The sequence below is a fragment of the Ectothiorhodospiraceae bacterium 2226 genome, assembly GCA_013348725.1.
GTDB lineage: Bacteria > Pseudomonadota > Gammaproteobacteria.
This window is the reverse complement of record CP054689.1, coordinates 795,764-851,010: the sequence shown is the minus strand read 5'-3', so window position 1 is coordinate 851,010 and position 55,247 is coordinate 795,764. Positions and strand designations below refer to the sequence as shown.

General features: G+C 67.4%; 59 protein-coding genes and 1 pseudogene (2 of these 60 running past the window's edge). 41 read left to right on the top strand and 19 right to left on the bottom strand.

The window, feature by feature from the left end:
* The 6 genes and pseudogenes from pilB to HUS23_03985 all read right to left on the bottom strand — a co-directional run.
* Window positions 1-786, bottom strand: the 5' portion of a protein-coding gene (gene pilB, locus HUS23_04010) for a type IV-A pilus assembly ATPase PilB (protein QKT03030.1). It extends 927 nt beyond the left edge of the window; 786 of the gene's 1,713 nt are visible here — the first part of the coding sequence; its start codon is at window positions 784-786; the stop codon falls past the left edge of the window.
* A 158-nt stretch (window positions 787-944) separates the two neighbouring features.
* Window positions 945-2,384: an O-antigen ligase family protein gene (locus tag HUS23_04005; protein ID QKT03029.1), complete on the bottom strand. Its 1,440-nt coding sequence runs from the start codon at window positions 2,382-2,384 to the stop codon at window positions 945-947.
* A gap of 723 nt (window positions 2,385-3,107) precedes the next feature.
* Window positions 3,108-3,275, bottom strand: a pseudogene (locus tag HUS23_04000) (pilin).
* 286 nt (window positions 3,276-3,561) lie between these two features.
* On the bottom strand, window positions 3,562-4,908 hold the full coding sequence (locus tag HUS23_03995) for a sigma-54-dependent Fis family transcriptional regulator (protein ID QKT03028.1): 1,347 nt from the start codon (window positions 4,906-4,908) through the stop codon (window positions 3,562-3,564).
* Window positions 4,905-6,521: a PAS domain-containing protein gene (locus HUS23_03990; GenBank protein QKT03027.1), complete on the bottom strand. Its 1,617-nt coding sequence runs from the start codon at window positions 6,519-6,521 to the stop codon at window positions 4,905-4,907. Before HUS23_03990 ends, HUS23_03995 begins: the two co-directional genes overlap by 4 nt.
* Before the next feature lie 133 nt (window positions 6,522-6,654).
* A complete protein-coding gene (locus HUS23_03985; GenBank protein ID QKT03026.1) occupies window positions 6,655-6,879 on the bottom strand; it encodes a hypothetical protein in 225 nt (74 codons plus the stop codon).
* Window positions 6,880-7,106: 227 nt separating this feature from the next.
* Between HUS23_03985 and gspC the strand changes: the two genes are divergently transcribed.
* The 21 genes from gspC (at window position 7,107) to HUS23_03880 (ending at window position 29,254) form a co-directional block, all read left to right on the top strand.
* The gene (gspC, locus tag HUS23_03980) at window positions 7,107-8,105 is read left to right on the top strand and encodes a type II secretion system protein GspC (GenBank protein ID QKT03025.1); all 999 of its coding nucleotides are present in this window, start codon (window positions 7,107-7,109) and stop codon (window positions 8,103-8,105) included.
* 18 nt (window positions 8,106-8,123) lie between these two features.
* Window positions 8,124-10,280, top strand: coding sequence for a type II secretion system secretin GspD (gspD, locus tag HUS23_03975; GenBank protein ID QKT03024.1), 2,157 nt, complete (start codon window positions 8,124-8,126; stop codon window positions 10,278-10,280).
* A 1-nt stretch (window position 10,281) separates the two neighbouring features.
* Entirely contained in the window at window positions 10,282-11,814 is a 1,533-nt protein-coding gene (gspE, locus tag HUS23_03970) for a type II secretion system ATPase GspE (GenBank protein QKT03023.1), read from the top strand.
* 382 nt (window positions 11,815-12,196) lie between these two features.
* The gene (gspF, locus tag HUS23_03965; protein ID QKT03022.1) at window positions 12,197-13,411 is read left to right on the top strand and encodes a type II secretion system inner membrane protein GspF; all 1,215 of its coding nucleotides are present in this window, start codon (window positions 12,197-12,199) and stop codon (window positions 13,409-13,411) included.
* Window positions 13,412-13,502: 91 nt separating this feature from the next.
* Complete coding sequence (gspG, locus tag HUS23_03960) at window positions 13,503-13,943, top strand: type II secretion system major pseudopilin GspG (protein QKT04961.1); 441 nt, start codon at window positions 13,503-13,505, stop codon at window positions 13,941-13,943.
* A gap of 2 nt (window positions 13,944-13,945) precedes the next feature.
* Complete coding sequence (gene gspH / locus HUS23_03955) at window positions 13,946-14,449, top strand: type II secretion system minor pseudopilin GspH (GenBank protein ID QKT03021.1); 504 nt, start codon at window positions 13,946-13,948, stop codon at window positions 14,447-14,449.
* On the top strand, window positions 14,430-15,437 hold the full coding sequence (gene gspJ / locus HUS23_03950) for a type II secretion system minor pseudopilin GspJ (protein ID QKT03020.1): 1,008 nt from the start codon (window positions 14,430-14,432) through the stop codon (window positions 15,435-15,437). Before gspH ends, gspJ begins: the two co-directional genes overlap by 20 nt.
* Window positions 15,434-16,393, top strand: a complete 960-nt coding sequence (gspK, locus tag HUS23_03945; GenBank protein ID QKT03019.1) for a type II secretion system minor pseudopilin GspK — start codon at window positions 15,434-15,436, stop codon at window positions 16,391-16,393. Before gspJ ends, gspK begins: the two co-directional genes overlap by 4 nt.
* A gap of 1 nt (window position 16,394) precedes the next feature.
* Window positions 16,395-17,651 carry a hypothetical protein gene (locus tag HUS23_03940; protein QKT03018.1) on the top strand — a complete coding sequence of 419 codons (1,257 nt, stop codon included), beginning with the start codon at window positions 16,395-16,397 and terminating at the stop codon, window positions 17,649-17,651.
* Window positions 17,648-18,148 (top strand): type II secretion system protein M, encoded by a 501-nt coding sequence (locus tag HUS23_03935; protein ID QKT03017.1) that lies wholly within the window; start codon window positions 17,648-17,650, stop codon window positions 18,146-18,148. The genes HUS23_03940 and HUS23_03935 overlap by 4 nt, the downstream gene beginning before the upstream one ends.
* Complete coding sequence (locus HUS23_03930; GenBank protein ID QKT03016.1) at window positions 18,145-18,930, top strand: type II secretion system protein N; 786 nt, start codon at window positions 18,145-18,147, stop codon at window positions 18,928-18,930. Before HUS23_03935 ends, HUS23_03930 begins: the two co-directional genes overlap by 4 nt.
* Before the next feature lie 94 nt (window positions 18,931-19,024).
* The gene (gene sucC, locus HUS23_03925; GenBank protein QKT03015.1) at window positions 19,025-20,194 is read left to right on the top strand and encodes an ADP-forming succinate--CoA ligase subunit beta; all 1,170 of its coding nucleotides are present in this window, start codon (window positions 19,025-19,027) and stop codon (window positions 20,192-20,194) included.
* A complete protein-coding gene (gene sucD, locus HUS23_03920; protein QKT03014.1) occupies window positions 20,194-21,066 on the top strand; it encodes a succinate--CoA ligase subunit alpha in 873 nt (290 codons plus the stop codon). Before sucC ends, sucD begins: the two co-directional genes overlap by 1 nt.
* A gap of 3 nt (window positions 21,067-21,069) precedes the next feature.
* Window positions 21,070-22,698 (top strand): NAD+ synthase, encoded by a 1,629-nt coding sequence (locus HUS23_03915; protein ID QKT03013.1) that lies wholly within the window; start codon window positions 21,070-21,072, stop codon window positions 22,696-22,698.
* Between the two features lie 350 nt (window positions 22,699-23,048).
* Complete coding sequence (locus HUS23_03910) at window positions 23,049-23,387, top strand: P-II family nitrogen regulator (protein ID QKT03012.1); 339 nt, start codon at window positions 23,049-23,051, stop codon at window positions 23,385-23,387.
* Between the two features lie 328 nt (window positions 23,388-23,715).
* Window positions 23,716-24,309 (top strand): hypothetical protein, encoded by a 594-nt coding sequence (locus HUS23_03905; GenBank protein ID QKT03011.1) that lies wholly within the window; start codon window positions 23,716-23,718, stop codon window positions 24,307-24,309.
* Window positions 24,310-24,560: 251 nt separating this feature from the next.
* The gene (locus tag HUS23_03900; GenBank protein ID QKT03010.1) at window positions 24,561-25,121 is read left to right on the top strand and encodes a hypothetical protein; all 561 of its coding nucleotides are present in this window, start codon (window positions 24,561-24,563) and stop codon (window positions 25,119-25,121) included.
* 91 nt (window positions 25,122-25,212) lie between these two features.
* Window positions 25,213-25,584: a VOC family protein gene (locus HUS23_03895; protein QKT03009.1), complete on the top strand. Its 372-nt coding sequence runs from the start codon at window positions 25,213-25,215 to the stop codon at window positions 25,582-25,584.
* A gap of 126 nt (window positions 25,585-25,710) precedes the next feature.
* Window positions 25,711-26,715, top strand: a complete 1,005-nt coding sequence (locus HUS23_03890) for a beta-lactamase family protein (protein ID QKT04960.1) — start codon at window positions 25,711-25,713, stop codon at window positions 26,713-26,715.
* Window positions 26,716-27,159: 444 nt separating this feature from the next.
* Window positions 27,160-28,815, top strand: coding sequence for a hypothetical protein (locus HUS23_03885; GenBank protein QKT03008.1), 1,656 nt, complete (start codon window positions 27,160-27,162; stop codon window positions 28,813-28,815).
* The gene (locus HUS23_03880) at window positions 28,799-29,254 is read left to right on the top strand and encodes a hypothetical protein (protein QKT03007.1); all 456 of its coding nucleotides are present in this window, start codon (window positions 28,799-28,801) and stop codon (window positions 29,252-29,254) included. Before HUS23_03885 ends, HUS23_03880 begins: the two co-directional genes overlap by 17 nt.
* Before the next feature lie 163 nt (window positions 29,255-29,417).
* On the opposite strand, the gene HUS23_03875 is transcribed toward HUS23_03880, so the two are convergent.
* Complete coding sequence (locus tag HUS23_03875; GenBank protein QKT03006.1) at window positions 29,418-29,930, bottom strand: CHRD domain-containing protein; 513 nt, start codon at window positions 29,928-29,930, stop codon at window positions 29,418-29,420.
* Between the two features lie 310 nt (window positions 29,931-30,240).
* Here HUS23_03875 and HUS23_03870 point away from each other — a divergent pair, with 310 nt between their 5' ends.
* The 3 genes from HUS23_03870 to HUS23_03860 all read left to right on the top strand — a co-directional run bounded on the left by HUS23_03870 (window position 30,241) and on the right by HUS23_03860 (window position 33,089).
* Window positions 30,241-30,468, top strand: coding sequence for an FAD-dependent oxidoreductase (locus HUS23_03870; protein QKT04959.1), 228 nt, complete (start codon window positions 30,241-30,243; stop codon window positions 30,466-30,468).
* A 215-nt stretch (window positions 30,469-30,683) separates the two neighbouring features.
* Complete coding sequence (locus HUS23_03865) at window positions 30,684-31,274, top strand: GNAT family N-acetyltransferase (GenBank protein ID QKT03005.1); 591 nt, start codon at window positions 30,684-30,686, stop codon at window positions 31,272-31,274.
* Window positions 31,275-31,565: 291 nt separating this feature from the next.
* Window positions 31,566-33,089 (top strand): NAD(P)/FAD-dependent oxidoreductase, encoded by a 1,524-nt coding sequence (locus HUS23_03860; GenBank protein QKT03004.1) that lies wholly within the window; start codon window positions 31,566-31,568, stop codon window positions 33,087-33,089.
* 287 nt (window positions 33,090-33,376) lie between these two features.
* Here the strand turns inward: HUS23_03860 and HUS23_03855 are convergent, their stop codons facing one another.
* Window positions 33,377-34,081: a DUF2306 domain-containing protein gene (locus tag HUS23_03855; protein ID QKT03003.1), complete on the bottom strand. Its 705-nt coding sequence runs from the start codon at window positions 34,079-34,081 to the stop codon at window positions 33,377-33,379.
* Between the two features lie 87 nt (window positions 34,082-34,168).
* On the opposite strand from HUS23_03855, the gene HUS23_03850 reads away from it, so the two are divergent.
* The 3 genes from HUS23_03850 (at window position 34,169) to HUS23_03840 (ending at window position 36,938) form a co-directional block, all read left to right on the top strand.
* Window positions 34,169-34,804: a TetR/AcrR family transcriptional regulator gene (locus HUS23_03850; protein ID QKT03002.1), complete on the top strand. Its 636-nt coding sequence runs from the start codon at window positions 34,169-34,171 to the stop codon at window positions 34,802-34,804.
* A 377-nt stretch (window positions 34,805-35,181) separates the two neighbouring features.
* A complete protein-coding gene (locus HUS23_03845) occupies window positions 35,182-36,165 on the top strand; it encodes an ABC transporter ATP-binding protein (GenBank protein ID QKT03001.1) in 984 nt (327 codons plus the stop codon).
* Window positions 36,162-36,938 (top strand): ABC transporter permease, encoded by a 777-nt coding sequence (locus HUS23_03840; GenBank protein QKT03000.1) that lies wholly within the window; start codon window positions 36,162-36,164, stop codon window positions 36,936-36,938. The genes HUS23_03845 and HUS23_03840 overlap by 4 nt, the downstream gene beginning before the upstream one ends.
* A 78-nt stretch (window positions 36,939-37,016) precedes the next feature.
* Here the strand turns inward: HUS23_03840 and HUS23_03835 are convergent, their stop codons facing one another.
* Genes HUS23_03835 through HUS23_03825 form a run of 3 tightly spaced genes read right to left on the bottom strand, consistent with a single transcriptional unit; the run spans window position 37,017 to window position 38,295 of the window.
* Window positions 37,017-37,265, bottom strand: coding sequence for a hypothetical protein (locus HUS23_03835; protein ID QKT02999.1), 249 nt, complete (start codon window positions 37,263-37,265; stop codon window positions 37,017-37,019).
* A 32-nt stretch (window positions 37,266-37,297) separates the two neighbouring features.
* A complete protein-coding gene (locus HUS23_03830; GenBank protein ID QKT02998.1) occupies window positions 37,298-37,915 on the bottom strand; it encodes a DUF3365 domain-containing protein in 618 nt (205 codons plus the stop codon).
* 32 nt (window positions 37,916-37,947) lie between these two features.
* Window positions 37,948-38,295 carry a hypothetical protein gene (locus HUS23_03825; protein ID QKT02997.1) on the bottom strand — a complete coding sequence of 116 codons (348 nt, stop codon included), beginning with the start codon at window positions 38,293-38,295 and terminating at the stop codon, window positions 37,948-37,950.
* A 254-nt stretch (window positions 38,296-38,549) separates the two neighbouring features.
* Between HUS23_03825 and HUS23_03820 the strand changes: the two genes are divergently transcribed.
* Both HUS23_03820 and HUS23_03815 read left to right on the top strand, forming a co-directional pair.
* A complete protein-coding gene (locus HUS23_03820; GenBank protein ID QKT02996.1) occupies window positions 38,550-38,756 on the top strand; it encodes a DUF2892 domain-containing protein in 207 nt (68 codons plus the stop codon).
* Window positions 38,757-38,814: 58 nt separating this feature from the next.
* Window positions 38,815-39,486: a Crp/Fnr family transcriptional regulator gene (locus tag HUS23_03815; protein ID QKT04958.1), complete on the top strand. Its 672-nt coding sequence runs from the start codon at window positions 38,815-38,817 to the stop codon at window positions 39,484-39,486.
* 49 nt (window positions 39,487-39,535) lie between these two features.
* Here the strand turns inward: HUS23_03815 and HUS23_03810 are convergent, their stop codons facing one another.
* Entirely contained in the window at window positions 39,536-41,188 is a 1,653-nt protein-coding gene (locus HUS23_03810; protein ID QKT02995.1) for a sensor histidine kinase, read from the bottom strand.
* Entirely contained in the window at window positions 41,185-41,994 is an 810-nt protein-coding gene (locus tag HUS23_03805) for a response regulator (GenBank protein QKT02994.1), read from the bottom strand. The genes HUS23_03810 and HUS23_03805 overlap by 4 nt, the downstream gene beginning before the upstream one ends.
* A gap of 179 nt (window positions 41,995-42,173) precedes the next feature.
* Here HUS23_03805 and HUS23_03800 point away from each other — a divergent pair, with 179 nt between their 5' ends.
* The 6 genes from HUS23_03800 (at window position 42,174) to HUS23_03775 (ending at window position 46,777) form a co-directional block, all read left to right on the top strand.
* Window positions 42,174-43,676, top strand: coding sequence for a hypothetical protein (locus tag HUS23_03800; protein QKT02993.1), 1,503 nt, complete (start codon window positions 42,174-42,176; stop codon window positions 43,674-43,676).
* A 24-nt stretch (window positions 43,677-43,700) separates the two neighbouring features.
* The gene (locus HUS23_03795) at window positions 43,701-44,375 is read left to right on the top strand and encodes a VWA domain-containing protein (GenBank protein QKT04957.1); all 675 of its coding nucleotides are present in this window, start codon (window positions 43,701-43,703) and stop codon (window positions 44,373-44,375) included.
* Window positions 44,376-44,404: 29 nt separating this feature from the next.
* A complete protein-coding gene (locus HUS23_03790; GenBank protein ID QKT02992.1) occupies window positions 44,405-44,857 on the top strand; it encodes a hypothetical protein in 453 nt (150 codons plus the stop codon).
* A gap of 147 nt (window positions 44,858-45,004) precedes the next feature.
* On the top strand, window positions 45,005-45,844 hold the full coding sequence (locus HUS23_03785) for a cache domain-containing protein (protein QKT02991.1): 840 nt from the start codon (window positions 45,005-45,007) through the stop codon (window positions 45,842-45,844).
* A gap of 24 nt (window positions 45,845-45,868) precedes the next feature.
* Window positions 45,869-46,189, top strand: coding sequence for a hypothetical protein (locus HUS23_03780; GenBank protein ID QKT02990.1), 321 nt, complete (start codon window positions 45,869-45,871; stop codon window positions 46,187-46,189).
* Between the two features lie 54 nt (window positions 46,190-46,243).
* The gene (locus tag HUS23_03775) at window positions 46,244-46,777 is read left to right on the top strand and encodes an acetyltransferase (protein ID QKT02989.1); all 534 of its coding nucleotides are present in this window, start codon (window positions 46,244-46,246) and stop codon (window positions 46,775-46,777) included.
* Window positions 46,778-46,786: 9 nt separating this feature from the next.
* On the opposite strand, the gene HUS23_03770 is transcribed toward HUS23_03775, so the two are convergent.
* On the bottom strand, window positions 46,787-47,605 hold the full coding sequence (locus tag HUS23_03770; protein QKT02988.1) for a dioxygenase: 819 nt from the start codon (window positions 47,603-47,605) through the stop codon (window positions 46,787-46,789).
* Window positions 47,606-47,665: 60 nt separating this feature from the next.
* Window positions 47,666-48,136, bottom strand: coding sequence for a DoxX family protein (locus HUS23_03765; GenBank protein QKT02987.1), 471 nt, complete (start codon window positions 48,134-48,136; stop codon window positions 47,666-47,668).
* 92 nt (window positions 48,137-48,228) lie between these two features.
* Here HUS23_03765 and HUS23_03760 point away from each other — a divergent pair, with 92 nt between their 5' ends.
* Window positions 48,229-49,179 carry a LysR family transcriptional regulator gene (locus HUS23_03760; protein ID QKT02986.1) on the top strand — a complete coding sequence of 317 codons (951 nt, stop codon included), beginning with the start codon at window positions 48,229-48,231 and terminating at the stop codon, window positions 49,177-49,179.
* A 135-nt stretch (window positions 49,180-49,314) separates the two neighbouring features.
* Complete coding sequence (locus HUS23_03755) at window positions 49,315-49,797, top strand: DUF1294 domain-containing protein (protein ID QKT02985.1); 483 nt, start codon at window positions 49,315-49,317, stop codon at window positions 49,795-49,797.
* Between the two features lie 48 nt (window positions 49,798-49,845).
* Here the strand turns inward: HUS23_03755 and HUS23_03750 are convergent, their stop codons facing one another.
* The 3 genes from HUS23_03750 to HUS23_03740 are packed head-to-tail and all read right to left on the bottom strand — an operon-like array spanning window position 49,846 to window position 51,603.
* Window positions 49,846-50,250: a DUF488 family protein gene (locus tag HUS23_03750; protein ID QKT02984.1), complete on the bottom strand. Its 405-nt coding sequence runs from the start codon at window positions 50,248-50,250 to the stop codon at window positions 49,846-49,848.
* Between the two features lie 13 nt (window positions 50,251-50,263).
* The gene (locus HUS23_03745; GenBank protein ID QKT02983.1) at window positions 50,264-50,785 is read right to left on the bottom strand and encodes a nitroreductase family protein; all 522 of its coding nucleotides are present in this window, start codon (window positions 50,783-50,785) and stop codon (window positions 50,264-50,266) included.
* 41 nt (window positions 50,786-50,826) lie between these two features.
* Window positions 50,827-51,603 (bottom strand): outer membrane protein assembly factor BamD, encoded by a 777-nt coding sequence (locus HUS23_03740; protein QKT02982.1) that lies wholly within the window; start codon window positions 51,601-51,603, stop codon window positions 50,827-50,829.
* A gap of 87 nt (window positions 51,604-51,690) precedes the next feature.
* Here HUS23_03740 and rluD point away from each other — a divergent pair, with 87 nt between their 5' ends.
* From rluD to HUS23_03720, 4 genes are all read left to right on the top strand, one after another.
* Window positions 51,691-52,650 carry a 23S rRNA pseudouridine(1911/1915/1917) synthase RluD gene (gene rluD / locus HUS23_03735; protein ID QKT02981.1) on the top strand — a complete coding sequence of 320 codons (960 nt, stop codon included), beginning with the start codon at window positions 51,691-51,693 and terminating at the stop codon, window positions 52,648-52,650.
* A complete protein-coding gene (gene pgeF / locus HUS23_03730; protein QKT02980.1) occupies window positions 52,647-53,420 on the top strand; it encodes a peptidoglycan editing factor PgeF in 774 nt (257 codons plus the stop codon). Before rluD ends, pgeF begins: the two co-directional genes overlap by 4 nt.
* A 419-nt stretch (window positions 53,421-53,839) precedes the next feature.
* Window positions 53,840-54,319, top strand: coding sequence for a hypothetical protein (locus HUS23_03725; protein QKT02979.1), 480 nt, complete (start codon window positions 53,840-53,842; stop codon window positions 54,317-54,319).
* A gap of 1 nt (window position 54,320) precedes the next feature.
* Window positions 54,321-54,779, top strand: coding sequence for a hypothetical protein (locus HUS23_03720; protein QKT02978.1), 459 nt, complete (start codon window positions 54,321-54,323; stop codon window positions 54,777-54,779).
* A gap of 10 nt (window positions 54,780-54,789) precedes the next feature.
* Here the strand turns inward: HUS23_03720 and sohB are convergent, their stop codons facing one another.
* Window positions 54,790-55,247, bottom strand: the 3' end of a protein-coding gene (sohB, locus tag HUS23_03715; GenBank protein ID QKT02977.1) for a protease SohB. The gene runs 523 nt beyond the window's last position; the window shows 458 of its 981 coding nt (coding positions 524-981); its start codon lies beyond the right edge, outside the window; its stop codon occupies window positions 54,790-54,792.

Genomic DNA, 55,247 nt, shown 5'->3' with positions numbered 1-55,247 from the left:
GCGCCCGTCCTGCGGCACGCGCCGCTCGGAGATGTCGAGGCGCGACATGACCTTGATGCGCGCGGCGAGCTTCGGCGCCAGCGCGACGGGCGGCGAGGCGACCTCCTGCAGCACGCCGTCCATGCGCAGGCGCACCCGGTACATCTTTTCGTAGGGTTCGAAGTGAATGTCCGAGGCACCACGGTTGATGGCGTCCAGCAGCACCTTGTTCACGAAGCGCACCACCGGGGTGTCGTCGGCGTCGGAGGCACTGACATCGTTGCCTTTGCCCTCGTCCTCGTGGGAGAACTCCACCGAGTCGAGATCGCCGTCGCCGATCTCGGCGAGGGTGGTATCCGCCGCCGCAATGGCGCGCTCGATCAGCCGGTTGAGCTTGTCCTCCTCCACCAGCACCGCGTCCACCGTGAGGCCGGTGTGGAACTTGATCTCGTCCAGCGCGGCGAGATTCATGGGGTCGGAGATGCCGACGTACAGCCGAGTGCCGCGCTTGAAGAGGGGCAGGGCGTGATGCTGGCGGAGGAGCTTCTCGTCGACCAGTTTGGTGACTTCGGGCTCAAGGTCCAGCGCGGACAGATCCAGCGCGGGGAAGCCGAACTCGTTGGCGGCCGCCACGGCGATGTCGCGGCTGCTCAGCAGTTTGCTCTCGACCAAGTGGCTGACGAGCGATGCCTGTTTGGCGAGCGCTTGTTGCTGCGCCCCGCGGGCCGTGTTTTCGTCGAGTAGGCCCTCGCTCGCCAGGCGCTTGGCGAGGCCGGTCAGGCGCATGCTGCTCTCGGGTACGGACATGCGTAAGTACGCCCTATCAGGAGACTGATCTGGATGTTAACGCAAATCTTCCTGAGAAGACGAGCGGTCCTCGGATTAAACCTGAAACTGAGCGGCTGGCATCGTGGAGCGGCCGACCACTAACACATTCGGACACGCCATTGTGATCCGCCGTGCGGTTAATGGCGATCCGGCGGCGTCGCTACCGCTTGCGTTTCGTCGTACGGAGCATCGCCTATCAGGCCTTGAAGCCAGAAACGCGGTTCGTATCTAAGCCGGGTGGCACTGGATCTAGGGACATCTTGCCCCGACAGCTGCTCCCGTCGCCACGCTTCAAGGTCCGGCACGGCCCCGCGCCAGAGCAGGAGCAGGGTTAGCAGCGCCGCCGTGGCAAACAGCAAATGGGTGCCTAGCGAGTGTGAGTGGCGAGGCGCCTCGTGCGACGCGAAGGAGTAGATCCCGATGGCCCAGCCAACCACCAGCACCGCGAGTAACTGGCTGACCGGGGAGCCTGTGATGCCGCTAACCAGCGAGTGTGCAGCCGCGGTCGCCATAGACGCGGTGAGTCCGATTCGCACCGCCGTCACGCCGTCGGTTTGTCCCACATCCGCCGCGCTGCGAACTTGGCGACACCACGCGTACATGCCCCAAAAAAGGACAATCAACAGTGCAAGGGTCGCCGGCGCCCCCCATTCCGAAGTCCATTGCAGCACGGAATTATGAGGTCCGGCCGCAATGCCGTTGGGATAATACGCAAAGTGCATGGGGCCGACGCCGAGGGCGGGATTATCCACGATCATGCGGACTGCGACCTGCCACAGAGCCAACCGCGCCGGGTCCTCCGTCACGTGCGCGAGGCGCTCGGCGATACCGCCCGATGCGGGTAGTAGCCAATAGAACATTACGCCATAAGCGACGGCCCCGGCGAGCGCCGCCTTGAACTGCAGCACAAGCCATGGCGCGGCGGCACGGCCGAAACACGCGAAGACGAAAACGGCGCCCGCACCGACTGCTAATAAGCCTCCGCGGCTGTCCGTGGCGAGCAGTAGCATCCAGCAGCCGCCCAAAAGGGTCAGTACGGCGCCCCGCGGCAACGTGCGAAGCCCCGCAGCGGCTGCCAGCAGGGGCAGCAGCCACGTGAGGTAGTGGTTAAACGATCGCACGTTGGAAAAGCCGCTAAAGAGTTCGCGTACCGGGAGAGGCTCGCCCACCATCAGCACGGCGAGGTAGCCGCTGACAAATCGTACGAGGTATAGCGCCACGCTCAGCGTCAGCAGAGACAGGATGAGTACGTCGGCGCGGCCTCCGAGCGCCCGTCGTGCTTGCGCCACAGCGATGACGAGCCCGAAGATCAGCACATGCAGCGCGACGTCCAGAAAGGCATGACGCGGCGAGGGCGCGACTGCGGACGAAATTATCCCCGCGATGAGCGCAGCGAGCAGTAGCCAGCGCGCGCTGGGTGGGAGTGTTACGCAGGCCCGCAGCCAGTCGTTACGCAGACGCGGGCTGAGCAGGACAGCCAACGCGATGATGGAGAGGACGGCGATCTGCAGTAGGCGCTGCGCGTTGTGATCGCTTAGCCAAGCGGGTGCCCAGGTGAGATGTGGCGCTACGATCAAGGCTCCCGCGAGAAGTGCGAGAATGCCTTGGTTCAGAATCGACGGGGCGTCTGAACCTGTCCGAGAAGCCGATAGATCTCGAGGTATGCGCGTAGTCGACGGTCGCATTTTTCGTGGGCGCACTCTCTTAGGCAGGCCGCTTTAACAACCGGTGTGTCCCGCGTTTGTGCAAGCGGATCCCGTTCTCCTGCGTCCCGCGAGTTTGGCCCCCTTTATCGCAGGACGGTTTGTTGCCCCGGATGCTAGCGCATTTCTCGTCGACGAGAAATGCTTCTGCGCCCTCGCCCGGTGCGCCCTAGCCGAGCTGTCACTTTCAAAAAAAAGCCCCCGCCAACGGCGGGGGCCTGATGATGCTGCACTTCGATCGGCTTAGCCCGGGCTACCGGCGCCGCCGGTGTTCGCGTCAGCGCACAAGCCGGTCATATAAGGGTTGGGCACATTGGTGCCGGCGCCGCAAATCCAATCGATTGAGCCCGTGTCGGCGTTGCGGGTGAGCTGGTACTCCACTACGCCGCCGTCGGCCGTGAGCAGGGCAGAAGCGGGCTTCGTGCCGGTGGTGCCGCCGAACGTGTACTCGATGGTGATGGTTTCATTCTCAACGTCCACATTGGCATCGGTAATGTCACCGTGCCGGCCGGCAATGCGCACATCGAGGACGCTGCGAAGGGTGTCGGCGTTGGTGATTTGGGTGCCGGCGACCGTCCAGCCACGGGATGCCACGTACTCTTCAACCGGCGTGCGCACACCACCGAGCAGCATGTTGGCCTCGGAGAACTGCGAACGGGCAACGTAGTTGTTGTACTGCGGGATGGCGATGGCCGCCAGGATACCGATGATCGCGACCACGATCATCAGTTCGATAAGCGTAAAGCCCTTCTGGGTAGTTCTCATTATTTGGTTCTCCCTCGTCTTAGTGTTGTTGCTAGCGCGGCCCCGTTATGGCTCGGTGGCTCGTGCGTCACGATGCTATCAGTGCAGGGAGCGTGCCAATGTGCGCTGGTTGGAAAAATGACGCGGCGCCGGGGCGGCGGAAGAAGATGTTGGGGAGGCGGGCGTCAGAGAACCGTGACGGCGGCGGCGGCGGAGGCGGGAGTGTGACGCGGTTCACAATAGGCTGCTCCGGCGCGGGTGACGCGCTGCGTCACTTTCTGACGCGGCGCGTCACCCGCCCTGAGGGCTAGGCCTCCAAGCCGAGCTTCTTGAGGCGGTAACGCAGGGCGCGGAAGGTGATACCCAGGCGCTTGGCGGCGGCGGTCTTGTTGTAGCGGGTTTCTTCCAGGGCGCGCAGGATGGCGTCCTTTTGCAGGGACTCGAGGAACGGGTCGAGACCGGCCTCGGGCGCGTCGTCGTCGTCAGTCTCGGGCAGGTTCAGGTCGTCGGGCGTGATGCGGGCGCCGTCGCACAGCGTCATGGCGCGCTCCAGGATGTTCTCCAGTTCGCGTACGTTGCCGGGGAAAGCGTAGGCGCGCAGCGCATCCATCGCCTCCTGAGTCAGGCGCGGCGCGGTTACGCCGTTCTCCTGCGCGAGCTGGTGGAGGATGTGCTCGACCAGTACCGGAAGGTCCTCGCGGCGCTCGCGCAGGCTGGGCACGCGCAGTTCGATGACGTTGATGCGGTAGAAAAGGTCTTCGCGAAACTGCCCCTCGCGCACGCGCTCGGCGAGGTTCTGGTGGGTGGCGCTCAGGATGCGCACGTCCACCGGCGCCTCGCGCGAGGCGCCGAGCGGGCGCACCGCCTTCTCCTGGATGGCGCGCAGCAGCTTGACCTGCATGTGCAGCGGCAGGTCGGCCACCTCGTCGAGGAACAGCGTGCCGCCATTCGCCGCCTGAAACAGACCTTCCTTATCTGCGGTGGCGCCGGTGAAGCTGCCCTTGCGGTGGCCGAAGAACTCGCTCTCCATCAGGTGTTCGGGGATGGCCCCGCAGTTGACCGGGATGAACGGCTTGTCGGCGCGCGGGCCGCCGGCGTGGATGAGGCGCGCGACCAGCTCCTTGCCGCTGCCGGATTCGCCGCTGATGTACACCGGCGCCTGGCTGCGCGCGAGCTTGCCGATGGTGGCGCGGGTGCGAGCCATGGCGGGCGAGTCGCCGAGCAGGCGCAGTTCGGGGCGCTCGGGTTTGGGCGCCGCGGCGCCGCCGCGCTCGCGCGGCAGGCGCAGCGCGCTCTGGATGAGGTTGCGCAGCACGTGCAGCTCGACCGGTTTGGAGACGAAGTCGAAGGCACCGGCCTTCAGGGCCTCGACGGCGCACTCCATATTGCCGTGCGCGGTGATCACCGCCACCGGCAGGTCGGGCCACTGCTGCTGGATGTCGCGCACCAGGTCGATGCCGTTGCCGTCGGGCAGGCGCATGTCGGTCAGGCACAGGTCGTAGCGTTGGCGGGCGAGGGCGAGGCGGGCGCGCGCCAGGTTCTCGCGGGTGTCGACGCTGATGCCCATGCGTGCCAGGGTGATGCTGAGCAGTTCGCAGATGTCGGGTTCGTCGTCCACCACCAGCGCGCGGGCCTGCTTGGGGGTGTCGCTCATGCTGCCTCGTTTTGTCTTCTGGGATCGGGAAAGGACAGGCTGAACCGGGCGCCGCCCGCGTCCGGCACGTAGTTTAACCGGGCGCGATTGTACTCGGCCAACTCGCGGGCGATGTACAGGCCCAGGCCCGTGCCGTTGCGGTCGGTGGTGAAGAACGGCTCGAAGATGTGACCGGCCGCGTCTTTGGGAATGCCCGGACCCTCGTCCACCACGTCGATGCGCGGCTTGCCGGTGCGCGCGTCGAGGCGGGCCTCCACGCGCCAGCGCGGGCTATGGCGGGCGGCATTCTGACACAGGTTCCACAGGATCTGGTGCAGGTGCGAGGGGTCGACGCGCACCTGCAGGCCCGGCGGGTGCACCCGCACCTCGAAGGCGTGCGCGGGCACGCGCACGGTGGCCAGGAACTCGTCGCGGAACTGGGTGAGCCACGGCTCCACGTCCATGAGGGTGGGCTGCGGCTGGCCGCGCCGCCCGAGCTGGAGCACGTTTTCGACGATAACGTTCATACGCCGGGAGTGCGCCTCGATGATCTCGATGAGGCGTCGGTCCTCGGTCAGCAGGCTGGGCGCTTCGTTGAGCAGCGCCGCGGCGTGGCTGATGGCGCCGAGGGGGTTGCGGATCTCGTGTGCGATGCTGGCGGTGAGTCGCCCCAAAGAGGCGAGCTTGAGCTGCTGGGCCTGCTGCGCCATGGCGTCGGTGTCCTCCAGGAAGATCACCATGCCGGTGCGGCCGTCGCCCAAGGTGGCAAAACGGGGGATGATCTCGGCGCCGCTCAGCGGCGCACGGAACGGGCGCGCCGGCGGGGGGGAGCCGGCTGCGGCGGCGCGCCATCCCCGCGCGAGCTCCGGCGCCAGCGCCTGCAGGTCGCGCGCGAGCGCCACGCGCGACAGGCCCAGGAGCTGGCGCGCCGCGTCGTTCATGAGGTGCACCTGCCCTTCGGCGTCGGCCACCACCACCCCGGTCTGCATGCGCTCGATGACGAACTCGGTGAGCTGTGCCATGCGCCGCAGCGCCTCGGCCTGTTGCGCGGCCAAGCGCTCGTTGTGGCGGATGTGCCAGCCGAGCACGTGGGAGAGGACCGCCGTGGCGAAGAAGGTCATGCCCAGCAGGCCGGCCTGGGAGTACTGCTCGGCCGCCGCCGGGTTGGCGAAGTGCGTGCCGATCTGTTCGAGCAGCACCGCCACGGTGGCCAAGGCCGCAAACAGCCCCGCGGCGCGTCCCGCGAGCAACATGGCGCCGCCGGCGATACTGATCACCATCAGCATCCCGAGGCCGCTGGCGATGCCGCCGCTTGCGTGCATCAGCAGCGTAACGACTACAATGTCTACAATGACTTGCAGGTGAACCTGGAGCTCGAAGGACGGGTGGCGCCAGTGGACGGTGAAGGCGCTCACGAGGCTGAAGGCCAGGTAGGCGAGGGCGACCCAGTAGAACAGGGCGGGGTTGTACGCGCCGAGCGGCGCGACATCGAGCACCCGTTCGGCGACCAATACGAAGAAACCGGCGATCAGAAACCGGTAAAGGTTCAGAAAGCGCAGCGGGGTCCAGGGGTGGCCCGCGTCCGGCGCCACCGGGGGGGATGAGCCGAGGATGAAACTGTCGTTGTGCTGCAACGGCGGACCTCCGCGGCCCTTCGTTATCTATTAAGGTATCTCTGTCCTCCCTGACGTCTGATTCCCGCTCGCTAGTCGGCATTGCCACACAGCTTGCCCCGCGCGGGGCGTGCGTGCAAGGCGGCCGCACGTCTCAGGCGGCTTGGTCGCGGTGTGCACGGCTGCAATAATAGCGCCCCTGCTTCTCCCAGGCCTCCGCCTCGGGAACGTGCAGGCCGCAGGCAGTGCAGCGTACCATGTGCTTGACCGCTTTGCGGCGCGCGGCGGTCTGGATGCGCCGGCGCGCAAGGTACTGGCGCACGAAGTAGATGATCAGCCAGATCGCGAGCGCGATGGCGATGACGCGGATGAGGTTCATGGCAGCGGCATAGTCGGGTTCGACCCGATTGTACCCCCATGGGGGCGGCCGGACCATGGCATGGCTGTCCCAAAAAAACGGGTGGCCACTGCGCATGCATAGGTGTTGTGATAACGTCCTAGCGCCTGGAAGCAGGCCGCGGCCGTATATCGGCTGGTACAAGGACAGCGGGGCACGCGCCCCGCGGAGCCCGGGCGACGGGCAGTGGGAGTGCTGAGGGAATGGCAATGGCGAATCTGATGCAAGGCGCCCGGGCGCAGCGTTACGCAGTCGCGGCGCATGCTCTGCGCGACAAGGCGCTGCCGTACCTGCCGACGGTGGTCAATGCCTTGCTGGTGTTGCTGCTCGCCTACACGCTCGCCCACCTCACCTGGCGCGCGATCGCGCCCGCCCCGATCACCCTGCCCCCCGCACCGCCCCCGGCGACCGCCGCCCAGGCGGCCGCCGCGCCCGAGGGCTCCACCCTGCGACAGGTGGCCTCGCTGCAGCTATTCGGGCGCGCCGCGCCGGAAGTCGCCCAGGCGCCCATCGAAGCCCCCGATACCCGTCTGCGCCTGACCCTGCGCGGCGTGGTGGCCTCCGGCGACCCGCAGAGCGCGATGGTGATCATCGCCGACGAAAGCGGGCGCGAGCAGCACTACTTCGTCGGGGCCGACCTACCGGGCGGGGCGGTGCTGGAGCAGGTCTACCCCGACCGGGTGATCCTCTCGCGCGAGAATCGCTACGAGACCCTGCGCCTGCCGCGCGAGGAAACCCGCGACGATCGCGTCCAGTCGGCGCGCACCACGCCGCCGCGGGCCCGCCCGGCCGCAGCGCGCAGTCGCGTCCCGCAGCTGCCGAGTGCGGCCGAGGCCGCACAAGCCGCCGCCACGGGCGGGGGCGGCGCGGCGGCCGATGAGGCGGTGGATGACGACGACGGCGCCACTCTCGGTCAGTACCGCGAGCAACTGGTCAACGATCCCCAGAGCCTGTGGAACCTCGTCCAGGTCCATCCCGTGCTGGAGGACGGCCGCATCAAGGGCTTCACCCTCTCACCGCAGCGCGACGAGCACCTGTTTCGCGCCGCCGGATGGCGCCCCGGCGACGTGATCACCCAGGTCAACGGCATCGCCCTCGACGACACCAACGCCCTACAGGAAGTGTTCGGCCAGCTCACCTCGGCCGACAGCGTTGCGCTGGAGGTCGAGCGTGGCGGTCGGAGCCAGCAAATCAATCTGCAATTCTAACGAGAGAGGCCCAAGGACGTGACCATAAAGGAGTCCCAGAGCCGCCGCGGCCTATCCCTCCGGGTGTGGCTGCTGTGCATCGTGCTGCTCGGCGCGACCGGCAGCGCGTCCGCGCAGCAGACCGAACAGGTGCGTGACAACGACGGCGTGACCCTGAACCTCAAGGACGCCGACCTGCAGGCGGTGATCGCCATGGTGGCCGAGCGCACCGGCAGGAACTTCATCGTCGACCCCCGCGTGAAGGGCCGCGTGACGGTGATCTCGCAGCAGCCGGTCAGCGACGATGAGCTCTACCAGGTCTTCCTGTCGCTGCTCAAGATTCATGGTTTCGCGGCGGTGCCGGGCAGCGGGGCGATCAAGATCGTGCCCGAGGTGCTGGCCAAGCAGGACGAAGTGCCGACGGTCGGCCCGCGGGCCCCGGGCAGGGGTGACGAGTTCGTCACCCGCGTGATCCAGGTCGAGCACGTGGACGCGGCGCAGCTGGTGCCCATTCTGCGCCCGCTCATCCCGCAGCGGGGGCATCTGGCGGCCTATCCGCCGTCCAACATGCTGATCCTGTCCGACAGCGCGGCCAACCTGCAGCGCCTGGCCGAGATCATCGAGCGCATGGACCGCTCCAGCACCGAGGAGGTCGAGGTGGTGCGCGTGGAGCACGCCTCGGCCGGCGAGATCGTGCGCATCCTCACCGCCATGGAGGCCGGTCAGGAAGGCCAGCGCCCCGGCGCGCGGCTGCAAATCTCGGCCGACGCGCGCACCAATAGCATCCTGCTCGGCGGTGACGGCTCGCAGCGCCTGCGCATGCGCGCGCTGATCTCCCACCTCGACCAGCGCGTCGAGGGGGCGGGCAACACCCATGTCATCTACCTGCGCTACGCCAGCGCCGAGGCGCTGCTGCCCGTGATCAGCGGCATCGCCGGCAGCATCACCGAGGGCATGCGCGGCGGCCAGGGCGGTGGGGCCCAAGGCGGGCAGGGGGGCGGCGCTCAGCAGGCCCCGCTCAATATCCAGGCCGACGCGGCCACCAACGCCATCGTGGTGCATGCCGCGCCCGACGTGGTGCGCTCGCTGCGCACCGTGATCCAGCAGCTCGACGTGCGCCGCGCGCAGGTGCATGTGGAGGCGATTATTGCCGAGGTCTCCGCCACCAAGTCGCGCGAACTCGGCGTGCGCTGGGGTTTCGGCAGCAGCGACGGCCCGGTGGGCATTCTGGAGCTCCCCGAGGCCGGTCCGCCGCTCAGCAACGCGCTCACCAGCGCGCTCGGCCCCGCCGCGCTGGTCGGCTCCGGCCTGAACCTCGCCGCCGGCAGCTTCACCGGCTCGTTCCGCTTCGGCGCGCTGTTGCGCACCCTGGCCGACGACGCCGGGACCAATATCCTGTCCACTCCCACGCTGGTCACCATGGACAACGAGGAGGCGGAGATCGTGGTGGGTCAGAACGTGCCGTTCGTTACCGGGCGTTATACCGCCACGGGCGACACGACCACACCCACCAGCCCGTTCCAGACCATCCAGCGCGAGGACGTGGGCATCAAGCTCAAGGTGCGCCCGCAGATCAACGAGGGCAACGCGATCCGCATGCTCATCGAACAGGAGGTCTCCAGCCTGGAGGCGCTGTCCGAGACCCTGGGGCCGACCACCAACCGCCGCGCCATCAACACCACGGTGATGGTCGACGACGGTGACATCCTGGTGCTGGGCGGCCTGGTCGAGGATGACCTGCAGGAGCTCCAGCAGAAGGTGCCGGGGCTGGGTGACCTGCCGGTGCTGGGCGGGCTGTTCCGCTACCAGAGCACCCGCAAGGTGAAACGTAACCTGATGGTGTTCCTGCGGCCGGTGATCCTGCGCGACGCGGCCTTGTCGCACGCCATGACCGGCGCCAAGTACAATTTCATCCGTGGCGAGCAGGCGGCGGTGCGCGAGCGCGGCGTGCGCATGATGCCCGACACGGCGGCGCCCAAGCTGCCCGAGCTCGACACGCTGCTCGAACTGCCGGCCCCCTACGAGGAGGCCAAGCGACGCCGCGAGGCGGAAGAGCGGGGGAACGAAGCGGCACCGGAGCGCTCCAACGACAGGGACTCGATCGCCACCCCGCCGCGGCAGTCTTTCACCGCGCCGCCGCAGGCGCCGGGCGTCGAGCGGCGTGCCTCCAGGGAATGGGATGCGATCTTTGACTGATATGGACTCGAGTAAACTCCCACCGGTGACCTCCGAACCGGCCCAACTCGAGGGCTGGAGCAGCCCGGAGGCGCCGATCCCCTTCAGTTACGCCAAGCGCCACGGCGTGGTGGCGACCGGCCACGAGGGCGACGCGGTGCTGGTGAGCTACCGACCCGGTCTGTCCGGTCAGGTCCTGGCCGAGTTGCGCCGCCACCTCGCGCGGCCGCTCAAGCTGCAATCGACCACCACCGAGCACTTCGACCGCCTGTTGCGCGAGGTCTACGAGCGCAGCTCCAACGAGGCCATGCAGATGATGGAGGGCCTCGGCGAGGACGTCGACCTCTTCAGCGTCGCCCAGCAACTCGGCGAACCCGAGGACCTGCTCGAGACCGAGGACGACGCGCCCATCATCCGGCTCATCAACGCGCTGCTCACCGAGGCGGTGAAGGAGAACGCCTCGGATATCCACATCGAGCCTTTCGAGAGCCGCCTGCTGGTGCGCTTCCGCGTCGACGGCGTGCTGCGCGAGGTGCTGCAGCCGCCGCGCGCGCTGGCGCCGCTGGTGATCTCGCGCATTAAGGTCATGGCGCGTTTGGACATCGCCGAGAAGCGCGTGCCGCAGGATGGGCGCATCTCGCTGCGCGTGGCGGGCCGTGCGGTGGACGTGCGTGTCTCCACGCTGCCCTCGGGTCACGGCGAACGCGTGGTCATGCGGCTGCTGGACAAGCAGGCCGGGCGCCTGGACCTCACGCACCTGGGCATGGCGCCCAAGGATCTTGCGCTGATGGACCGGCTGATCCACCGCCCGCATGGCATCATCCTGGTCACCGGCCCCACGGGCTCGGGTAAGACGACCACCTTGTACGCCGCGCTCGCCGGCCTCAATGATCGGCGCCGCAACATCATGACCGTCGAGGACCCCATCGAGTACTACCTCGACGGCGTGGGCCAGACCCAAGTGAACCCCAAGGTCGACATGACCTTCGCGCGTGGCCTGCGCGCCATCCTGCGCCAGGACCCGGACGTGGTGATGGTGGGGGAGATCCGCGATCTCGAGACCGTGCAGATCGCCGTGCAGGCCTCGCTCACCGGCCACATGGTGCTGTCCACCCTGCACACCAACACCGCCATCGGCGCCGTGACACGTCTGCGCGATATGGGCGTCGAGCCCTTCCTGCTCTCATCCAGTTTGGTCGGTGTGCTCGCCCAGCGGCTGGTGCGCCTGCTGTGCGAGCACTGCAAGCGCCCGTATACCGCCAGCCGCGCCGACTGTGAGGCCTTCGGGCTCGAAGCCGAAAACCCGCCCACGCTGCACGCGCCGGTGGGTTGCGACCACTGCAACGGCCTGGGCTACCGCGGGCGCACCGGCATCTACGAACTGGTGGAGATCGACGACACGCTGCGCCAGATGATTCATGACGGCGCGGGCGAGCAGGACCTCGAACGCCACGCGCGCCGCCACTCCCCCAGCATCCGCCAGGACGGCCTGCGCCGCATTCTCGCGGGCCACACCTCGGTGGAAGAGGTGTTCCGCGTCACGCGCGAGGATTGACGCGCCGCCGGGGTAGGGAACTGGGTGTAAGGGCTCGAATGATCGTATCCACCATCCAGCAATACCGTTTCGTAGGGCGCATTAAGCGTCAGCGCATTGCGCCAGCGGCGTTACGCGTGGATACCTCGGCCGGCGCAATGCGCTGCGTCATATTGCGCCCTACAGGGGGGCGCTGCAAGGCTATGAGGGACTTTAGCCGCATGAGCGGTTTCAACTATCAGGGCATGCACCCCAAGGGCGTGCCGGCGCGCGACACCGCGCAGATCGTAGGGCGCAATAAGCGTGAGCGCATTGCGCCAGCGGCGCTGCAAGTGGCCCGCGCGTCCGGCGCAATGCGCTGCGCTTATTGCGCCCTACAGGGGGCGCGGGGGACTGTCGTCGCATGAGCGCGTTCGAATACCAGGCCATGGATGCCGCCGGCCGCCAGAAGAAGGGCGTGCTGGAGGGCGACACCGCGCGCCAGATCCGCCAGCAGCTTCGCGAGCAGGGCATGGTCCCGCTCTCGGTCGAGGAGGTGGCGCAGCGCGAGGCGCGCAAGCGCCGCGGCTTCTCGGTCGGGCGCGGCGTGTCGGCCACCGATCTCGCGCTCATCACGCGCCAACTCGCCACCCTGGTCGGCTCCGGCCTGCCGCTGGAGGAGTCGCTTGCCACCACCGCGCGCCAGAGCGAGAAGCCGCGTCTGGCCAGCATGCTGATGGCGGTGCGCACGCGGGTGATGGAGGGCCACACCCTGGCCCACGGCCTCGGCGAGTTCCCGCACATCTTCCCCGACATCTACCGCACCACGGTGGCGGCCGGTGAGCAGTCCGGCCACCTCGACGTGGTGCTGGATCGCCTGGCCGATTACACCGAGAACCGCCAGCAGATGCGCCAGAAGATCCAGCTGGCGCTGTTCTATCCGCTGCTGCTGACCCTCATCGCGATCGCGGTGACCGTGGCCCTGCTGGCCTACGTGGTGCCCGAGATCGTGCAGGTGTTCGACAACATCGGCCAGGAGCTGCCGTGGCTCACGGTGGCGCTGATCGCGGTGAGCGACGCCTTGCGCGCGACCTGGATGTGGTTGGTCGGGGGGCTGCTGGTCGCGTTCCTCGCCGCCCGGCATGTATTCGCCCAGCCCGGCCCCAAACGCTGGCTGCACGGTATGCTGCTGCGTCTGCCGCTGATCGGACGCCTGGTGCGCGGCCTCAATACCTCGCGCTTTGCGCGCACGCTCAGCATCCTGAGCGCCAGCGGCGTGCCGGTGCTGGAGGCGCTGCGCGTCTCCGCCGAGGTGGTCGGCAACCTGCCCATGCGCGCCGCGATCCACGAGGCGGCGCTGCGGGTGCGCGAAGGCGCCAGCCTGTCCGGCGCCCTGGAGCGCAGCGGTTACTTTCCGCCCATGACCGTGCACCTGATCGGCAGCGGCGAGGCCAGCGGGCGCCTGGAACAGATGCTGGAGCGCGCCGCGGTGAACCAGGAGCGCGAGCTGGAGACGCGTATCGCGATGATCATGGGCCTGTTCGAGCCGCTGCTCATCCTGACCATGGGTCTGATGGTGCTGCTGATCGTGCTCGCCATTCTGCTGCCCATCTTCGAGTTGAACCAGTTGGTGCAGTAGCCGGCGCGGCAGCCAGAACGAGTAGTAGTGAGGGCGTAGCGTCCCGTTTCGAGGACGCGCGTCGACGACAGAGAGAGGAACGCTAGCAATGATGTGTCGTTATCCCACCGGGCCCCGTGGCGCCCGAGGTTTTACCTTGATCGAGGTGATGGTGGTGGTCGTGGTGCTCGGCATCCTGGCCGCCATCGTGGTGCCGCGGGTCATGGACCGTCCCGACACGGCGCGCATCACCAAGGCGCACCAGGACATCCGTACCCTGGAGCAGGCGCTCAACCTCTACCGCCTGGACAACTTCAACTATCCGACCAGCGAGCAGGGCCTGGAGGCCTTGGTGCAGCGCCCCTCCGGCACGCCCGAGCCGCGCAACTGGCGCCCGTACCTCGATCGCCTGCCGCGCGACCCGTGGGGCAACCACTACCAGTACATGAATCCCGGCACGCGCGGCCAGATCGACGTGTTCAGCTACGGCGCCGACGGTCAACCCGGCGGCGAAGGCATCAACGCCGAGATCGGGAACTGGGCGCTGGATTGATCATGCGCGGGGCGCGCGGCTTTACGCTGCTCGAGCTCCTGGTGGTGCTGGTGGTGATCGGCGTGTTGGTGAGCATGGCGGCGCTGTCGGTGCGCGGCGTGGGTGCCGAGCGTCACTTGGCCGAGGAAGGCCGGCGCTTCGAGGCCCTGCTGGGGCTGGCGGCGCAGGAGGCGGTGCTGAATACGCTGGAGCTCGGCATCGCGGTGGAGGCCGCCGGCTACCGCTTCATGGTGCTGGAGGAGGGCGACTGGCGCGAGGTCAACGACCCGCCGCTGGCAAGGCGCGCCCTGCCGGATGGCATGGAGGCCGAGTTGCGCCTGGACGGCCAGCCCGCCCGCCCCGTGGAGGATGCGCCGCAGGTGGTGCTCTACTCCAGCGGCGAGGCGACGCCCTTCGAATTGCACCTGTGGGTGCCCGGCGCGGGGCAGCGCTACGTATTGCGTACCGGCGTCACCGGCCGCGTGGCCGAGGCCGGCCTGCGCGAGGATGCGGCGGCCGCATGGTGAGGCAGCGCGGATTCACCTTGCTGGAGGTGCTGGTCGCGGTGGCGGTGCTGGCCATCGCCATGGGCGCCGTCATCAAGGTCGGCAGCGAAAACGCCGCCAACGCGCTGCACCTGCGCGACAAGACCTACGCGCACTGGGTAGCGGTGAACCGCGCCACCGAGCTGCGCGTGGAGCAGGCCTGGCCGAGCGTCGGCCAATCGAATGGCACGGTGGAGATGGCCGAGCGGGTGTGGGAGTGGCGCGTGCGGGTTTCCGACACGCCCGACCCCGACCTGCGGCGCCTGGATATCGAAGTGCGCCTGGACGGTCAGGAGCATGCGTTGGCGGTGTTGGTCGCCTTCCTGGGCCGTCCCATGGCGCCGGCGGTGATGGGAGACGAGGCGTGAGGCCGGCGGCGCGCGGCTTCACCCTGCTGGAGCTGATCGTGGCCCTGGCGGTGTTCGGGCTGGTGTCGGTGCTGGCCTACGGCGGCCTGCGCACGGTGCTGGAGGCGCGCGCGGCCACCGATGCGATGGCCACGCGCCTGGCGGAGATCCAGACCGCTGTGCACCTGATGGGGCGCGACATCGAGCAGATCGTGACGCGGCCGATCCGCGACGAATACGGCGACACGCAGCCCGCGCTGCAGAGCGCCAGCGTGGGGCGCATGCGCCTGGAGTTCACCCGCACCGGCATGACCAACCCCACCGACCTGCCGCGCCCGGCGCTGCGGCGAATCGGCTACGGGCTGGAGGAGGAGACGCTGCAGCGCTACAGCTGGCGCGCGCTGGACCGCCCGCCCGAGGCCGAGGTCGATGTGGAGCCGCTGCTGGAGGGCGTGGTGGAGTTCGGGCTGCGCTTCCTCGATGCCGAGGCCAACTGGCACGACGACTGGCCGCCGCTGACCGGCATGGGGCAGGAACCGCGCCTGCTGCCGGTGGCGGTGGAGCTGACCCTGGAGCTGGAAGACCAGGGCACGCTGACGCGCTTGTTCGGGGTGCGCCGATGAACCGGCACCCGACGGGCCGCCGGCGCCTGGCCCCTTCGCGGCGCCGCCAGCGCGGTGTGGCGCTGATCACGGCGCTGCTGGTGGTGGCGCTCGCGACCATCGCCGCCGTGGCCATGGCCGCCCGCCAGCACGTGGACATCCGCCGCAGCGCCAACGTGCTGATGCACGACCAGGCCTATCAGTACGCGGTGGCCGGCGAGCAGTGGGCCGCGCAGATCCTGATGCGCGACCGGCGCGACAACGACACCGACCACCTCGGTGAGCCCTGGGCGCAGGTGCTGCCGCCGATGCCGCTGGACGAGGGCACTCTGGCCGGGGCCTTGGAGGACTTGCAGGGGCGGTTCAACCTGAACAACCTGCTGCTGGAGTCTGGCGAGCCGAGCCTGCCGGACGTGGCGCGCTTCATGCGCCTGTTGCACGTGCTGGAGCTGGACGACGCCCTGGTGGACACGGTGCTGGATTGGATCGACCCGAACATCGAGCCCACGGTGCCGGACGGTGCGGAGGATACGCACTACCTCGGGCTGGAGGCGCCCTACCGCACGCCCAACCAGCTCATGGCCAGCGTCTCCGAGCTGCGGCTGATCAAGGGCGTCGATGCGGAGGTGTACCAGGCGCTGGCACCGTACGTCACCGCGCTGCCGGGGCGCACGGCCATCAACGTGAACACGGCGCCGGCGCCGGTGATCGCCGCGTTGGCACCGGCGGGCATGAGCCTGCCGGAGGCCGAGGCCCTGGTGGAGGCGCGCGACGAGGAGGGCTACCCGGACCTCGACACCTTCCTCGCGCAGTTTCCCGGGCAGGATGTATCGACCGACGGCCTGTCGCTGGCGACGGCCCATTTTTTGTTGCGCGTGGAGGTCCGCATGGGCAGCGCGCGTTTGAATTTATACAGTGTCCTGCAGCGTCACGATCAAGGTGTCGTGACCCTGGCGCGCGGACAAGGAGCGTTATGACGTGGTATCTCAACTAATCATTCGCCTCGCCCCCGGTGGCAGCACCGACGATGCCCTGGAGTGGGCGCTGCGTCATTCGCCGCTGCGGCCCTTGCAGGTCGGGCGCGACCACCTCGCCGACATCACCCCGCACGCGAGCGGTGCCCGCGTGGTGGTGCTGGTGCCGGCCACGGACGTGCTGCTCACCGAGGCGCGCCTGCCGGCCACCGGGCGCCAACGGATGTTGAAGGCCCTGCCCTACGCGCTGGAGGATCAGCTCGCGGCCGACGTCGACGAGCTGCACTTCGCGGTGGGGCGGCGCCGCGCCGCGCCGGCCGGGGAAGGGACGCCGGGCGCGGCCCTGCCGGTGGCGGTGGTGGCGCGCGCGCGCATGGACGACTGGCTGGCCGCCTTCAAGGCGGCCAGCATTCAGCCCGACGCCTTCATCCCGGAAACCCTCGCTTTGGGTGCCAATGTCGACGAGTGGGTGCTGGCGCTCGACGAGCGCGAGGCGCTGCTCGCCACCGGGCCGGAGCAGGGGGTGGCGCTGGAGCCCGACCAGATCGACCTGCTGCTGGAGCTGTCGGTGGCCGAGGCGCGCAACAAGTCGCAGGCGCCCGAGCGCATCCGCTTGTACGACTGCCGGGCCGAGGCGCGGCGCGCGCCCCTCACGGCGCCCGTCGACGTGGTGGCGGGCACGTGCCCCGGCGGCGTCCTCGCCTTGTTGGCCGAGCGGCTGGATGAGCAACACACCATCGACCTCCTGCAGGGGCCCTACAGCCGCCGCCAACAGCTCGAACGGCTGTGGCGCCCGTGGGTGCCGGCGGCGGCGCTGCTGCTGGTCTGGGTGGGTCTGCAGGGCGGGTTGATCGCTTACGACAACGCGCGGCTGGCGCAGGAGAGCGCAATGCTGAGCGAGCGCATCCACGCGGTGTTCAACGAGGCCCTGCCCGGGCAGCGCGTGGTGGATGCGCGCCGCCAGATGGAGCGGGCTCTGGCCGACGTCGGCCAAGGCGCGGGCAGTGCGGGCGCGGGCGATTTCCACCTCCTCATCGGCGGCAGCGCGCCGCTGCTGAGTGAGGCTCAGGGCCTGAAGCTGAACAACCTGCGCTACCGGCCGGGCCAGCTCGAGGTGGACCTCGAGGTGGCCGACCTGCAGACCCTCGACGGCCTCAAGCGCGGGCTCGGCGAGCACGGCTGGGACGTGGACATACACTCGGCCTCGGCGCGCGCCGGGGCGGTGGAAGGACGGTTGCAGATTCGTAGGAGCGGCTCATGAGCGTACTCAAGGAATGGTGGAGCACCCTGGGGCTGCGCGAGCGGCGCATGCTGATCGGTGGGGGGCTGGTGCTGGCAATCGTGCTGCCCTACGGGGTGGTGTGGGCCCCGCTGGTGGACCGTAACGCGGCGCTCAGCGAGCGGGTAGAGGGGCAGCGCGCGGAGCTGCTGTGGATGCAGCAGGCCGCGCAGCAGGTACAGGCGGCGCGCGGGGCGGCGCCCACGGCGCGCGCCGGGGCGGGCGAACAATCGCTGCTCAGCCTGATCGACAGCACCGCCAAGGACGGACCGCTCGGCGCCGCGCTGACGCGCGTGCAGCCCGAGGGCCAAGCGGTGCGGGTGTGGCTCGATAACGCGCCGTTCGACGACCTGATGCTGTGGCTGGCGCGCCTGCAGGAGGAGTACGCGGTGCAGGTCACCAACCTCGCCGTGGAGCGCCAGCAGCAGGCAGGGCGCGTGGGTGCGCGGGTGGTGTTGCAGCAAGGCGGTGCGGCATGACGGCGCAGGACACGCGCGGGCGTGGGCGCCGGCGCCTGCTCGGCCTGATCGCGCTCGGTATCGTTGCGTACCTGATCTTTCTGATCATGACCTGGCCGGCGCACCACGCCTACGGAGCGGCGCGCACCCAGCTCGGCGACATGCCGCTGACCCTGCACGGCGTGGAGGGCACCGCCTGGTCGGGGCGTGCGGCCCTGGCGGAGATGCAGGGACTGCGCCTGGAGGCGGTGCGCTGGGAAGTGCATCCGCGCGGCTTCGTGCGCGGCGCGCTGGACGCCACGCTGAACTTCCGCAGCAACGAGGGGCCCGGCGAGGCCCTGGTGCGGGTGCATCCCGACCGTCGGGTGCAGGTGACCGACCTGCGTGCGCGCCTGCCCATGCAGCAGGTCGGTGTCCTGGTGGGCGCCCAGGTGCGCCTCGGCGGCACGTTGGCGCTCAATCTCCCCGCGGCGGCGTTCGAAGCCGAGGGGCGCCTGCGCAGCGCGCAGGGCGAGCTGCTGTGGCAAAACGCCAGCACCGCCATGCTGCCGCAGGTGCCGCTGGGTGATCTGCTGGTGACGCTGCAGCCCGAGGGCGATCTGCTGCACGCGGTGGTGCAGGACAATGGCGGGCCGGTGACGGTGCAAGGCACCGCGCAGCTGTACGAGGACGGTCGCTACGAATTCCGCGGCCGGCTCGGCACGCGCGAGGGCGCCGCCCCCGAGTTGGTGGCGACGCTGCGCCTGATGGGGCGCCCCGATCGCGACGGCATGATCCCGGTCGGCTTCTCGGGGCGCTGGTAGCGCGCTGGCGGCGGGCGCGGCAGTGCCCGGTTCTTTGCCTAAGCTGCGCGGTTTGCGCGACAATACCCGGCTTTCTCAACCGGTCGGCTACTGAATGAATCTGCACGAATTCCAAGCCAAGGCCCTGCTCGCCGACTACGGCGTGCCAGTGCCCGCGAGCCGCACCGCGGCGAGCGCCGCGGAGGCGCGTGCCGCGGCCGAGGCGCTGGGCGGCGACGCCTGGGTGGTGAAGGCCCAGATCCACGCCGGGGCGCGCGGCAAGGCGGGCGGTGTGCGGCGGGTGGACAGCCTGGACGCGGTGGTGGAGTTCGCCGGGCAGCTCATCGGTACGCGCCTGGCGACGGTGCAGACCACGGCCGAAGGCCTGCCGGTCGAGCAGGTGCTGGTCGAGGCGCCCACCGCCGTGGCGCGCGAGCTTTACCTGAGCGCGCTCGTCGACCGCGCGCTGGGTCGCGTGGTGCTGGTGGTCTCCGACGCGGGCGGCATGGACATCGAAGAGGTCGCCGCCAGCGAGCCCGCGCGCATCCACCGCGTGGTGGTCGACCCGGTGGTGGGCCTGCAGCCCTACCAGTGCCGACGCCTCGGCTTCGCGCTGGGCCTCGGCGAACACATCAAAGCGCTGGCGCAGATCCTCATGGGTGTGTATCGCCTGTTCACCGAGCGCGACCTCTCGCTGGTGGAGATCAATCCGCTGGCGCTCAGCGAGGACGGCGCCCTGTTGGCGCTGGATGCCAAGCTCAACGCCGACGACAACGCCCTCTACCGGCAACCGGCGCTGAAGGCCCTGCGCGACACCGCGCAAGAAGACGCACGCGAGGTGCGCGCCGCCGAGCAGGGCCTGAACTACGTGCCGCTGGGCGGCGACATCGCCTGCATGGTGAACGGTGCCGGCCTCGCCATGGCCACCATGGACCTCATCAAACTGCACGGCGGCACCCCCGCCAACTTCCTGGACGTGGGCGGTGGCACTACGGCGGAACGTGTGGCCGAGGCCTTCAAGCTCATTCTCTCGGAAGGCAAGGTGCGCGCCATACTGGTGAACATTTTCGGCGGCATCGTGCGCTGCGACCTCATCGCCGAGGGCATCATCCAGGCGGTGACCGAGGTGGACGTGCCGGTGCCGGTAGTGGTCCGCCTGGAAGGCACCAACGCCGAGCGCGGCCGCGAGCTGCTCGCCCAGAGCGGGCTCGCCATCACCCCCGCCTCGGGGCTCACCGAGGCGGCCGAGAAGGCCGTCGCCGCGGCCAAGGGGAGCGCGCGCTGATGGGTATCCTGATCGACAAGAACACGCGCGTCATCTGCCAGGGCTTCACCGGCAAGCAGGGCACCTTCCACTCCGAGCAGGCGCTGGCCTACGGCACCAAGCTGGTCGGCGGCGTCACGCCCGGCAAGGGCGGTCAGCGGCATCTGAATCTGCCGGTGTTCGACACCGTGCACGACGCCGTGGCGCGCACCCGCGCCGAGGCGAGCATGATCTACGTGCCCGCGCCGTTCGCGGCCGACGCCATCCTCGAGGCGGCCGACGCGGGCATCAAGGTGGTGGTGTGCATCACCGAGGGCATCCCGGTGCAGGACATGCTGCGCGTGAAGGCCGCGCTCGCCGGCTCCGACGTGCGCCTCATCGGCCCCAACTGCCCGGGCGTGATCACCGCCGGCGAATGCAAGATCGGCATCATGCCCGGCCATATCCACCAGCGCGGCAGCATCGGCATCGTATCGCGCTCGGGCACGCTCACCTACGAAGCCGTCTACCAGACCACGCAGAACGGCCTGGGTCAGAGCACTTGCGTGGGCATCGGCGGCGACCCCATCCAGGGCATGAACTTCATCGACTGCCTCGCGCTGTTCGAGCAGGACCGCCAGACCAAGGGCATCATCCTGGTGGGCGAGATCGGCGGCAGCGCCGAGGAAGAGGCCGCCGAGTACATCAAGGCCAAGGTCAAAAAGCCGGTGGTGGCCTACATCGCGGGCGTCACCGCGCCGCCCGGCAAACGCATGGGTCACGCCGGCGCCATCGTCGCCGGCGGTAAGGGCACCGCGCGCGAGAAGTTCGCCGCGCTGGAGGCCGCCGGCGTGAGCATCGCGCGCTCGCCCGCCGAGATGGGCGCGCGCATGTTGGAGTTCTTCCGCGGCTAGCCTATGGCCGACGCCTCCCGCCTCCGCATCGCGCTCGCGCAACAGGACTTCCTGGTCGGCGCCGTGCAGGCCAACGCCGACAAGCTCGTCGCCACGGCGCTGCGCGCGCGCGACGAGCTGCAGGCCGACGTGGTGGTGTTCCCCGAACTGACCCTGACCGGCTACCCGCCCGAAGACCTGCTGCTGCGCCCCGACCTCTACCCACGCATCGAGCGCGCCGTGGGCACCATCCGCGAGCAGGTGAGCGGCATCCACGTGGTGTTCGGTTTCGCCGAGCGCACCGACACGGGCCTCTACAACAGCGCCCTCGTGCTGCGCGACGGGCGCGAGATCGCCCGCTACCGCAAGCAGCGCCTGCCCAACTACGGCGTGTTCGACGAGAAGCGCTATTTCGAGCCGGGCGCGGCGGCCACGGTGTTCGAGGTCAGCGGCGTGCGCCTGGGACTGACCGTGTGCGAAGACCTGTGGGCGCCCGGCCCCGCGCGCCAGGCCGCCGACGCGGGCGCCCAGATGCTGCTGAACCTCAACGCCTCGCCCTACCACATCGACAAGGGCCGCGAGCGCGAGCGCACCGTGCGCGCGCGCGTGCAGGAGACCGGCCTGCCGGTGGTGTACGTGAACCTCGCCGGCGCACAGGACGAACTGGTGTTCGACGGCGAGTCCTTCGTGATGGATGCCGAAGGCAGCGTCACGCACCGCCTGCCCGCCTTCGCCGAGGCGCTCGAGGTGGTGGCGTTCGAGGGCACACGCCCCCAGCCCGCCGCCGCCATCGCCCAGCCGCTGGAGGAGGCCGCCAGCGTGTATCAGGCGCTGGTCACCGGCGTGCGGGCCTACGTGGAGCACAACGGCTTTCCCGGCGCGCTCATCGGCCTCTCCGGCGGTATCGACTCCGCGCTCACGCTCGCCGTGGCGGTCGACGCCCTCGGCCCCGAACGCGTACAGGCCGTGATGATGCCCTCGCGCTACACCGCCGACATCAGCCTGCAGGACGCCGAGGCGCAGGCCCGCATGCTCGGCGTGCCGTATTCAGCGGTGCCCATCGAGCCGATGTTCAACGTGTTTCTCGAGGGGCTCGCCCCCGAGTTCGCCGGCGCCGCGCCCGATACCACCGAGGAGAACATCCAGGCCCGCTGCCGCGGCGTCATCCTCATGGCCCTCTCCAACAAGCGCGGCAGCATCGTGCTCACCACCGGCAACAAGAGCGAGTACGCGGTCGGCTACGCCACCCTGTACGGCGACATGGCCGGCGGCTACGCGGTGCTCAAAGACGTGCCCAAGACGCTGGTGTACCGCCTCGCCGAGTACCGCAACGGCCTCGGCGCCGCGATCCCCCAGCGCGTCATCGACCGCCCGCCCTCGGCCGAACTGCGCCCCGACCAGCGCGACACCGACTCGCTGCCGCCCTACGACATTCTCGACGCCATCGTCGCCCGCTACGTCGAAGAGGACCAGGACGCCCCGCAGATCATCGCCGCCGGCTTCGACGAGGAGACCGTGCGCCGCATCATCCGCCTCATCGAACGCAACGAATACAAACGCCGCCAAGCCGCCCCCGGCGTGCGCATCACCCGCCGCGCCTTCAGCCGCGACCGCCGCTACCCGATCACGCAGGGCTACACCCGCGAAAGCTAGTGGCGAGGCGTTGTTCCCTCCCCCGCTTGCGGGGGAGGGCTAGGGTGGGGGCCGCGCGCAGCGCGGAACGACAGAACAATCCCGCATTGCCCCCGCTAGCACGCAGAGGGCGAGCGAGGGCGCCGCGGCGCAGCCGCGGAAAGCGGTCGGTCGCGCGGCGGTCGATGAATCGGCGAGGGCATGCACAACGCCACCTTCTACACTCACACCTTTCGCTGAGCGAGAAAGTACAGCGACGGAGCTGCAAGCACCGTAGAGGCAGCTACCGCTGCGGCGCCCCCTCACACTGCAATCGAAAGATCAGCGCGGTATGATTGAAAATATCAACACCCCAGGGACAAGGATCACCTATGAAGAAGATCGAAGCCATCATCAAGCCCTTCAAGCTCGACGACGTGCGCGAAGCTCTGTCGGAGATCGGCATCACCGGCATGACCGCCATCGAGGTCAAAGGCTTCGGCCGCCAAAAGGGTCACACCGAGCTCTACCGCGGCGCCGAATACGTGGTCGACTTCCTGCCCAAGGTGAAGATCGAGATGGTCGTCGCCACCGACCAGGTCGAGCGCTGCATCGAAGTCATCACCGAGGCCGCCCGCACAGGGAAGATCGGCGACGGCAAGATCTTCGTCACGCCCGTGGAGCGGGTGGTGCGTATCCGCACGGGCGAAGAGAACGAGAACGCTATTTGAAGGCGGACATCGCACATCCCTGTGCGATGCAGCCAACGGCTCGCGAAACGCGTCGTTTTCGCAAGCCTCCGTGGCTGCGCCGCGGCGGCACCTCCTGCTGCCGCACGCTGGTGAGCGCAGTGCCAAAGTTTCCTTCCCGATCTCGTCCCACTCCCACCGCGTTCGGCAGCCACGCCGTTCGACCCCGAGCGGAATCAGTGGCCCGTTTGTTCATGCACCTTGGCCGCCAATCACCGATAGCAATCGATTTGCCAAATAACACCAGAGAACACCGGGAGAGGTCGTGCGGAAAACAACCCAACCACACGTTATTACATAGAGGCGTAACGTGGATCCAACCAGCGTAACGGCACTGGCCACCGTCCTTAGCTTGATCGGTCAGTTCGTGTCCGAGCGGCGTGCATCGGACCAGACGAAATTCAACGACTTCATGGCTTGGCTAGCTGAGACACATCATGACGAGGTGCGTTCTCTGCTCGAGAGCAACGTTCGCTCGACGGTTAGCATCAAGGCGCTCCTGAATGAGCAGCATGATGCCGTGCTCCAAAAACTTGCGAGTCTCGACCAGATACTTGCTGCTTTAGCGAGCGGGGTTCCCGGATTTGATCAACTTAGCCATGCCCTGCGGCCTGATGCCGGCCTATCGGTGCAGGCGTTGAGCATACTGGAACAGTTCGAGGAATCTGGTGCGAGCAAGGTGGAACTGATTGAGTGCGATGACGGGCTCGAATTGCTTTGCATTGGCGGACAAGTGCGCGGCATCGAGTTGCGAGATGAGCGTTTCGCGGAAGATGATCTACGGACGCTCGTGGAGCTCGGGCTCCTGCGGCTCGACTACAACTCCCGCGGAGACCATCTTTTTATTTATACCCGCGCCGCATCAGAGTTGGTGCGGACACGAAAGCCGCGTAGGTTGGGCTGACGGAGGAAGCCCAACATCACCACTGGTGTGGAATGTCGATGCGCTGCGCGAGTGATGAATTGGGTCAACGAGGCGCATCCACCGGCCCGCGGTATATTCAACGTCGAATGGTCCCGGACGATTGGTGCGGTGGCTTGGAGGGGGTGAGGGGGTTGTTATGGTGAGCCGTGAGATGTTGGGCTTCCTTTCGTCAGCCCAACCTACGAGGTCTGCGCTTCATTTGCGCCAGTTAAGCTAGGCGTTAGGCATCTATGTCACACAGTTTCCACTTTTCAGGGGTAAGCGAGAAGCTTTTTATCTTGCAGCAGTTGCAGGCAGCTAGCCGTGAGTATTGCCGCAACGAGGGCATTTGTCAGGGCTCGCACCCATACGGCCACGATGATTGGAACGACTACGAACACAGGATAAAGCCTATCGTCAGTGGGTACATGATAGAGATCGCGGCCAAGGTGAGGATTCTTCAAGATTCGATGTCGGGACAGATTCGCCCATCGGTATTTGAAAGGGCAGATAAGTACGCGCTTGAAGATACTTCGCTCGGAAAGGTCCATTCCGGCGACTTCAAGCTGAATGTCCGAGAGTCATGCAACAAGATCATTCACGCAAAGCGCGTTGAGCTGGACTGGGTGACACGCAACAGCAAGAGGCAAAGTGCCTATACGCACTGGTCGGGCGCAGTTGACCTCTTCGGTGAGAGGGGGAATAAACGTTGGCACCTTGAGCTTGACGTTACTGGCTGGTGCGTTGCCGTTGACACGTACCTGGATCATGTTCTAAGCAGTGCTGCATCTGACGGCATTCATGTCGCGTGAGCCGCGTAGGTTGGGCTGACGAAGGAAGCCCAACATCACACTTGCCGTCGTTATTGTCTGACTCGTGAATGTTATTCGAAAGAAGTAAACCATGACCACCAACCTGCTCGGTAGTATCCCAGTGCTGCAGATCTCCAATGCGGAGCGAAGCTGCGATTTCTACTGCGGTAAGCTTGGCTTCCAGACGAACTGGCGGCACCAGTTCGGGCCAGGCCTTCCGTGGTTCGTCTCGATTAGTCGAGGGTCGGTCACGCTTTTTCTCACCGAACATCCAGAGAGCGCCGCTGGGGCGCTTGTCTACCTTCATGCGGAGGATGTGGACGCGTTAGCGCATGAGTTTCAGGCGCGTGGCGTGGTTCTCGATCAGAGGCCGGTGAGCCAGCCGTGGGGCATGAGGGAGATGCAGCTCAAGGATCCAGATGCCAACTGCTTGCGGTTCGGGCAAGATATCGAAGAGAAGTGAGTGGATCCGGGGTCAGGATCCGCGGGCGTGTCTTGAAATTTGCGCGTCAGCCAGGGTGGTTATGGCCTCGACCCGTCGCCGCGCGCTAAGGTGCAGATCCTGATGAGTGCTGGACAAGTTCAAGTGATGAACTCCAAGCGCGCCATCTCCGTGCTGCACGACTTTCTTGAACGTTCTCCGCGTACCGCGCTTGAGGTGCAGGTCGACCTCATTGGCAAGCATTGGTCTTTGCGGCATGGAAAAGCTGAGCACGTGCAATCGCCGGTGTTCGAGATTGGGTCGGTGGGTAAGACGTTTACCACCACGTTGCTGGCGCTCTTGGTGGATCGCGGACAGGTGAAGCTTACGGATCCCGTGGCACGTTTCTGTCCGGAGCTGCCGTGGGGTAAGAACGTCACCTTGCAGCAACTAGCTACTCATACGTCGGGGCTTCCGGCCAACCCGTTCAGCGGATGGCAGATGATGAGGCGAGGGCGCAAACTAGCGGAGGCGTATCGGGAAGAGGATTTGCGCGGTTTTCTCGTGCAGCTACCGTCCAAATTGAAGGTGGGACGAAGGGCGCTTTATTCGAATGTCGGGATGGCCCTGTTGGGCCGCATTCTCGGTGATGTTTATGGGCGAGCGTATGGTGACGCCGTGTTCGAGGCGATTCTGCAACCATTGGGGATGCATGACACGCACCTCGACCCTTCGCGCTATGGTGCGGAGCGTCTGATCGAAGGGCATGACGCGAGCGGCCGCCCCGTTCCGCCATTTGCGTGGAAAGGGATGGAAGCGGCGGGAGTCTGGCGTTCGACCGGCGATGACATGATGAAGTTCTTGCGCGCGCAATTGGGGTGCTACGGCGTGCCGTGGGATTCCTTGGCCAGGATGACCACGCAGCCGAGGGCGAGAATCAGCCGGGACACGCAGGTCGGACTTGGTTGGATGTTGAGCACGATTAAGCCCCAGGGCGTGGCCGCATGGCACAGTGGAGGCACATTCGGTCAGCACTGCGTGGTCGGCTGGTCGCTGGAGCTTTCGGCAGCTGTGGTGGTGCTGACGGATCGTGTTCCTCCCTGGTGGCACCACGTGATACCAAGACGTCAGCTTGAGTCAGTTCCGCAGCGGTTGATCGCGGCGCTTTCCTAGGAGCCAGCCATCGCGAGCGTTAGGTCCGTGGGAAACCCGGGCCAAAGTGACGCAGATGCGGACAAGATGCACTTCGCCGGTATGATCTCTGACGATTCCTGTCACTGATAGTCGGTGGTGATTCCGTACCCCAGCGGTGACGGTTTCCTGAAACCCGGGTCAGGGAATGAAGCCCGAGTCAGAGAACAAATGTTGCTAATATTCGTCGTTGTTCTTCGATGCGGGGCTTGGCGCGGATGTTAGCTGTCACGACAGAGGTGGCGCGCATGTGGCAAGTAGGGTTAGTGCAAGGTCAGAGTTGTCTTCCCGCCGCCCCATCCCCACGCGTTAGCCTGAGTCGGAGCGAGAGATGAGGTCTTCGGATCCCCTTCGAGTCAAACCAACGCGGGCACGGAGCCAACGTCTAGCGCCTACCCGATTCTTCCATGAAGGAGCGAAAGCAGGATGACGAACACCAAACCCTCGCTCTTTCTCTTGCATTGTATCTTTCTGCTGCTGATTCCGTACTCGTCGGGCAGCGCGCAAACCACCGAGACGTTCACCACCATCCAGTCCGGTGGCATTATCACGGGCGGAACCATCATCCACGATAGGCGGGGCCTTTCCGGTCCGCCGCCGGTCGATTTCTCGTACCTTCAGCAGAACCGCAACGACCTGAAGGGCGATGCTCGAGGAGAGTACCTCTCCCGCTGGGCCAGGTTCATCGAGGAAACAGTAGATTGCGGTCCGGAGAACAAACTGGGCTGGTTCATCGGCTTGGCGATGTTTCCCGCCGACGAGCAGATCAAGTCCGAGAGCGCTGCGATCATCGAGAAGTTGGTTCTTGAGAATCCTCGCTGTGCCCTGCGCGGTATACGGGACATGCGTTTCATGCCGACCTATGACTGGGTAATCGACCTTTACCTGCTGAACCCAACCTACCACGACGTGGAGGAACTCGATGCCGCGCTGCGGACGGCGCTCGACGAGCCGGAGTTCAGCGAGCTGGCTCCTTTCTACCGGCGAGCGTTTGAGGCCCGGCAGAGGGCGATCGCAGAGGCCGAGGTGAGGCGACAGCAGATCGCGGCCGCGCAGCGCCGCCAATACTGGCTAGCTCTGCAGGACCGCGCCTTCTATGAGGAATCGGAATCCGAGTACTGGCACCGTTGGCATGAACTCGTCGACAAGTTGGATTGCGACGACCCCGAGCAGGTGAAGTACCTGTTCGACGCTGCCGCCAAGAACGTCGACATCGATGCCGTCCGGCGAGAGAGCGCCCGCTTGATCGAGGCTATGACGCTCAGTGACCCCGCGTGTGTTCTGGATGGTATCGGTCGAGTATGGGATCGACAGGGCTTTATCGAGACCTACCTGATCGCCTCTGAACGGGTAGAGGACCTGCATTCGCGGCTGGTCGGCGTCCCGGGAGAGGGAAGTCGAGGGCGGCTGGAGTATGACCGCGCCTATGCGCGATATCGGTATCGGATCGCGGATCCAGTGACCGACAAGAATGAGTTCCTCTGGTCAGTGAAGGAACTCCATGGCGATCGAGAGGGTCGTGTATTCGTTCCCGCGACCTATATCAAGGGCCACAGCGAGTTCCAAGAAGCGCTCGACCGCCTTTGGGCCGAGACGCCGGATGGTGACCTCCGCGACGACCACGGTACCCCTATCAAGATCCTACCGCGCGACGCCCTGGACTTCATGACCCTCGGTCAGACAGGTAGCTATTACCTGTTGAACTTCACCCCCGAGGGTTTGGGGGTTGTTAAGGCCCGCGCGGTAAGCCCGGCGCTGGCGCGCTGGGCGTGCGGCGAGGTGGCGTCGCTCCTCGTGCTTGAGCCCGAATCGACGCCCGACTGGCTCATCCAGACTGGAAGGTACCCCATAGTCAGCGTCGCATTGGAACTTCGAGATGACTTGCCCGAACCGCACCTCGCTAAGGACAGTTGGCCGGACGAGAGGCTGTTCTATCGCGGTACGCTCTCCTGGCCGGACAGCCGCCGGAGTTTCGACATCTCCTTTACGGCTGCCTATGTCGGAATCGAGTTCGAGGTGGTCGATAACGAGGCCGACAAGAAGCATTTTGCACGCATGATCTCTGATGATTCCTGTCATTGAGGGCACCGCGGCCAGCAAGTCTACGAGGATCACTATAGGGGGCCGAGTTATTCTTGCTCGCAGTACATGGGTAGCGTTGATGGCGTTGATGGGAGTTGTCTCGGCTCTCGTTGGATGCATGGGCAGTGGCGGCGAGACGTCCTTGGACTTGTTGACGATCGGAGAGGATCGAGAACTGGAAGGACGGGTGGTCGCCGTCGCCGCTACGCCGATGTTCGTGGATGGAGACGGTGAGATCCTCCTTCAAGCCGCGGCCTACGGGAGGGTGCTGATCCGGATCCCGGCGCGAGAGCAACTGTGTCAGGCCCAGGGGCTGGGCGTCTTCTCGTCGCTGGCCTCTGGGGACTCCGTCCGCCTGACGGGCCGTGTCACGCGACCCAAGGAGCTGACCGTTTGCGTGGAGGAAACCCACTTCCTCGAGAAGGTTGGTGGGACCTGACAGCGAGGCTTGAACGTGCGGCGTTCTCGTCACGCTTGTATGGTTGCGCGTCGATAGAAGCCCGCGTGCAGCGCGGATATTGCGCGAAGGAAGATGTAGAAAGCCCCTCCGGCGTTGCCGCCGGAGGGCTCTCTATCATCGGGTAAACGGTAGTCGAGCGGACCTAGCGGATCTGGCCACGGATCTCGCCGGCCGGGTTCTGCTCCGTATGGACGTTCACATACGCCTCGCCGGCCTCGATCTTGGCCAGCATCTCATCGAAGTCGGCGACCCCGCCGGGGCAGGCCTCGGAGTCCGGTTGGGGTGTCACGTGGTCGTTCGTGAGTGTTCCTTCGACGGCGAGGCTGTTGATGTCGCGACCGGCTTCTTCCAGTGCGACGAGGAACGCCACGACCGGACCGTTGACGCCGGCGATACCGCAGTGGATGTGCGCCTGGGTCATCCTCTCGATGTTGGCGACGTTCAGCGTGAAGTTTAGCGCATCCCCCTCTTGGTTCAGGTGCAGCACCGAATGGCCGACGGCTCGGCTATCCACCTCGGGGACCTCCTCGTTGCCGGTCAGCGGTGCCACGAAGACCTGATCCTGATCCTGAGCCGCGAGTGGGGCTCCGAACAGGACGGCGACGAGGGGAATGAGGGCCAAGGGGAGTGCGCGCGTCAGCGGGTGTATGGGCATGATGACCACCTCCGCGTCTTGCCTAGGGTGCTCGCCCCGGTCCGGTGCGTGCGACTCCGCGCTTGTGGCGGCATACGCCGGCCCGAAAGGCGAGTCACTAAGTATTGACCCGATGCCTCCACTGTCAACGCGCCTCGTTCTCCTCGCGTCGAGACGGTGCCGACGATAAAAGCTATTGATGTGCACGCTGCGCTTTGCCGATCCGGCACTGGGGCTGGGCGAGGCCCGACGCGTTCTCAAGCACTATGCTTCTCTTTGCGGCGGTTTAATGGAAGGCGTCGTGAGGGATGCTGGAACCCGCCTGGAGTCAATGCCATGGACGATCGACACCCGGAAGGTCGTCGTCGTCGGCGCGGGCATCGCGGGGCTGTGTGCGGCGGTGTACGCGCGCAAGTGCGGCTACGAGGTGGAGGTGCTGGAGCAGCGCGGCGGCGCGGCAACTACACGTTCGAGACCTGCCTTCAACGGCTGCTCGGCTCGCATCCAAGCCGGTCGATGTATCCGCAGTGGGAGGAGGTGTTCGACAGCGGCCAGTTGACCTTCGAGCAGGCGGAAGAGTACCTGCGCTTGGAAGCCGAAGGTCACTAATCCTTGAGCATCTATTCCAACGTCGACCGCATGGACGCGGAGTTCCTGGCGCGGGCGCCGGAGGACGCCGAGGAGATCCCTCACCTCGCCGCGACCGAACCAAGATGGCGATCTCGCAGGCCCAATGACCACCCATGGAGAGAGATGCAGTAGGAGGTCATGCCAATGTCCATACCCAGCATCCGGTCGGCCGAGATTGGCGAAGAAGCGCACGTTATCGCTTTGATGACACTCTCCTTTGCAGCCGAGCCCTTTGTGCGCTGGTTGTTTCCTGACCCGGATACCTACCTTGCCGCCATGCCCAAGGCCACAAGTGCGTTTGGCGTCAACGCCTTTGCTGCCGGCACGGTGGATGTCGTGGGTGATGGTGCAGGAGCCGCGATTTGGCTGCCTCCCGGTGTGGAAGCGGACAGCGAATGCCTAGAGGCGACTTTCGCGGACTACGTGGCGGAGGAAAAGGCATCGACGCTCGCCTCGGTAGCGGACCAGATGGAGCATGCCCATCCGCCGGAGCCCCACTGGTATCTACCGATGATCGGTATTGATCCGGTAGCACAGAGCCGCGGTCTCGGTACGGCGCTTATGAGACATGCGCTATCGCGCAGCGATGCTGCAGGCGTCTCGGCCTATCTCGAGCTGTCGAATCGGCGCAATATGTCCTTCTACGAACGATTGGGCTTCGAGACCATCCGGGTCATCCGCGTCGGTTCGTGCCCGGAAGTCATGGCGATGGTGCGTCGTCCCCGTCGAGTGTGACCGCCAGCTTCCGTGCTGTCCGAGCTTGGGCGCGAAGAAGGCTTCTTGTCCTTTCCTCCCTCGGAGCGGTAGCTAAGGGGCACGGATTCATCGCTGCTCGACGGCTGCTTCAAGGATGGTGTGGAGCGCTTGGTGCGGGGATGAAGCATCTGATGGGCACGCTTCGCGTTGTCAGTCCTGCGGTGGCGGGCCGAGAGCCTCGACACGTCCTCACCCCGCTATGCTTTCTCTTGCGGCGACCGAGTCGGGCGGCGTCGAGAGGAATCCCGAATCCCGACCGGAGTCAGGGACATGGCGAAGGGCGGCGGGAAGGTGGTCATCATCGGCGCGGGCATCGCGGGGCTGTGCGCGGCGGTGTACGCGCGCAAGTGCGGCTACGAGGTGGAGGTGCTGGAGCAGCACGGCGCCGCGGGCGGCCTGGCGACGAGTTGGCGGCGCGGTGACTACACGTTCGAGACCTGCCTCCACTGGCTGCTCGGCTCGAATCCGAGCCGCTCGATGTATCCGCAGTGGGAGGAGGTGTTCGACATCGGCCAGTTGACCTTCGTGCAGGCGGAAGAGTACCTGCGTTTGGAAGCCGAAGGTCACGAATCCTTGAGCATCTATTCGAACGTCGACCGCATGGAGGCGGAGTTCCTGGCGCGCGCGCCGGAGGACGCCGAGGAGATCCGTCACCTCGCCGCGGCCATCCGAAAGCTCGGCAAGTTCCAGATGCCCGATCCGTCGGCGAGCTGGCCGGCGAAAGGGGCGACCGCGCTGCGCATGGTGCCCTACCTGCCGCTCCTGCGGCGCTGGTCCGGCATGAGCCTCGGCGACTATGGGCGGCGGTTCAAACACCCCTTGCTGCGCGCGTTCTTCGCCAACGCCGCGACGCCGGAGCTCTCCGCGGTGGCGCTGGTCTTCGCGCTGGCCTGGATGAGCGAGCGCGATGCCGGTTATCCCATCGGCGGCTCGCAGGCCGTGATCCGGCCCATCGTCGACAACCTGCAGCGGCTCGGCGGACACCTGCGACTCGGCGCGCGCGTCGAGCGCATCCTGGTCGAGCAAGACAGCGCGTGTGGCGTGCAGCTTGCCGGGGGTGAGACGGTGGCGGCGGACTGGGTGATTTCGGCGGCCGACGGTCACGCCACGCTATACGATCTGCTCGCCGGGCGGTACACGAACAAGGCCATCGACAGCATCTACCGTACGTGGAAGACGTTCCCCTCGTACCTGCAGGTGTCGCTCGGTGTGGCGCGGGATCTCTCCGCACAGCCCGGTTTCGTCACGCGCCTCCTCGACACCCCCCTCCGCGTCGATCCCGGCACCGAACTGCGCGAGATCTCTTTCCGCGTGTTTCACTTCGACCCGACCTTCGCGCCGCCCGGCAAGACCGCGGTCTCGTGCTTCCTGCCGACCTTCAACCACGCATACTGGGTTGGCCTGCAACAGCAGGACCCCGCGCGCTATCAAGCGGAGAAGAACCGCGTCGCCGAGGGCGTCATCGCGCTCTTGGAACAAGACGTGCCGGATGTGCGCCCGGCAATCGAGGTCATCGACGTCGCGACCCCGGCGACCGTCATCCGTTACACCGGCAACTGGCAGGGGAGCATGGAGGGCTGGCTCTTGACCCCCGGCACGGGCTTTCGCCCGCTACGCCGGACGCTGCCGGGCCTGCGGCGGTTTCTGATGGTCGGCCAATGGGTGATGCCGGGCGGCGGCCTCCCATCGGGCCTGATGACCGCACGATCCGCGGTGCGTTGGATATGCCGTCAGGATCGGGTGCCGTTCTCGGTCGGGCCGGGGCACACTGGCGAGACAGCGCGGACTCACTGACTCCGGTCAATGCATCGCTACGCGCAAGTGGCTAGAGAAAGAGGAATGGGGGCGTTTTGGAATACCCCCGCTTCCACGCGTAGAACGCCGCGTCGGCGAGGCCGCCTCGCGCGATTGGATCGGCTGCGAGCTTGTAGGGACAGACGACGAGGGCCGCTCTTGCAGCGTCGCGCGTGGCAGCGCGAGCCCGCCGTCGAGGCGCCACACGGCGAACATCGTGTGGCGCATACTCACCACAAGCTGACGCCATCCCGCCACCCTTTCACCGCATCGCGGCCGCTGCATGGTCACGCGCCGGCTGACGTACCGCCGAGACGCGCGCCCGGACGCCGCGCGGGTGTGGGCTGAATGCGGCGCAGCCAGATCTCCACCGCGGCGAGGTTGAGCAGGGCGCCGATCATCATGGCCGCGGCGAAGATGGCGCGGCCGTCCAAGCCGAGTCCGTCGGTGCCTAGGGCGAGCACGAGGCGCATGGTGAGCGGGGCATAGGCAATCGCCAGCATGCGCGCCATCCACGCGCGATGCTGCGCGACCTGCCCGCGCCGGATGTGACGCACGCCGAGCCCGAGACACAGCAGAAAGCCGCCCGCGAGTACCAGCGTCACCCAGGTCTCCGCTCGTCCGCCGAACGGCATGAGGATGCCGAGCGCCACCGCCGAGACCGCGATCACCAGCCCCAGCGCTACCAGCAGGCGGCCGTTGGCGCGATGCAGGGCCGGCGCCGGCGCGCGTAGTCGCGCGCTGAGCTGCAGCGGCGCCAGCAGGACGAAGAGCATGGATGGCAAGATGTGCAATGCGGCCCACACGCGACGCGCCTCGTACAACGCACGTTGCTCGAGGTGCCACTCGGGGCTCGGTCCGAGACCGCGCGCCACCGCCTCCTCGGGCGGGACCTGAAGCAGGTAGTGGCCCGCCGTGACCAGCAGGCCCAGGACGGTGAGTACCGCCACCGTTCCCCATAGCACGGCGGCTCTGGATGCGCGGGTAGTCATGGCCGGTCCCTCCATGTTTACGGTGGAAACATTACGCAGTCTAGCGCCGAAGTTGACGGTGTCAACATCAGGGCCTAGAGTGGCTGCATGTCCGCCCGCCGCCCCACAAAGTCCGCCTACCATCACGGCGACCTGCGCAACGCCCTGGTGGAGGCGGGCGTGGCTTTGCTGCGCGCCAAGGGCCCGCACGCGCTGAGTTTGCGCGAGGTGGCCAAGCAGGCGAAGGTGAGCCACGCGGCGCCGTATCGCCACTTCGCCGACAAGCACGCGCTGCTGGCGGCCATTGCGCACCAGGGCTTCCGGCGCCTCGGTGCGGCCATGGCTGCCGCGGAGGCGGCCCATCCGGACGATCCCCTGCGCCAGCTAGAGGAGGCCGGGTGGGCCTATGTGGACCTCGCGGTGCGCAACCCCGAGATCACGCAGCTCATGTTCGGCGGCGTGCTGGAGCCCGAACGCTGCGACGCGAAGATGCTGGCCGATGCCCAGGGTGCGTTCGAGGGCCTGTTGCGCATCATCGAGAACGGTAGGGCGGCGGGCCTGCTGCAGGCGCGCGATAGCCAGGAGCTCGCGCTGGCCGCCTGGAGCCTGGCGCACGGCTTCGCCATGCTGGTGGCAGGCGGGCAACTGCCGCCGCCGCTGGTGGCGGGCGATCAGGTCGATGCCCTGAGCCGGACGCTATGCCGGTTGTTGATCGAGGGATTGCAGCGCACCACCCGGGCCTGAGCGATGCGGCCGTGGCAGGTCCGCGCTCAGACCGTAGGATGCACAACGGAGCAGGAGCGCGAGCGCCGAGCCCTCGATTGCGTGGACCTGCTGCGAGGGCGCCAGCCGGTTCAATGCCTGGTTAGCCGATATTTTTCCATGCGGTCTGAAGACGCCCCACACGCTCTCGCGGCAGTGATGCGAGGAACTTTCCCAGCACGCGGTTGAACTCCTCGGGTTTGTCGACGAAGAGGGCGTGGGAGGTTCCGTGGATGACTTCTTCAGGTCGACCCGGGCAGCTTTTCGAGTGTCGGTGCTGTTCGTTTTGAGGCGCTCCTCCCACGGCTGGCCTGAGCCCCCCTTACTGAGTATCCTGGCGGACTGATAAGGAGGACCGCTTGGAAGATCAATCTCTTGCGCCTCATGTTTCCGCAGGCGGTGCCGCGCGCACCGAGGCGGAGCCCATCCTCGCGATTAGCGGTCTGGAGAAGACCTACCGCTCGGGCCTGCGCGCGCTGAAGGGCGTCGACCTTGCCGTCCGCCCCGGCGAGATCTTCGCGCTGCTGGGCCCCAACGGGGCGGGCAAGACCACGCTGATCGGCATCGTGTGCGGGACGGTGAAGGCCACCGGCGGGACGGTGCGGGTGGGTGGCTACGACATCGTGAGAGACTTCCGGCGCACGCGCACCATGGTCGGGCTGGTGCCGCAGGAGTTGCATACCGACATGTTCGTGTCGGTGTGGGACACGGTGCGCTTCAGCCGCGGGTTGTTCGGGCTGGCGCCGGACAAGGCCCATCTGGAGCGGGTGTTGCGCGATTTGTCGCTGTGGGACAAGCGGGATGCGGACATCATGACCCTCTCGGGCGGGATGAAGCGCCGCGTGCTGATCGCCAAGGCGCTGGCACACGAGCCGCGCGTGCTGTTTCTGGATGAGCCCACCGCGGGCGTGGACGTGGAGCTGCGCCGCGACATGTGGGCGCTGGTGCGCCGCCTGCGCGAGACCGGCGTGACGGTCATCCTCACCACGCACTACATCGAGGAGGCCGAGGAGATGGCCGACCGGGTGGGCGTGATCCACAAGGGCGAGTTGGTCCTGGTGGAGGACAAGCATGCGCTGATGCAGCGCTTCGGCCAGAAGCAGCTGACGCTGCACCTCACGGCGCCCCTGGAGGCGATCCCGCCCGAGCTGGAGGCGTGGGACCTCGCGCTGAAGAACGGCGGCTGCGAGTTGGAGCTGACGTTCGGTGCCGGCGAGGAGCAGGCTTGTATCCCGGCCCTGCTGCGCCGTATCGCGCAACTCGACATCGAGTTTCGCGACCTCCACACGCGCCAGAGCAGCCTGGAGGAGATCTTCGTCAACCTGGTGACCGAGCGCCGATGAGCACCGAGCGTTTCAACGTCTACGGCGTGCGCGCGATCTACCGCGCGGAGATGGAGCGCTTCGCGCGCACCCTGTGGCAGAGCGTGGCGGCGCCGGTGCTTACCACGGTGTTGTATCTCGTCGTGTTCGGTGCGGCCATCGGCGGGCGTATGGGGGCGGTGGACGGCGTCGGCTACGCCGCCTTCATCGTGCCGGGGCTGATCATGCTCACGGTGTTTACCGAGAGCCTCAGCAACGCCTCGTTCGGCATTCATATGCCGAAGTTCACCGGCACCATCTACGAGCTCCTGTCGGCGCCGGTGGCGGCGGTGGAGATCGTGCTCGCGTACGTCGGCGCGGCGGCCACCAAGTCGGTGCTGCTCGGGTTGCTGATTCTGCTCACCGCGAGCTTGTTCGTACCGCTGCAGGTGCAGCATCCGGTGTGGATGGTTCTCTATCTGGTGCTGATCGCGGGGGCGTTCAGCCTGGTAGGGTTCATTATCGGCGTCATCGCGCGCGGCTTCGAGGAGCTGCAGTTCGTGCCGCTGCTGGTGGTGACGCCGCTCACCTTCCTCGGCGGGGTGTTCTATTCCATCGATATGTTGCCCGAGCCCTGGCGCACGGTGAGTCTGTTCAACCCCATCGTGTACTTGATCAGCGGCTTCCGCTGGACCTTCTACGGTACGGGCGACGTGCCACCGGGCGTGAGCCTCGCCGTGCTGCTGGGCATCATCGCGCTCGGTTTCGGCCTGGTGTGGTGGATCCTGCGCACGGGGTATCGCCTCAAGACCTGACGCCTGGCGAGTTAGCCGCCGTGCGCGCACCGCTAGGCAAAAAGAATGCCGCGCGCCGTCAGGCGCGCGGCACTGGGGCTACCAGCCCAGTTCACCCACGAATTCGGGGCTCGGCTGATCGGCCTGCGACTGCGGGGCTAGCCCTTTTTGGGACGGCTGCTGCCGCTCCGTTTCAGCGCGCGTCGGCCGCGGTGCCTCTTCGTAGTCGTCCCACGACCAAGGGATGTGTCGCGGCGGATCGCCGGGCTCGCTCGCGGCGGCCGGCAGGGCGATGAATGCCGCGGTGAGTGCGGCAAGAAGCGTGGAACGTGCAATGCGCTTGTTCATGGTCGAATCTCCTGTGGTTCGAGGTTTAATGCTCACTTCGCCGCGCTAGCGGCGAGCGGGATGTCGAGCGGCTGGGTAATGCTGATAGCGCCGCGTAGCTGGCCGGCGAGGTAGCCGGTGGCGCGATCGTGCGGATAGGCGCTCTCGAGCTTCGCCTTCACGCCGGTCGGGATGCGTTCGGCCGCTCCATGGCAGGTGAGGCAGGCTTCCTGCGTCGGGATCGCCTTCATGTAGCGGTAGTGCTCGGCGCCGCCGATCTCCACGACTTCCCCGAACTCCATCTCGGCGTACGGCTCGCCGGCGGCAGCGCGTTCCTCGAAGCCGCTCAGCACCTCGCTCTCCCACGCGTCGGGCATGCCGAGCATGGGGTTTCGCACCCGGGTGCCGACCCGCGTGACCTGCCAGCCGTTGGCGCGCGAGAGCTCGCCGGCGATATGCGGGGCGACGTCGCGACACACCAGGATGGCCTGATCCGGGCCGCCTTGCTGCATTTCCTGGCGAAGCGCGCCGCCCAGTTCCTGCACGAAGCTACCGGCGGCGGCGCGGGCCGCCTGTTCACGTGCGTTGAGCTCGCCGGCATGGACAGGCAGCGCGGTCAGCAGGACGCCGCCGGTGATTAAGGCGTGCTTGAGTTGTTTTGCGAAAGGCATCGTCTTCTCCTTGTGCGATTGGTATATGGGACTTATCGGCGGCCCGCAGAGGCGGCGGGCGCACGCTGGCGCTCATGCTTCATGCCGCCTTGGGCGCGCGAGCTGCCTTCGTTAGCGCGGGCGCGTTCGCGCGTCTGTTGCCGCTGGCGAGTCTGCTCCGGAGTGCGGGCGTGTAGCTGCCGCTGGCTGGTGTGGCCGTGTTGTTGCGAGGCCTCCCCCGGGACTGCGCGGCCGGCGCCGACGTCATGCATGCGCAGCTGCGCGGCGTCGGCGGTGAGTTGCGCTGTGGCAGGCTGTTGGGCCAGCACCGCGCCGGGCGCGATGAGGCCGATGCTCAGGCCGATGGCGGCAGCAGCCGCTGCGAGTTTTCGGATCGTCATGGTTCTTCCTCAGTGCACCAGGTGGGGCTACGCTACCCCTCGCCCGGCGCGGGGGTCAGTGACTTGGGTCCCCTAGGTCCTGACGTCGCGCCGCAGGATGTGGAAGCGGGCGCTGCTGTCGCCGTGGGGCTGGACCAAAGACGCGCATTGGCGGTTTTGTTTCAACAGCCTGCCTTGGGGGACTGAAGTCACAGACGCGGCGCGCGGATCACGGCACCTTCAGCGGCATCCTGAAACCGCAGAGGGTTTAGTCAATGATCAACAACGTCGGCGGCATCGACCGCCTGCTTCGCATCGTGGTCGGCCTCGCCGTGCTCTCGCTCGTCTTCATCCTGGGCGACGCGGCACGTTGGTGGGGTTTGCTGGGCATTCTGCCGCTGGCGAGCGGCCTGCTTCGCAGCTGTCCGCCCTATGCACTACTCGGCATCAACACCTGCCCGGTGCAGCGTAGGCGCGCCTAATGGCGTGTCGGATATACTGGAGCGCTCATAAGAGGTCTCCTGCATGTCCGATGGTCAGATGAACGAGCGCGAGTGGCTCCGTGAGGCGCTGCTCGCGCAGTTTCCGGTCTTCGCCGAGCTTCCCCCCGAGCGGCTCGAACGGCTCCTGGACTCGGCGCCGCTCATGCGCGCGCCGGCCGGGACCGTGCTGTTCGACGTCAGGCAGCCTTGCCGCGGCTTCCCGTTACTGCTGGAAGGTCTGGTGCGGGTGGCGAAAGCGACCCCCAGCGGTCGCGAGATCGCGCTGTATCACGTCGAGCCGGGGGAGGGGTGCATACTCTCGGGGGGGTGTCTGCTGGGAAGTCTGACGTACACCGCCACCGGTGTGGTCAAGGAGGACGCGGCGCTGCTCAGTATCCCCTCGGCGCTGTTCCATGAACTGATTCTCGCCTCCGAGCCCTTCCGGCGCTTCGTGTTCGGTATGTACGGCACGCGCCTCGCGGACGTCATGGAGCTGGTGGAGGAAGTGGCCTTCCGGCGCCTCGACGAACGCCTGGCGCAGTTGCTGGTCAAGCGCGGACCGGTGCTTTCCGAGACTCACCAGAAGCTCGCCGACGACCTCGGCAGCGTGCGCGAGATCGTCAGTCGTCTGCTGCGCAGCTTCGAGGGCCGCGGTTGGGTACGGCTGGAGCGCGAGCGGATTACGGTGCTCGACGTCGAAGCATTGGAAAGGCTCGCCCAGAGCGGCTAAGCGAGCCACCGCTGTGTCGTTGAACGGGGGGCACACCGGAATCCCGCATTCACACCGCGGGATCGAAGGGTGCGTGGGCGCGCAGGCGCTCGTCCAGGCGCTCAACCTCCGCTTCGAAGTCTTCCTCTTGCGCGAGTTCGCTGCTTTCCAGGCGTAGCCGGGCGGTCGGCAGTCTTATCTCAAACTCGACGCCGCCGATATCCATTGCTTCGAAACGCAGCTGATGGGCATTGCGTTTGGGCGCGTATTCGAGCCGCCATCGCGGGCGCTCGGGATGCGCCGGATCGAAGCGCAGTTGCTTGCCCTTGGCGTCGAACGCCTGCAGACGCTGCGTGTTGCGGCTGCCGGTGGTGGTGACTTCCACGCTGCGTAGCGGTGCCTTGAAGGTCCACTCGCGTGCCTCCGCCGGTGTGTCGCTGCCCGCGCGGCACATCGGGCGCCCCTCTACGAGCACCACATCGATCAAATCGGTAATCACCTCGTCGTTCGCGAGTTCCACGCGCACCGCGTACTGCGTCTCGGGCGTGTGGATGTTGTGCACCGCGATGTGCCCCTCGTAGCCCTTGACGATCTCGCTCACGAAATACAGGCCCAGGCCGCGGCCGTGGTGCTCGCGCGGGCGGCGGGTGGAGTAGCCGAGCTGGAAGAGGTTGGGGCGGTCTTCGTCGGCGACGTGCGGGCCGCGGTTATACACACGTAGGCAGACCCGGCCCTGTTCTTCCGCCAGCGTGAGCGCGATCGGCGTGAAGCCGGCCTTGTAACCGCGCTTGCCGGAAAAATACTGGGCGTTCTTGAGCAGATTCTCGAGCAGCAGCACGAGGTGATTCTCGTTGCCGAGCAGTTCGCCCACCGGATCGAGGCGCACATGCCATTGGCCGTCGTCCCGCAGGTAAGCGCCCTCATCGGGCGGGGGCGGCAGCGCGGCGTGGGACACCTGGGCCAGCGCTCGCCACGCGGCGCGCTGGGGCGCGTACACGGGTTCGAAGGGCAACGGCGCGGCCGCGTCGCTGTTCAACAAGCGCTGGTAGTAGTGTTCCTCGCATTCGCACAGCAGGTTGCCGATGTGCAGCGCAAGGTTATCGGCCGTGGAGAGGTCGAGCAGGTCCCACAGATAGCGCATGGCATCGAGCGCCGCCTGGTAATCCGCAGCCGCCGGCGCGTCGCCGCCCTTTGCTGCGGTGGCGGTGTTCGCCGAGACCTCCGCCGCTGCTGCCGCCTGTTGCAGGGCCGTCTGCACTTTGTCGAAGCTGATCACGCCGTTGTGGCGCACCTCGGCGGCGATGCTCTTGAAGTGCAGGAATTTCTCGTCGTACTCGATGTGTTCCAGCAGCTTGTCGCTGATGAACAGCTTGAGCTTGTCGGCATGGCCGGAGTAGGTGTGCGCTTTGAGCTGCAGTTGCTTCTTGCTCTCCCACAATTCGCGTACCTGCTCATCCACGCGGCGCAGATCCGCCGCTTGGCGCGCGTACTGGCGGCGATAGCGGTACAGGTCCAGCAGCACCACCGCCAGGAAGGCCCCGAACACCCACCATTTCATCGGCGGCTGCAACCAGGTGTCGGGAACGCCGTAGTACCCACTAAGACCCGGATCGGTGAGCAGTAGCAGGTAGCACATCGCGCCGAGCGCAGCGAGCGCGCTGCGCCAGGCAAAGGTGACCTTGCGCACGCGCGCCTCGGGCGCTTTGTCGTTGCGTCGTTTCATGTGTCCGCCTCGCCGATCGGTTTCCAACAGTACGCGCCTTCGTCACCGAAGGTCGCGATGCCCTGGCCGGCCTTGCAAAGGGCCAGGAAGCGCCCCTCACCGCCCATCGCTTGATCGAACGCGAGCCGCAGCGTGCGGATGTGCTGCCGGTAGTTGGCGTAGGAGAAATGCTCGGGATCGGCGTCCAACTTGTCGGCGATCTGGAAGGTGTTGAGCGCGGCCGGCGCGGCCTCGACCAGGTAGCGCAGGATCTTGCGCGGCGTGGGCGGCAGCGGGCGCTTCGGATTAGCGGGGTTCATCAGCTTGGTGCCTTGCCAGTAGACCTCCCAGGTGGTGGTGTCCAGGGAGAGCGCGCCGCTACGCAGGGCATCGCCCGCGGCGGCGGCCTGTGGCGCGCGCATGCTGTGCTCGCGCAACACGGCCTTGATGCGCCAGCACAATACGGATTCGATGTTCACCTGGTGCTTGGCGATGAAATCCCGCGCCCCGGTGGTTTCGAAGGCCTGCTGCTCGATGCCGGTGCCGCTGTGCTCGGAGAGATAGATGATGGGCAGGCCCGGCCACTTGGCCTGCAGCGCGCGCGAGACGGAAAACCCCGCGGCGTCGTTGCCGTTCATGTTCGCGTCGAGCAGCGCCACGTCGGGACGGCTGTCGGCGCTTGCGCGGCGGATGTGTTGGCAGGCGGCCTCGGCGAACTTGAAGACCTGCAACCGGGTGGGCTGCTCGTCGAAACGCGTGGCTTCCAGCACGGGCTGGAACTTGTCGATCCAGTGCGACTGGTCTTCCACCCAGAAAATCGTAGCCATGGGCAACCCGACCTCGCGCGGCAACACGCCGCGTCGTTGCGGAGACCTTGCCTCCCCTAAGGAGGGCGGCCCCTTCTGTCATTCACTCACAAATTTTTCACCGGCGTTCGAGAGACTGCGTGTGACGAAACGGCAGGAAGCCAAAAAACCGTAATCAAACACACGTAGAAGGTGCCATTATGTCGACCGACATACTTTATATCTGGTCTTCCTCGCCGGCGCTCTCGTTGGCGATCTGGCTTGTTCTTATCGTCACCGTGCTCTACCTGGGCCGGCCCCACGCCCATCAGCTGCTGCGCGGCACGGGCCGCGCCGTGTACGGCTCGGCGCGCGTCGCGGCACGGAGCATTCGCCAATTGGAACAGCGCGTCCGGGAGCGAAACCGTGACGTGCTTCTCGCTATGGGTCGCGAGGCGACCGAAAAGGCGATCGAACGCGAATTCAGCCGGGTGCACACCCTCGTCGCGCGCGACCTCAGCCAGTATCCGAAGCTGCACCGCAAGCTGGCCGACACGCTGCAGAAGGTCGAGGCAGATTACCACGCGACGACCGAGGATGCGCCGCTGGCACCGGCCTGGGCGGAGGTGGTGGACACCCTCGCGGCGCTACCGCGCTCGGGCGATCCGGCGATGGTCAAGATTCTGGACAATATCCAGGAGGCGGTCGAGACCTCGCACCAGCAGACCCTGGCTGCCTATCAGAAGAGCTCCAATGAGCGCCACAGGATTCTGAACGCGATGCAGCCGGCGTGGCGCGCGCTCGGCACGACGATGACCAAGGTGCAGGAGACCATCACCGGCCTGGACGAGCGTGCCAAGACCATCGACCGCCACATGGCGACCTACGAGAGCATGCGCAAGGCCGAAGACAAGGCGGTGCACGCATTGACCGCCTCGTCGGTGACTCAGTTTTTCATCGCCAGTCTGGTGCTCGTCATTGCGGCGTTCGGCGGCATCATCAATTTCCACCTGATCGCGTTGCCGATGTCGGAAATGGTGGGCGGCGCGAGCTACATCGGCAGCGTGCGTACCTCGGACATCGCCGCGCTGGTGATCATCATGGTGGAAATCACCATGGGGCTGTTCCTGCTCGAAGCCCTGCAGATCACGCGGCTGTTTCCGATGATCGGCAGCCTGGATGATCGGATGCGCAAGCGCATGGCGATCGCCGCGTTCACCATCCTGGTGATCTTCGCCGCCATCGAGGCCTCGCTGGCCTACATGCGCGACCTGCTGGCGCTGGACCGCGAAGCCTTGGCGCAGTCGCTCGCCGGCGCCGCGATAGTGGAAGACAAGTTCCGCTGGGTGCCGTCGATCGGGCAACTGGTGCTCGGCTTCGTGCTGCCGTTCGCGCTCGCCTTCGTGGCCATTCCGCTGGAGGCCTTCGTACATTCGCTGCGCACGGTGCTGGGTCTGGTGGTGGTCGGCGCGCTGCGCACCCTGCGTCTCGCGGTGCGCTTGGGCGGCGGCATGGCCAACCACCTCAGCAAGATGCTGGTCAACCTGTACGACATCTTCGTGATGGTGCCACTCAGCATCGAACGCTTGATCAAGCAGTACCGCGCCGAAGCCGGGCAGCGTCGCGACGACACGGCAGGGGAGGGGCGTCCCTCGAAGGCGGCACGGCGGCGCCAGCGCAACGACGAAGCCGACGACCTTGCGGTCGACACGCGGGAGGCCTGAGCCATGAGCGTGATGAATGAGCGTATGGGCGGTCGGGTGTGCGGCTGGGCGCTGCGGCTCGCCGCCGGGATCCTGAGCGCGGCCGCGCTGACGGGGTGTGGCGAGCCGGTCAACAACAGCCGCGCGGCGTTTGTGTTGATCGATATTTCCAGCGACTACGCGGGGGAGCTGCAAAAGGCGCAGACCTTGACCAATTACCTGCTGGCCAACCTGGAAAGCGGCGATTCACTGGGGATCGGTTTTATCGACAACAGCAGTTTCACGGAGCGCAACATCATTGCCCGCGCCACCTTCGACCACCGGCCGAGCGTCACCACGCGGCAGAAACGGGAAGTGCGGGCGCAGCTCGACGCCTTCGTGCAGCGCTTTCGGGTGCCCAGCCATCACAGCGACATCACCGGCGGGGTGCTGCTGGCCTCGGACTACCTGAACGAGACCAAGGCCGGACAGCGGTACCTGTTCATCCTCTCGGACCTGCACGAGGACCTGCCGCCCTGGCTGAACCGCAGTGTCGGCGTGAACCTCGAGGCCATCGAGGTGATCGCGGTGAACGTGAAACGCCAGCGCCGGGACAACAACGACCCGCAGGCCTACCGCCAGCGCCTGGCCGGCTGGCAGCAGCGGGTGGAGGAGAGCGGTGGCCAATGGCGGGTGGTGAACGACTTGGCGCGGCTCGAAAGCGCGGTGGTGCTGCGCTGAGTCGGCGCAGTCGCAGAGGGAGAAGACTGATGCACGCGAAGAGATCGTTGGCGATGGCGGCGGGGTTGATGATGCCGGCGCTGGTGTTCGGCACCGGCCCCGAGGCGTTCGAAGCGGCGGCCATGGAGGCGGTGATGCTGAGCGGCCTGCAGGTGCAGGATCGGCAGCGCCGGGCGGAGCGGGGTGCGGTGCCGGCGCTGAGCATCCAAGGACTGGCTTCGGATCCTTGGTACGGCTATAGCCCCGAACAGCCCATCGCGGTCGGTACCACCGCGCTCCCGCGCGCCTACCTGGAGCAACTGCGCGGCACCGAGGGCGAGCCGCTCGAGTTTCGGCGCGCCGGCGACTGCGCGGCCGCCGACGCCGACATCGATTGTTACGAGGTGACTTATCGGGGGCTCGGCGACTCGGTGACGCTGTTCCTCGACCTGTCACGGGCCGATGCCGTGTACGCCCCGCTGGGATTCACCTACATCGACTAGGGGCGCCAATGGGCCGGGGGCGTGCTCCGGCCTACGTCAGCGCTTGCACAGCGCCTTCCGGCATTGGTGGGGCAGCGAGAGCATGCCCCGCCCCTGGCCTATTCTTTGCCATGACGCCACAAGTCACCATGGCGGAAGGGGAGGCGTATGACGTTCACGACGTTCACGACGTTCCGGGCGGCGGCGCTGGCCACCTGCCTGCATGTTGTCCTCGGCGGGGCGGCGCACGCGACGCAGGAACGGCCTTTCGCGGTGGATGGCGAGGTCGCGCTCGCCGCGTTCATCGCGCTGAGTGACGGCCATCTGATCAAGGTCGCCGACTCGCTGCACATCTTCGCGCAAGGCGAAGCCGCACGCTCGGCAGCCTGGGGACGAATCAAGGACCCTTACGCGGACGTCGCCGAGCGGAACGTGTCTGCCCTCAACTGGTTTGCCCTGCCGGATGGCGCCTACTGGAGCGTGCAGGAGGGGAAGGCCGAGGGGAACCTGGCGGAGCGCAGCTATTTTCCACGCGTGCTGGCGGGTGAGACGATCATCGGCGAGTTGGTCGTCAGCAAAGCCACGGGCAAGCCGGTTGCGATTGTCGCCGTGCCGGTGATGGGGGACGACGAGGCGGTGGTGGGTGTACTCGGCGCCTCGGTGTATCTGGATCGGCTAAGTGACCTTATTCGAGAACAGATGTCGCTGGATGAATCGACGGTGTTCTATTCCTTCGACCGGGCTCCCTTAGTCGCTTTGGACTGGGACCCGGGGCTGATCTTCCTGGACCCGCGGCGCTTAGGGGAGCCGGATTTGATCCGCGCCTTCGAGGAAATGTTGGCGGCCGATGAAGGCGTGGTGAATTACACGTTTCGCGGGCGTGAACGTACAGCGATCTTCCGCCATTCGCCGGTCACCGATTGGTGGTACGTGCTCGGGGTGGTGCCGCAGGGGCGTGAGGCCCCGAGCGGCGAGATCTCAGTCCCAGCAGGGAGCGGTGGCGACTAGCAGACGAAAGAACGGGAGGGAGTCATGGCTTTTTGGCGGAACATACTGACGGCCGTTGCCATTGCGGGACTGGCGGTCAACGTCGGCGCGGCGGAACCTGAAGGATTCATGGTGTGCGAGAGCCAGCAGGAGCTCGAGCAGCTTCTGCAGAGCGACGGGCAGATCGTGCCCGATGGTTGCCGGTTCGCTACGGTGGCGACGGTGCGCTCGACCGCCGGCACCCTCTGCTCGTTCGATCTCGAGCCGGAGGATGAAGGAGTTTGGCAGCAGCTCCGGGATGCCGCGGTCACCACGCGCTGGTGGACCGAGTGCGACAACCTCGGCGTAGGGGCGCCGCCTCAGTGAGAAAAGTGCCTACCCGGAGAGGCGCCCGCTTTTAAGAAGCGCGCGGTCAGACTGATGCAATGGCCAGCCGCTGAGGTTCGCCTACGCCCGGCCACCGCCGCGGACGCGCCCCGGCTGCGCAAATGGGACCGCGAGCCGCATGTGCGTGCCGCGACCGGCGGCGAGGATTGGGCGTGGGAGGTGGAGTTGGCGCACCCGCCCGCCGGCATCGAGCGCTTCATCGCCGAGCTGGCGGGGCGCCCGATCGGCTTTCTCGAGATCACCGATCCGGCCCGCGACGCAACCCGATACTGGGGTGCGTTGCCCGCCGGTGTGCGGGCGCTGGATATCTGGATCGGCGAGCCGACCGCTCTCGGCCGGGGCTTCGGGACGCAAATGATGCGCCTGGCGCTCGCCCGGTGCTTCGCCGACCCGGCGGTGACGGCGGTCCTGGTCGATCCGCTGGTCGGCAACCAGCGCGCGCACCGCTTCTACGTCAGGCTCGGGTTCCGCTTCGCGGCGCGGCGCCGCATGGGGGGCGACGACTGCTTCATCTTTCGCCTGGAGCGGCAAGACTGGGCGCAATCCTCGGCCGCAGCGCCCGAATAGACGTGCCGACTACCGGGCAGCGATCGGCGCGCCGAAGCGAAATGCCGACTGCACGCTGCCCATCACCTCGTCGCGCAGCACGCGCTCGCCCGGGTCCTCGCCCGCGGCACCCGCCACCACGTGCAGGGGCAGCAGATGTTCCTCGCGGGGATGGGCAGCACGGCCGCCGGGGGCATTGGTCCAATCCGCTAGCCGCGCCTCGCGCTCGCGACGAGCCAGACGCACGGTCTCTGCAAGCCAGTCATCGAAGCGCCGCGAATCCGCATTCGGCGGGCCGTTATCCCAGGCGAAGCCGCGCATGTTGTGGTAGCTCATCCCGCTGCCGACGATGAGCACGCCCTCGTCGCGCAGCGGGGCGAGCGCACGCCCCATGGCGAGGTGCAGGCCGGGGTCCAGGCTCTGGTGCAGCGAAAGCTGTACCACCGGCATGGCCGGTTCGGGAAACGCGATCTTGAGTGGGATGAAAACCCCGTGGTCCAAGCCGCGCGTTTCCTCTACGGCCGTAGCGAAGCCGCCCGCCTGCAGCAGCGTACGCAGATGCTGCGCCAGCTCCGGCGCGCCCTGCGCCGGCCAGTCGATGCGGTAGGTGTGGGCGGGGAAGCCGGTGTAGTCGTAGAGCAGGCCCGGCGCCCGCGCTGTATTCACCGTAAAGGCGGGCGCCTCCCAGTGGGCCGAGACCACCACCAACGCGCTGGGCGACGCACCGAGGCGGGCCGGCAGCGCGCGCAGCCAGTCGGCCATGCGCGTCCAGGTCCCGGCCGGCTCCCAGTCCATGAAAAAGCACGGGCCGGCGCCGTGCGGGATGAAAACGGTGGGCAATGCGGCCATGAGGACCCTCCTTGATGCAGCATGGGCCGCCCCGCCTGCGCGGGGCGACCTGGTACAACGTTAGAACCGCAGGCCGAGCCGCGCGTCCAGCGAGTACGGGCCGCCGCCGCGCAGGACCAACGCCAGCGCGAGCACGCCCCACATCAGCGGGTACTCGAAGCCGCCGGCGTTCCAGAAGAAGCCCTGCGGCAAGTGGACCGTGATGGCCACCGCCATCAGCACCGCCACCGCCAGTGCCGCCGTGCGGGTGAACAGGCCCAACACCAGCGCGATGCCGCCGAATACCTCCACGGCTCCCGCCAAGCCGGCCCACAGCAGGCCCGGGCTCATGTTGAGCGCGGTCTCGAAGAATTGGGCGGTGCCCGCCAGGCCGTGGCCGCCGAACCAGCCGAACAGCTTTTGCGCGCCGTGGGGGATGAGCAACAGGCCGGTGACGATGCGCACCATCGGCCAGGCAAGCGCCGCGAGCTGGTCGGTGCTCGCGCCGCTGCGGGAGACCGTGGTGTCGGAAAACTGGGTGCTCAGGCTCATGGTCAGGCTCCTCGATCAGGGGAGGGGGATCCTCCGTCACGCAAAGGATATGAAGGTTTCCGAGTGGTGAGAACACATCTAGAATGCAACTCATGGTTGATGAAACGGAAACCCTGGGCGGCGCCCTTGAGGATGTGCGGGCTTACTGCGCGGTGGTGGAGCTCGGCACCATCTCGGCGGCCGCGCGCCAGCTCGGCGAGACCAAGGGCGGCATCAGCCGCCGCATCTCGCGCCTGGAACGGCGCCTGGACACGGCGCTGCTGGCGCGCACGCCGCGGGCGGTGAGCGCCACCGAGGAGGGGTTGGCGTTCTACGCCAAGGCGCGCGATGCCCTCACGCTGCTGGCGGACGCGGTCGAGGGGGCGCGTCAGGCGCGCTCGGTGCCTCGCGGCCACCTGCGCGTTACGGCGCCGCACGACCTCGGACTGGAGGTGCTGCCTGAGCTGGTGGTCGCGTTTCGCGCCGTCCATCCGCAGATCACGGTGGAACTGGTGCTGAGCGACGCCCTGCTCGACCTCGCCGCGCACCGCATCGACCTTGCCCTGCGCGCCACCACCGACCCGCTGCCCGATATGGGCTACCGCGCCTCGACCCTGATCGATTTCCACCTGCGGCTGTACGCCGCGCCGGCTGTCTTCGCAGCCCACGGGATGCCGCGCACCCCCGCCGACCTCGCGGCGTACGACCTCGTGGTCGCGCGCGGACTCACCGGCGCCGGTGCGCGGCTGCGTCTCGGCGGCGCGCGCGGCCAGCAGACCGAGGTGCTTGTCCGGCCGGCGGTGCAGGCCAGCGACTTCGCCGGGGTACATCGCCTGCTGGTGGCCGGCGGTGGCGTGGGTATCCTGCCCGACGTCGTGGCGGCCGGTTCGGTGGCGGCCGGGCAGCTGGTGCCGGTGCTGTCCGGCTGGACCTTCGCGCGCGGGCGCCTTCATGCGATCAGCGTCGGCGGCGCGGAAGCCCCGGCGCGGGTACGCGTGTTCCGTGACTTCCTGCGTACCGCGCTCAGCGGGCGCGCCGGTGTGGTGCCGGGCGTCCAGAGATGAGAGCTTCGCCCGGCGCGTGTGCGGCCGCCTGCGTACCATGGGGCCGGCTGGGTTGGCCCAGGCGCGAAATTGCAGGGGGGAGTTAATGATGACGCCATTACGTCGACGGGCGGCGGCCGCTAGGCGGGCTTCCGCGTGAGCGCCTCCGGGCGGAGTCGTCGGCGCCCGAGCGCCACCGAGTACGTGCGCCCGACCGCGCGCCCGACGCGGCACCGCGCCAGGCGGGAGCGCCGGGTGGAGGCCCCACGCGCGCGACGCGCGCCTTTGGCCCTGCCCGCTGGCTTTGTGCTGCTGCTCGGCGCCCTCGCCGCGTGGGGCCGCTTGCCGTGGCCGATCGTCATCGCTTACGTGATCCTCAGTCTGCTCGCCTTCGCGGTGTACGCCGTCGACAAGACGGCCGCCATGCGCGGCGCATGGCGCACGCCCGAGCGCACGCTGCACCTGCTGGCGCTGGTCGGCGGCTGGCCCGGCGCCTGGGCGGCCCAGCGACTGTTGCATCACAAGTCACGCAAACCCGGCTTTCGCGTGCGCTTCTGGGGCACCGTGGTCGTGAACGTCCTGGCGGTGGCGTGGCTGCTCACCCCCGGTGGCCGCGCGGTGCTCAGCGCGCTGGGGTGACAGATGCGTCCTGATGCCGCTCGGCTGGGGCCGGGCGGTCACCGCGGTTCAGCGGTGCGCCGCGTGGGCGCGCCCCCATCGCCCATGGGATGCCCAGCGGTGCGTGAGGAGGTATTCGCGCAACGCGAGGGCGTGATTGTGTTCCGGGTCGCGTGCGGCGTAGAGGAGGGTGAGCGTGTCGGCGGCGGCGATCGCGCGCAGTGGGTCAAGCGCCTCGCCACGCTGGTCGAGTTCCGCGAAGTAGCAATCCTTGAACTGCGCCCAGCGCCTGGGCTCGTGCCCGAACCACTTGCGTAGCGCGGTGCTGGGGGCGGCGTCCTTCAGCCAAAGCTCGGCGCGCACCTGCTCCTTCGTGCGCCCGCGCGGCCAGACCCGAGCCACCAGTACACGCTGTCCATCTTGCGGCGAGACGGTCTCGTACATGCGCTTGATGCGGATGTCGGGCCGGGCCATGAGAGACTGTGGACTACAGGTAGCGCACCATCTCGTCGAGGCGCCGCCGCGGGGTGGGTTCGGGGAGTTCGGCGGGGTAGCCGACCGCCAGCAAGGCGACCGGGAGCAGGCCGTCTTCCAGATCGAGCGCCCGGCGTACCTGATCTTCATCGAAGTACCCGATCCAGGTCGAGCCCATACCGGCGGCGACGATGGCAAGCTGGGCATAGGCCGCGGCGATGGTGGCGTCCTGCAGGGCGTACAGTTGGCGGCCCCGGTCACCGTAGCGCGCCGCGGCGCGGTCGGGTTCACTGCAGAAGACGAAGCAGACCGGCGCCTGCCCGACGAAGTCCTGACCGTGGGCGGCGGCGCTCAGCGCTTGGCGCCGCGCCTCGTCCTGTACCACGACAACCCGGTAGGCCTGCAGGTCACCCGCCGAGGGCGCGGCGCAGGCCATCTCCAGAACGGCGTGCAGCTTCTCGCGTTCGACGGGGCGTCCGCTCTGGTACTTGCGCACCGAGTGGCGGTGTCGCACGGTCTCGAAGAAGTCCCACATCGCCGGTTCTCCGTTAGGGGGTGTGCCGCCCGCGACGGCGGCTAGTTGCCGCGCTGCGCCCGCGGGGCTTGCGCGGCGGGGTGGTCCGGGAAGTTTAGCCGCAGGACCTCGCGTGCGTCGTCGGCCAGGTCGTCTTGCCCGAGTTCACCGTACGCCTGCGCCATCATCGCCAGGGCGTCGGGTACCGAGGGCGTTTGATCGTAGTTCTCCACCACGTACTTGGCGCGGTTCGCGGCGGCCAGCATGGCGCCGCGGCGGAAGTAGTAATTCGCGACGTGCAGCTCATAGCGGGCCAGCATGTTGCGCAGGTGGATCATGCGCTCGGTGGCGTCCTCGGCGTAGCGGCTGTCCGGGAAACGCTGCACCAGCTCGCGGAAGTAGGCGAAGGATTCGCGGGCGGCCTGCGGGTCACGCTCGGCGGCGTCCTGACGGAACAGGCGCTCCATCCGCGTCTCGGCGTGCTGGAAGCTGGCCAGGCCGCGGATGTAGTAGGCGTAATCCACATGCTCGTGGCGCGGGTGCAGCTGGATGAAGCGATCGGCCGCGGCGATGGCGGAGGCGGGCTCCCGTCCGCGGTAATAGGCATAGGGCAGCTCCAGCTGGGCCTGCTGGGCATACGGACCGTGGGGGAAGCGCGCCTCCAGGCGCTCGAAGAGGCCGGCGGCCTTCTCGTAGTCGCCGGCGTCCATGGCCGAGCGGCCCTCCTCGTAGAAGCGCTCGGCGCTCCAGTCGGCGGTCTCGTCCCGGCCGAGCGTCGCGCAGCCGGCGAGCGCCAAGGCGAGCCACGCCACGACAAAAATGCGTGCGATCCGTGTCATATCAGCCCTAGCGGGCGCCTCCGTTGATAGCATAGGGGGCGAGTATACCGCCGCGCTCGCGGCGAGGAAAACGTAAGGGAGTGCTTCATGCAGCGTAGTTTGCGCGCCCAGTGTCGCGTGCCGATGGAATTGGCCGGGCGACGACTCGACCAGGCCTTGGTGGAGCTGTTCCCGGATTACTCGCGCTCGCGCCTGCAGCAATGGGTGCGCGAGGGCCGCGTGCAGCTCGACGCGCGGCGCCCCAAGTCCAAGGACAAGCTGCGCGGCGGCGAGCTGATCGAGCTCGACGCGGTGATGGAGGAGCAGGGCGAGTGGGAGGCCGAGCCCATCGCGCTGCAGGTGGTGTACGAGGACGACGATCTGTTGGTGATCGACAAGCCGCCGGGCCTGGTGGTGCACCCGGCCGCGGGCCATGCCGGCGGCACGCTGCTGAACGCCTTGCTGCACCACGCGCCCGCGCTCAAGCACCTGCCGCGGGCGGGCATCGTCCACCGGCTGGACAAGGACACCAGCGGTCTGCTGGTGGTGGCCAAGAGCCTGCGCGCGCACAAATCGCTGGTGGAGCAGCTGCGCGTGCGCAGCATGAGCCGCGAGTACCTGGCACTGGTGCAAGGCGTGGTGATCGCCGGCGGGACGGTGGAAGGGGCGATCGGCCGCCATCCGGTGGACCGCAAGCGCATGGCGCTGGTGAGCAGCGGCAAGGAGGCCACCACCCATTACCGCGTGCTGGCGCGCTACCGCGGGCAGAGCCTGCTGCGCGTTGCGCTGGAAACCGGCCGTACCCACCAGATACGCGTGCACATGGCCCACATCCGCCATCCGCTGGTCGGCGACCCCGTCTACGGCGGGCGACCTCGCCCGCCGGCGGGGGCGAGCGAGGCACTGCGCGAGGCCCTGCAGGGCTTTCGCCGTCAGGCGCTGCATGCCGCGCGTCTGGCGCTGGCACATCCGGCCGACGGGCGCCCCGTGGTGTGGGAGGCGCCCGCGCCGGCCGACATGCAGGCGCTGATCGCGGCGCTGGAGGCCGATGCCGAGGCGCACGCGTGAGCGATCTGCCGGTCTTCGAGGCCGACTGGCCCGCCCCGCCCGGCGTACGCGCCTGCACCACCACGCGCGCCGGCGGCGTCAGCGCGCCGCCCTACGAGAGCCTGAATCTCGCCCTGCACGTGGGCGACGACCCGCAGGCGGTGGCGGCGAACCGCGCCCGGCTGCGCGAGGCTCTGGCGCTGCCGGGCGAGCCGTGCTGGCTGAATCAGGTGCATGGGATGCGCGTGGCCGCGGCCGATGAACTATGCGTGTCCGGTGCGCCCCGCGGGCGACCCGGCGCGGTGCCGCCCGAGGCCGACGCCGCGCATACCGCGCAGGGGGGCGTCGTGCTGGCGGTGCTGACTGCCGACTGCCTGCCGGTGGTGTTCGCCGCGCGCCGCGGTGAGCGGCTCGCGGTGGCCCACGCGGGTTGGCGCGGACTGGCCGCCGGCGTGCTGGAGGCTACCGTGGCGGCCATGCAGGTGCCGGGCGCGGAGATTCTGGCGTGGCTCGGCCCGGCCATCGGGCCGCGCGCGTTCGAGGTGGGGCCGGAGGTGCGGGACGCCTTTGTGGCTCAGGATGCGGCCAGCGCGGGGGCTTTTACGCCGGGGCCCGGCGACCGCAGCTACGCCGATCTCTATGCGTTGGCGCGGCGGCGCCTGGCGCGCGTCGGGGTGACGTCCGTGTATGGCGGCGGCGCGTGCACCTTTCACGATCCACGCTTTTATTCCTACCGTCGCGCGGCCACCACCGGCCGCATGGCCACGCTGGTGTGGCGCATTCCCCACTGAATGGCGTCATGTGGCGGCAGCTTCATCAACCCTGTGCACATGTTCAATGTTTCGCCCGCGGCGCAGCGCTTACCATGCGTCTCGCAGGGGCGTGGGGCGCGCCGTGGGGCGTTTGGGAGCGTCTTCACACCGCCGGTGTCGCGCTACTTGGGGAACGGCGTTTCACATTAAGAGGAGCTCCGATCGACTCAGAGCTACCCGCGGCACAGGGACGTGCCGCCGTGATCGACGGCTGCAAGCCGTCGTTACGAAGCACGCGAAAACCACACTTTTCGCATCGCGTGGTCCGAGAACTCCAGGATGGAGTGATTCAGACTATCTTGGGGAACGCGGCACGCCGCGGATTGCTGCGGGCTTTATCGAACCAAACAAATGACAAGGACGACCGTCCAGCAGTGCAAGAACAATTAGGGGGGGAAATGTCCGACAAGATCGTCCCGATGGGCGAATACCGCACCGCGGCGCATTACGAAGATCCGAAGCTGGGCCTCGAGGGGGGCACGGAGTTGATGCAGGCGGTGGTCACCGTGGCGCACGAGGGCGAGGCGCGGCAGGTGGCGCTGGTGCGCGACGGGGCCAACGCCGAACTCGCGGTGGATTACCACGCCGCCCACGTGCCGGCGCTGCACCACGGCGACGGCGTGATCGTGCTGGTGGGCGAGCGGCAGACCACGGTCATGGCGCGGCTGCGCCGCCCCGGCGAGCGTCCGCCCGTGAGCCTGGAGCGCCACGGCGACCAGATCGTGCTCGACGCCCGCGAGGGCGACGTGGTGATCCGCACCCGCGCCGGTAGCGTGACGGTCGGCGCCGCGGGCGCCGTGCGTATCCATGGCGGCGGCATCGAGGTCAGCGCCGACGGCGAACTGCGCATCGTCGGGCCGGTTGCGCGCATCAAGTAGCGTGCAAGCGCAGGCCTACAGCGTCGCGCCGCTCGTGGTGCGCTACGAGTTGGCGGGGTGCGCCGTACTGCACCGTGGCGGCAGCCGCACCTGGCGCCTGAACAACCCCGGCGACCTGCCGAGCGGCGCCTTCGCCCTCGCGCATGGCAGCATCGGGGCGGCGGAGGGGCGCGCCATCTTCGCCAGCGCGCCGGCGGGACGCGCGGCCCTGCTCGCGCTGTTTGACGAGCCGGCCACGGCCATGAAGAGCGTGGGGGCGCTGATCGCTGAATTCGTGCCGGGCTACGTGCTGCCGCGCCACGCGGGGCGCGGCGGCTTCGAGCCGGCGAGCGGGTTGCCGCTGCGCCTGCCCACGGGCGCGCTCGCGCCGGCGCAGCGCGCGCGCCTGGCCGATACCGTGACCTGGCTGCTGGGCTACCGCGCGGGGGAGCTGATTGGCGTGGAGGCCCGGGTCGACTGAGCCGCGCCGCTCAGCTCCAGGGCTGGCGCAGCGCCTGGATGGCGCCGAACAGGCGGGCGGTCAGCGGCTGGCGGCGGGCGTAGCTCACCTCGAACAGCTCCGCCTCGCTCGCGGCCTGCAGCAACAGGTCGTCGCTGGTGCCGATCTCGTCGATAAGCCCCAACTGCAATGCCTCGGTACCGTACCAGTACTCGCCGGTGCTCACCCGGCCGATGTCCAGCCCGGGGCGGTGCTGCGCCACGAAGTCCTTGAACAGGCGATGCGTGGTGTCGATGTCGCCCTGAAACTTCTCCCGCTCCGCCTCCGTGTTCTCGCCGAACAGCGTCACCGTGCGCTTGTATTCCCCGCCCTTGAACTGCTCGAAGTCGATGTTGTGGGCCTTGAGCAGGCGGTTGAAGTTGGGCAGTTGGGCGATGACGCCGATGGAGCCCACCACCGCGAACGGTGCCGCCACGATCCGGTCGGCCA

Excerpts from the sequence above, each read along its gene's own strand:
- HUS23_03995 (QKT03028.1), bottom strand. The coding sequence starts at position 4,908 with ATGAGCGACACCCCCAAGCAGGCCCGCGCGCTGGTGGTGGACGACGAA.
- HUS23_03985 (QKT03026.1), bottom strand. The coding sequence starts at position 6,879 with ATGAACCTCATCCGCGTCATCGCCATCGCGCTCGCGATCTGGCTGATC.
- gspC (QKT03025.1), top strand. The coding sequence starts at position 7,107 with ATGGCGAATCTGATGCAAGGCGCCCGGGCGCAGCGTTACGCAGTCGCG.
- gspE (QKT03023.1), top strand. The coding sequence starts at position 10,282 with ATGGACTCGAGTAAACTCCCACCGGTGACCTCCGAACCGGCCCAACTC.
- gspF (QKT03022.1), top strand. The coding sequence starts at position 12,197 with ATGAGCGCGTTCGAATACCAGGCCATGGATGCCGCCGGCCGCCAGAAG.
- gspG (QKT04961.1), top strand. The coding sequence starts at position 13,503 with ATGTGTCGTTATCCCACCGGGCCCCGTGGCGCCCGAGGTTTTACCTTG.
- gspH (QKT03021.1), top strand. The coding sequence starts at position 13,946 with ATGCGCGGGGCGCGCGGCTTTACGCTGCTCGAGCTCCTGGTGGTGCTG.
- gspJ (QKT03020.1), top strand. The coding sequence starts at position 14,430 with ATGCGGCGGCCGCATGGTGAGGCAGCGCGGATTCACCTTGCTGGAGGT.
- gspK (QKT03019.1), top strand. The coding sequence starts at position 15,434 with ATGAACCGGCACCCGACGGGCCGCCGGCGCCTGGCCCCTTCGCGGCGC.
- HUS23_03935 (QKT03017.1), top strand. The coding sequence starts at position 17,648 with ATGAGCGTACTCAAGGAATGGTGGAGCACCCTGGGGCTGCGCGAGCGG.
- HUS23_03930 (QKT03016.1), top strand. The coding sequence starts at position 18,145 with ATGACGGCGCAGGACACGCGCGGGCGTGGGCGCCGGCGCCTGCTCGGC.
- sucC (QKT03015.1), top strand. The coding sequence starts at position 19,025 with ATGAATCTGCACGAATTCCAAGCCAAGGCCCTGCTCGCCGACTACGGC.
- sucD (QKT03014.1), top strand. The coding sequence starts at position 20,194 with ATGGGTATCCTGATCGACAAGAACACGCGCGTCATCTGCCAGGGCTTC.
- HUS23_03915 (QKT03013.1), top strand. The coding sequence starts at position 21,070 with ATGGCCGACGCCTCCCGCCTCCGCATCGCGCTCGCGCAACAGGACTTC.
- HUS23_03910 (QKT03012.1), top strand. The coding sequence starts at position 23,049 with ATGAAGAAGATCGAAGCCATCATCAAGCCCTTCAAGCTCGACGACGTG.
- HUS23_03900 (QKT03010.1), top strand. The coding sequence starts at position 24,561 with ATGTCACACAGTTTCCACTTTTCAGGGGTAAGCGAGAAGCTTTTTATC.
- HUS23_03895 (QKT03009.1), top strand. The coding sequence starts at position 25,213 with ATGACCACCAACCTGCTCGGTAGTATCCCAGTGCTGCAGATCTCCAAT.
- HUS23_03890 (QKT04960.1), top strand. The coding sequence starts at position 25,711 with ATGAACTCCAAGCGCGCCATCTCCGTGCTGCACGACTTTCTTGAACGT.
- HUS23_03885 (QKT03008.1), top strand. The coding sequence starts at position 27,160 with ATGACGAACACCAAACCCTCGCTCTTTCTCTTGCATTGTATCTTTCTG.
- HUS23_03880 (QKT03007.1), top strand. The coding sequence starts at position 28,799 with ATGATTCCTGTCATTGAGGGCACCGCGGCCAGCAAGTCTACGAGGATC.
- HUS23_03875 (QKT03006.1), bottom strand. The coding sequence starts at position 29,930 with ATGCCCATACACCCGCTGACGCGCGCACTCCCCTTGGCCCTCATTCCC.
- HUS23_03870 (QKT04959.1), top strand. The coding sequence starts at position 30,241 with ATGCCATGGACGATCGACACCCGGAAGGTCGTCGTCGTCGGCGCGGGC.
- HUS23_03865 (QKT03005.1), top strand. The coding sequence starts at position 30,684 with ATGTCCATACCCAGCATCCGGTCGGCCGAGATTGGCGAAGAAGCGCAC.
- HUS23_03860 (QKT03004.1), top strand. The coding sequence starts at position 31,566 with ATGGCGAAGGGCGGCGGGAAGGTGGTCATCATCGGCGCGGGCATCGCG.
- HUS23_03855 (QKT03003.1), bottom strand. The coding sequence starts at position 34,081 with ATGACTACCCGCGCATCCAGAGCCGCCGTGCTATGGGGAACGGTGGCG.
- HUS23_03850 (QKT03002.1), top strand. The coding sequence starts at position 34,169 with ATGTCCGCCCGCCGCCCCACAAAGTCCGCCTACCATCACGGCGACCTG.
- HUS23_03840 (QKT03000.1), top strand. The coding sequence starts at position 36,162 with ATGAGCACCGAGCGTTTCAACGTCTACGGCGTGCGCGCGATCTACCGC.
- HUS23_03835 (QKT02999.1), bottom strand. The coding sequence starts at position 37,265 with ATGAACAAGCGCATTGCACGTTCCACGCTTCTTGCCGCACTCACCGCG.
- HUS23_03830 (QKT02998.1), bottom strand. The coding sequence starts at position 37,915 with ATGCCTTTCGCAAAACAACTCAAGCACGCCTTAATCACCGGCGGCGTC.
- HUS23_03825 (QKT02997.1), bottom strand. The coding sequence starts at position 38,295 with ATGACGATCCGAAAACTCGCAGCGGCTGCTGCCGCCATCGGCCTGAGC.
- HUS23_03820 (QKT02996.1), top strand. The coding sequence starts at position 38,550 with ATGATCAACAACGTCGGCGGCATCGACCGCCTGCTTCGCATCGTGGTC.
- HUS23_03815 (QKT04958.1), top strand. The coding sequence starts at position 38,815 with ATGAACGAGCGCGAGTGGCTCCGTGAGGCGCTGCTCGCGCAGTTTCCG.
- HUS23_03810 (QKT02995.1), bottom strand. The coding sequence starts at position 41,188 with ATGAAACGACGCAACGACAAAGCGCCCGAGGCGCGCGTGCGCAAGGTC.
- HUS23_03805 (QKT02994.1), bottom strand. The coding sequence starts at position 41,994 with ATGGCTACGATTTTCTGGGTGGAAGACCAGTCGCACTGGATCGACAAG.
- HUS23_03800 (QKT02993.1), top strand. The coding sequence starts at position 42,174 with ATGTCGACCGACATACTTTATATCTGGTCTTCCTCGCCGGCGCTCTCG.
- HUS23_03795 (QKT04957.1), top strand. The coding sequence starts at position 43,701 with ATGGGCGGTCGGGTGTGCGGCTGGGCGCTGCGGCTCGCCGCCGGGATC.
- HUS23_03790 (QKT02992.1), top strand. The coding sequence starts at position 44,405 with ATGCACGCGAAGAGATCGTTGGCGATGGCGGCGGGGTTGATGATGCCG.
- HUS23_03785 (QKT02991.1), top strand. The coding sequence starts at position 45,005 with ATGACGTTCACGACGTTCACGACGTTCCGGGCGGCGGCGCTGGCCACC.
- HUS23_03780 (QKT02990.1), top strand. The coding sequence starts at position 45,869 with ATGGCTTTTTGGCGGAACATACTGACGGCCGTTGCCATTGCGGGACTG.
- HUS23_03775 (QKT02989.1), top strand. The coding sequence starts at position 46,244 with ATGCAATGGCCAGCCGCTGAGGTTCGCCTACGCCCGGCCACCGCCGCG.
- HUS23_03770 (QKT02988.1), bottom strand. The coding sequence starts at position 47,605 with ATGGCCGCATTGCCCACCGTTTTCATCCCGCACGGCGCCGGCCCGTGC.
- HUS23_03765 (QKT02987.1), bottom strand. The coding sequence starts at position 48,136 with ATGAGCCTGAGCACCCAGTTTTCCGACACCACGGTCTCCCGCAGCGGC.
- HUS23_03760 (QKT02986.1), top strand. The coding sequence starts at position 48,229 with ATGGTTGATGAAACGGAAACCCTGGGCGGCGCCCTTGAGGATGTGCGG.
- HUS23_03750 (QKT02984.1), bottom strand. The coding sequence starts at position 50,250 with ATGGCCCGGCCCGACATCCGCATCAAGCGCATGTACGAGACCGTCTCG.
- HUS23_03745 (QKT02983.1), bottom strand. The coding sequence starts at position 50,785 with ATGTGGGACTTCTTCGAGACCGTGCGACACCGCCACTCGGTGCGCAAG.
- HUS23_03740 (QKT02982.1), bottom strand. The coding sequence starts at position 51,603 with ATGACACGGATCGCACGCATTTTTGTCGTGGCGTGGCTCGCCTTGGCG.
- rluD (QKT02981.1), top strand. The coding sequence starts at position 51,691 with ATGCAGCGTAGTTTGCGCGCCCAGTGTCGCGTGCCGATGGAATTGGCC.
- HUS23_03725 (QKT02979.1), top strand. The coding sequence starts at position 53,840 with ATGTCCGACAAGATCGTCCCGATGGGCGAATACCGCACCGCGGCGCAT.